Consider the following 53695-nt stretch of genomic DNA (forward strand, 5'->3'; position numbering starts at 1 on the left):
GCCCCGTGATGGGCAGGGCAAGGGCCACCGGGTTGGCCACCGCCCGGATCAGGATGAACAGCCCCGTGCCCATCACCAAGGGCGAAACCGCGATGGTGAGAAAGGCCAGTATCTCGACCAGCCCCGGCCGGGCCAGCCGCGCGGCCAAGAGCGCAATGGGCAGAGCGAGGGCTAAAGCCAGCATGGTGGAGGCGAGCGCCAAAACGAGCGATCGCAGCGCCGCCTCCCAGACCTGCGGCGGCAGGCCGGACAGCGCGGGCAGGCCCCGCAACAGCACGGCAAGCATTGGCAAAAGCAAGAACAGCCCCGCCGCCGTGATCGCCGCCCCATCCCAAAGCCGGGCGCGCGCCCCATCGCCCGGCCAAGCCATTGGCGGGCGGTCAAGGCCGGTGCCAAGCTCTTGGCGACGGATCGCGCCGAAGGCCAGCGCGCCCACGGCCACGCAGATCGCCACTTGGATCACCCCCAAAAGTGCGGCGCGCCCAAGGTCGAAATCGAAGCGAAAGGCTTGGTAGATCGCCAGCTCCACCGTCGTGGCGCGCGGCCCGCCGCCAAGGATAAGCGCGACCGCGAAACTCGTGGTGCAGATGAGGAAGATCAACAGCCCCGCCCCCGGTAGAACGGCGCGCAGAAGCGGGCGCTCGAAATGGCGACGCATGTCGCGGGTGGAAAACCCCAGCGCGGTCGCAAGGCGAATACGTTCGGCCGGGATCGCCTGCCAGCCTTGCAAGATCAGCCGCACCGCAAGCGGCAGGTTCAGGAACACATGCGCCAGCACCACGCCTTGAAGGCCGTAGATATCGATCCGCCCCAACCCGATGCCCGCCAGCGCATCGTTCAGCCACCCCGCGCGGCCAAAGACCGCCAATAGGCCCAGCACCGCCACGATGACGGGCAAAAGGAACGGCGCGCCCATCAGGGTCACCAGTAGCGCGCGCCCCGGAAACGACCGCCGGGCCAGCGCGCGTGCGACCGGCACCGCAAGGGCAAGGCTGAACAGCGCCGAAAGGGCGGCTTGCAACAGGGTGAACCGGATCGCTGCCAGATCGCCGGGGCCAATGGCGGGCGGCCAATCGGCGCGCGCCATCACGGCGGCAAGCGGCACAAGCACGCATAGCGCGACGAGCGCGACCAAAGCCGCGCCCGTCCAATGCATCACGCCTAGCGGGCGAGCGCGGCTTGCCATGTGGCCAAGGCCGCATCCCGCATTGCGGGGGCCTCATCCGGGGCCACGAGCAGGGCCGTTTCAGGCTGGATCAAAGTCTCGAACCCATCGGGAAGCGATCCCGGATCAAGGGCGGCGGGATACATCCAGTTGGTTGTGGGGATCACCGTCTGGAATTCGGGCGAGAGCATGAATTCCAGAAAAGCCTTGGCCAGTTCCGGCTGATCGCTACCCGCAAGCATCCCTGCCACCTCGATCTGCATGTAATGCCCCTCGTCGAAGGCGGCGGCGGTGTAGCCCGCATCCTCTTCCGCGATCAGGTGATAGGCGGGCGATGTGGTGTAGCTCAGCACCATGTCGGCCTCGCCTTCAAGGAACAGGCCATAGGCCTCGGACCAGCCGGGTGTGACGGTGACGACATTGTCGGCCAACCCCTCCCAGATCGCAGCCGCCTGATCGCCATGCGCGGCCTGCACCCACATCAACAGCCCCAGACCGGGGGTCGAGGAACGCGGGTCCTGGATCACGATCGACAGGTCGGATGCGGCAAGCGCTGCGAAGGAAGTCGGCACATCGGCAAGGTCCGTGCGATGCACAAAGGCGAAATAACCCCAATCGAAAGGCAGGAATTCCGCGTCATCCCATGCGACAGGCAGGGTCAGCCCCTCGGGCGTGACACCATGAGGTGCAAATAGCCCGGTCGCGCGTGCAGCCGCCGTCAGGTTGGTATCGAGGCCTAGCACGATATCGGCATCGGTAGCGTCCCCCTCCAGCCGCAACCGCGCCAAAAGTGCTGCGCCATCGCCCGCGCCCACGAATTGCAGGTCACAGGCGCATTGCGCCTCGAACGCAGCCTCGATCGCGGGGCCGGGGCCCCAATCCGAGACAAAGCTGTCATAGGTGTAGACCATCAGCACCGGGGATTGCGCGAACGCAGCCCCCGCGACAACAGACAGTCCCGCAGCCATGATGGTGTGTTTCATTTCTCACTCCTCCATTGCGACGGGCGAAGTGAGGTGGGGTATGTCATCATGACCCGCAAACCTTCCCTCCGCCGGTCCTAACCGGTTCAGGTTCAACGGGTCGCGCATCGCTTTGCGCATCTCAGGCCAAACAGGCCACCCCGAGGTGCGACAACACCTAGTGGCGGCGCCGGAAATGTGCAAGCGACTTGGCATTTTCGTCGCGGACCGTTACGCCACTTTGCAAGGATGCAAGGGATGATCGCGCGATGAGCCTCAACAGTTTCGGCCACCTTTTCCGTGTCACGACATGGGGCGAAAGCCATGGGCCGGCGCTTGGCGCGACGGTCGATGGCTGCCCGCCCGGCGTGACGATCGAGGCGGCGGCGATCCAGCATTGGCTGGACCAGCGCAAACCGGGGCAGAACAAATACACCACCCAGCGCCGCGAACCCGACGAGGTGGAAATCCTCTCGGGCGTCTATGAGGGACAATCGACCGGTACGCCCATTCAGCTGATGATCCGCAATGCCGACCAGCGATCCAAGGATTATAGCGAGATCGCCGAAAAGTTTCGCCCGGGGCATGCGGATATCACCTATTGGCAGAAATACGGCATCCGCGACCCGCGCGGCGGCGGGCGGTCAAGCGCGCGCGAAACCGCTGCGCGCGTGGCCGCCGGTGGCGTGGCGCGTGCCGTGTTGGCCGATATGATGCCGGGGGTGAGCATCACGGGCTACATGGTGCAGATGGGCCCGCATGGCATTGACCGCGAGCGGTTCGATTGGAGCCAGATCGCGCAGAACCCCTTCTGGACACCTGATGCGCAGGCTGCCGCCGATTGGGCCGATTACCTCGATGGCTTACGCAAATCAGGCGACAGCGTGGGCGCTGTGATCGAAGTGGTGGCGCGTGGCGTGCCCGCCGGCTTGGGTGCGCCGATCTATGGCAAGCTGGACACCGATCTGGCGGCGGCGATGATGTCGATCAATGCGGTCAAGGGCGTGGAAATCGGCGATGGCATGGCGTCGGCGGCGCTGACCGGCAGCGCAAATGCCGACGAGATCAGCATGGGGCCGGATGGACCTGTCTATGGCTCGAACCATGCAGGCGGCATCTTGGGCGGCATTTCCACCGGGCAAGATGTCGTGGTGCGCTTCGCGGTCAAGCCGACCTCCTCGATCCTAACGCCGCGCCAGACGATCACGAAATCGGGTGAGCCCGCCGAGATCGTCACCAAGGGCCGCCATGACCCTTGCGTGGGTATCCGCGCCGTTCCCGTGGGCGAGGCGATGATGGCTTGCGTGATACTCGATCACGTGTTGCTGCATCGCGGGCAGATCGGCGAGAATCGTGGCAAGATCGGCTGAGATCGGGTCGAAATCCCGACGGTGAACCCGGGATAAGGCGCATAATCCCGGTTCACGCCGGGGATTGTGCGCAAGTTGAAAACACTGCTCTGAAAGCACCCGATCCCTGCCCCTTTTTCGCCACATTTGGCCGCGATTACGTCGGAACTGGGGAAGAAGTTGGATGTTTGCTCATGGGGGTCTCTCAGCGCCCATATAAATCACCGCGTGTCATCAATCTTGACTGGATGCTGGTCACGGTTGGATTGATGGCTTTGGCGCTGTTGGCGGCAAGTTTGATCCGCACGGTACCATCCTATGCGGTAGCGGAATTCGGGACAAAGATCGGTGGCCTCAGGGCTTTGACCGAAACCGAGCGATTGATCATGTTCGAGGATCTCGGAACAAGCCCCGAACCCGATTGGTCGAGTGGTCAGCGCGATGACACACAGGTCGGGCTGGGTGCGATCTGGTTGGCCGCGCCCGCCGATGCGCCCATGACGCGTCGGATCGCCCTTCCAGCTCAGACACAGCGTAGCATCGTGACGATGGATTTGATCGCGATCGACGCTTGGACGCTTGAGCGGCTTGAACTCTCCGTCGATGGCACACCGGTTTTGCGTCAAAGCTTTTCGGCGCAACCCGACCTGATCGCGGCGCAGCGTACCGAGGTGTTGAGCCGTGACGGCATCGTCTTGCAAACCCGCTTGGACGGCCCGCAGGAATTGGGTTTTGAGACCGGGCCGGGACTTGAAGAAACGCGGCTGTCGGTAGAGCTGGCAGTCACAACCGCAGCCTCCGAGCTGCGGTTGTCGATCGTGCCACTGCCTGCAGCCGACCCGGCAACAGAGGCGCAACCGCCCATGTGGGCGATCGACAACCTCATGGTGATCGCGGCCGACCGCTAGGTCAACCCATGCGCGTCAGGCCAGCGCGCGGTCCAGCAGGGCGCGGATCTCGGGCTCGGCCGTGATTGCGACAACGCGACCCAACTCTTGATCGCCACGCAAAAGCACAAGTGTCGAGCGGCGCGGAATACGCAGGCTTTGCGACAGCGCGCCGGTGCCGTGGTTGTCCCAATCGATCTTCACGAATGTCATGGCGGCATCATAGGCGGGGTTGGCGGCACGCAAGGCGGTAATGACGCGCTCTTGCGCGCGGCAGGTCGAACACCACTCGGCCGAGAAATCGGCTAAAACCGTCTCTCCCGCGGCAAGGCGCTCGGTCACAAGACCGGGTGTATAATCGATCATCGCTTGGGCGGTGCGGCCCAAGGGCAATAGGCCAAGTGCTACGGCCCCGATGATGAATTGGCGACGCGTGGGCATGATTGATACTCCTTCAAGACATCACAAAGCGACGGACAAATCCTGCAGCCAGACCGGCATCCGGTCGAGTAGCCATGCCTCGGCCATGTGATGCCAACGCATCATGATGGCGAGGCCGACGAACAAAAACACACCGCCCAAGATCGGGCGCGAGGCAGCGGCAAGGCGCTGCAACGCACCCATATGGCGGCGGAGCGCACCCCGCGCGCCATAGCCCAAGGCGACGATCACGGTGCCGATGCCAAAGGCGAAACCGACCATGATGAAAAAGGCGCGAAAAAGGTCTTGGCCTTGGCTGGCCAAGGAAATTGCCCCACCCAGCGTCGGGCCGACACAAGGGCTCCAGACCGCGCCGAGCATCAAGCCACCAAGGAATTGGCCCTGCCACCCATCCAAGCTGCTGTTGCGCAGGCCGGTGTCGGCCCGTCCCGCAAAGCCCGCCGTGGCCAAGGCGAAGCGCGACGAGGCCTGCGGCACCAGCAAGATCAGGCCGAAGGCCATCATCACCACCGCCCCCGCTTGGGCAAGGCGCGCCTCGGTCAAACCGACCAGATGGCCCGCGGCGATCACGGCGAAACCCAAGGTGACAAAGGCGAGCCCCATCCCCGCCGCCAAGGCCAAGGGGCCCCAGCGGCTGGCCTGCAACGCCCCCGCCAAGACGATGGGCAGGATCGGCAGGACACAGGGGTTGATCAGGGTCAAAAGCCCCGCACCATATGCGAAGATAATTTCCATGGCATTGTCATGCGGGCAGATCCACCGCTTGTCATCCGACAAATCCGTGAACGTGCTGTTATCCTTGGGCGGGGCGGACGCGGACCAATTGCACGGTCAGAATACCCGCCGCCACGATGCCCACGCCCAGCGCATCGACCCAGCTTAGCCCTTCGGCCAAGAGAAGGGCAGCGATGGCCACGCCGAAAACCGGGTTCAAGAAGTGAAAGGTCGCCGCCCGCGTCGCACCGATACGGCGCACCAGCCAGAACCAGATCAGCGTCGCCACCAGCCCCGGCATCAAGGTCGTATAGACGAAAGCCAGGATGAGGCGCATGGACCAATCGACCGACCAGCTTTCGGTCAGCACCGCGAAAGGTGCCAGCGCCGCCGAACCGACGAGCATCTGAAGCCCCACCACCATCAGCAAATTGCCATTGCCGCCTGTCGCACCCCGCATCGCCAAGGTCGCCACCGTCAGCGCCACCGCCGCGATCAGGCACAGCACGATCCCCGTCAGGTCGGCCCCGCCCCCCAAACGCTGCGCCATGATCAGCCCCACGCCGCAAAACCCCGCGGTGAGCCCCGCGACACCCAAAAGCGGTAGCTTCTCGCGGAAAATACCCCAATTGGCCGCCGCGACCAGCAGGGGCATGGTCGAGGCGATGATCGCGGCAAGCGACGCCTCGATCCATTGCATCGCGACGAAGTTCAGCCCGAGATAAAGCGCGTTTTGACAAATGCCGAAGATGATCACCGCACGCCATTGCCCCGGACCAAGGCGCAGGCTTTGCCCCAAGGCCAGCGCGATCGCCATTCCGATAAGCCCCGAGATCAAAAAGCGGATGGACAGGGCCGTGATCGGCGGCATCGCCTCGACGATCATGCGGGCAGAGGTAAAGGCCGACGACCAGATCAAGGCAAAGACAAGGCCTGCCAGTAGCGCGCGGAAATCCATGATATCAGTCGGTCCCGGCCCAGAAAAGAAAAAGGGCCGCTGCCCATCTTGGGCGCGACCCTTTCACGAAAGCTACGTCAGGGCAATCAGCCGTTGACGCTGTCCTTGAGTGCCTTGGCAACGGTGACTTTCACCTGCTTGTCGGCATCTTTCTTGATCGTTTCGCCGGTGGCGGGGTTGCGCACCATACGAACGGGGCGCTCGCGGCAATAGATCTTGCCGATGCCGGGGATGGTGACGGCGCCGCCAGCGGCGACTTCCTTGGTCACGATTGCGGAAACCGCATCGATCGCTGCCGTTGCGGTTTTCTTGTCCGAGCCCATCTCTTCCGCGAGTGCGGCGACGAGCTGGGTTTTGGTCATGGGTTTCTGTGCCATTGGTCTTGTTCTCCTGAATACTGCCCGAGCCCTAGGGCCCGTTGGCGCAAAGGTAACCGAATATTGTGGCAGCACACAACGCTTTGCGTGCAGAAAAAGCCCAAAAACACGGCTTCCATGTCGTTTTTTCCCCCTAAAGGAAGGCTGTTTCTTCGAAAGAGCGTAATTTTCGGCTGTGAAGGCGTTCCAACGGCATATCGCGCAGTGTCTCCATCGCGCGAATACCGATCAGCAAATGCCGCGAAACTTGGGATTTGTAGAAGTCCGACGCCATGCCGGGCAGCTTCAATTCCCCATGCAGCGGCTTGTCGGACACGCACAGAAGCGTCCCGTAAGGCACCCGGAACCTGAACCCGTTGGCCGCGATCGTGGCGCTTTCCATATCGAGCGCGATGGCACGCGACTGCGACAGGCGTTGCACTGGGCCGGTATGATCGCGCAATTCCCAGTTCCGGTTGTCGAGGCTTGCGACCGTCCCCGTCCGCATGATGCGCTTGAGCTCGTAGCCCTCAAGCTCGGTCACATGGGCGACCGCGTTTTCCAGCGCCACCTGGATTTCCGCCAGCGCCGGCACCGGCACCCAGACCGGCAGATCGTCATCAAGCACCTTGTCCTCGCGCAGATAGGCATGGGCCAGCACGAAGTCGCCCAACCGCTGCGAATTACGCAGGCCCGCGCAATGGCCGACCATGACCCAGGCATGCGGTCGCAGAACGGCGATATGGTCGGTCGCGGTCTTGGCGTTCGACGGCCCCACCCCGATATTGACCAGCGTGATCCCGTTCCCATCCGCCCGCTTCAGGTGATAGGTCGGCATCTGCGGCATCTTGGGGGGGTGGGCGATGGGTGCCGCGGGGTCGGTGATCTCGACATTCCCGGTCGCCACGAAACTTGTGTAGCCGCTATTTGGGTCGGCCAGCATGGCGCGGGCATACCCTTCGAACTCATCGACGTAGAATTGGTAGTTGGTGAACAGAACATGGTTCTGGAAATGCGCGGGGTCGGTTGCGGTGTAATGGGAGATGCGCGCGAGCGAGTAATCGACCCGTTGGGCTGTGAAAGGCGCCAAGGGATGGGCGCCGTCCTCATAGGTAAAGCCCAAGCCGTTGACGATGTCGTCATGGGTGGTGGACAGGTCCGGCACATCGAAGACATCGCGCAGGGTGAAATCGCCAGCGCCCTCCTGCGGGACGGTGATCGCGCTATCGCCTGCGACGGCGAAATGCACCGGCATCGGCGTCAGCGAGGGGCCGACCTCGACCGAAACGCCGTGGTTTTTGATCAATAGCCCGATCTGCTGGCGTAGATAATTGCCGAAGAGATCGGGCCGCGTGATCGTGGTGGCATAGCTGCCCGGCTCGGCCACATGACCAAAACTTAACCGGCTGTCGGTCAAGGCGTAGCTTGTCGTGGTGATGCGCAATTCGGGGTAAAAGGCACGAAAGCGCGTATCATCGGGCGCGCCATCGCGCAGCGTTGCGCTGAACCGCTCGCACAAGAACTGCGCCGCCTGTGTGTAAAGCGCCTGAAGATGCACGACGGCGGCATCGGCAGTGTCGAACAGCTTGCGCTGCTTTTCTTGATCGGGGCTGAGGATACGGGCGGATTTGTTTTTCATCTCATGATCTTTAATGACGAGGGGCGCTTCACGGCAAGATGCGCCGTGACGGCACGATGGCCAGACAGCACCGCGCCATCACGGATTTTCCTGCACGACCAGATCGGTCAGCGCAAAACGCGTCACATCCACCAGCCCCAGATCGGAAATCCGCAAGGCGGGAATGACGACCAGCGCCAAAAGCGAATGTTGCATATAGGCGTTGTTGAGGGTGCAGCCGCACTGGGCCATCGCGGCGACCATCGCCTGTGCCTTGCCTGCCACCTCGGCCGCCGGGCTGTCGGACATCAGCCCCGCAATGGGCAGTTCGACCAGCGCGATTTCGGCCCCGTCCTTCCACACGGTCACACCGCCGCCGACCTCGGCCAGCCGATTGGCGGCCTGCGCCATCATCGCGCGATCCGTGCCCACGACGATCATGTGGTGGCTGTCATGCGCCACGGTCGAGGCTATGGCCATCGGCACATCATAGCCGAAGCCCGAGACAAAGCCGTTCACCACCTCGCCTGTCGCGCGGTGGCGTTCCACAAGCGCGATCTGGGCCACGCCCGCCTGCCCCTCGATGATGCCCGCCCGAACTGGCAAGTCGGCCTCCAGCGCCTCGGTGGGGGCTTGGTTCTCGACCACGCCGATGACGCGCACCCGTACCTCGGCCGCGCCTTTGGGAGCCGCGATCTCGAAATTCTCAGGCCCAAGGCGCTTGCCCAAGCGCACGCTGTCGCGCGTGTCGGCGGGCCAGTCGAGATGCGGACACTCGACCAGACAGCGCCCGCCCTCTGCCACCAGCCGCCCACGCGCATAGACGGCTTCGACGGGCAGCGATGCAAGGTCAGAGGTCACGATCATATCCGCTCGCCGCCCCGGTGCGATCTGGCCGATCTCGCGATCCAGCCCGAAATGGGTGGCTGTGTTGATGGTGGCCATTTGCAGCGCCACCAGCGGATCGCAACCGCAGGTAATGGCGTGCCGCACGGCGCGGTTCATGTGTCCCTCATGCACCAAGGTGCCGGAATGGCAGTCATCGGTGCAAAGGATCATGTTGCGCGGATCAAGCCCGCGTTCGGTGATCGCGGTGATCTGGGCCGAGATATCGAACCAAGCCGAGCCCAGCCGGATCATCGACCGCATCCCTTGGCGCATCCGCGCCACGGCGTCATCCTCACAAGTGCCTTCGTGATCATCGGCCGGGCCGCCCGCCGCATAGGCATGGAACGCCGGCCCCAGATCAGGCGAGGCATAGTGCCCGCCCACCGTCTTGCCCGCCTTTTGGGTCGCCGCGATCTCGGCCAGCATCTGCTGGCTGCCCGCCACCACGCCGGGGAAATTCATCATCTCGCCCAATCCGATGATGCCGGGCCAGCCCATCGCCTCGGCCACATCATCAGGGCCGATCTCGTAGCCCGTGGTCTCCAGCCCGGGGGCAGAGGGCGCGCAGCTGGGCATCTGGGTCCAGATGTTGACGGGCTGCATCAGCGCCTCGTCATGCATCAGCCGCACACCGCGCAGGCCAAGCACATTGGCGATCTCATGCGGGTCGGTGAACATGGAGGTCGTGCCATGCGGGATGACCGCGCGCGCAAACTCGGCGGGGGTCAGCATGCCGGATTCAATGTGCATATGCCCATCGCACAGGCCGGGGATCAGGAAGCGGCCCCCCAGATCGACCAGCTCGGTCTTGGGTCCGATGCAATGGCTGGCGTCGGGACCGACATAAGCGAAACGGCCATGGCGGATCGCCACCTGCCACCCCTCCATCACCTCGCGCGTCTGCACCAGAACGACGCGGCCACCGCGCAGCACCAGATCGGCGGGCGCGCGCCCCGCGGCGGTGGCGACAAGGTCGGTGGCCACATCGGGCCATGCGGGAAAGGGATTGGGCGTTTGCATGGCCCAATCTTGCCGATCCCCGCCAAGCTGGCAAGTGACGCTTGAGTGACGCAGCCCCCTAAAGCAGGTCTTCCTCGACATCGGTGATGTCAATTTCCATCGCCTCGGCACCGGCTTCCAGATGATCGGGGAAATGCGGGCTGCCGATCAGGTAATCGGCGGTGGGGGTCGTCGCCTCGGCCAGCGCGGTGGCGACCGCCTCCTCCCAATCCTCCACCTCGAAACTGCCGCGCCCGATCCAGTAAAGCGCGACAAGCTCGGCGCGCTCATCCTCGGGCATGGCGTCGATGAAGGCGCGAAGCTCGCCCTCGGCACGGTCAAGCTCGTGACCCATCAAGACGATCTGCGCCACCTGTTGCGGTGATAGTTCCATGCTTTGCCCTCCCTATATGGGGCTATTGGGCATGGGCGTTGGCCTTGCGTCCTTGATCGACATCAACCTAGCGCTGGAAGAAGATCGCCTCGTAAAGGCGCGTCGGAAGGAAGCGCGAAAGCCGAAACAGCAGGCTGAAGCCGAACGGAAAGGCCTTGTGGAAGACATCGGTGTTCATCTGTTCGAACACCTGCTGCGCGGCGGTCTCGGGTGACATGATGAAGGGTTTGGCATGTGGGTTGTCATCTTGCATCCGCGTCTGGATATAGCCCGGATTGGCCAGCTGGATGCGGATATTGGTGTGGCGCAGGTCGCCATGCATCGATTCCGCCAAGGCCATCAGCCCCGCCTTTGATGCGGAATAGCCGATCGACCCCGGCAGGCCGCGATAGGCCGAGAGCGACCCGATCATCACGATATGGCCCGCATCGCGCGCCACCATCGGCCCGATCACACGCCCAATCACCCGTGCCGCACCCGTCAGGTTGATATCCAACATCTGTTCGACCTTGTCGGCATCCCATTCCTGCGCCTTGAGGAGCGTGGCGATCCCCGCAAGGAACACCAACCCGTCGATCTCGCCCACCTCTTGTGCGGCCAGTTGCACGCTGTCGCGATCCGAAACATCCATCGGGACGACATGGCAGCGCCCCGGCAGTTCGGCCGCAAGCGCCACGAGACGCTCAGCCGAGCGGGCCGACAAGATCACCTCGGCCCCCGCTTGGCTGAGTTTCAGCGCCAGCGCGCGGCCCAACCCCTCGGAGGCGCCGACCAGCCAATAGCGTTTGCCTTTGAAATCCCGCATCAACTCACCCTTTCAGATCGCCTGTTTCGGCAGCGGCGTGGTGGCCAGCACCGCCATGGCCCCAAGCTTCAGCACGCAAGGCACCAACGCATAGAGATAGGTCAAAAGATCAAGCGCGCCTTGCGGGTTCTCGTCGCCCGACTGGAACCCCGCGGCGTCAAGCGCGGGCAACAGCACCACGGCGGCAAAGGCAAGCGTCAGCTTGGACACGAAGGCCCATAGGCCGAAACCCGCCGCAGCCTCGGGCGCGATCTGTTCCATCCGGCGTGCAAACAGCGCGGGCAATAGCGCGAAATCCGCGCCGAGTGCGGCGCCCGAGACAAGGCAGACCAGCGCAAAGGCAACTGTGTCACCCGGTCCCAGCGTCAGCACGACCGAGAATGCGGCAATCGCCAATCCCATCGCCGTAAGCAGCATGGCGCGCGCCCCGAACCGCGCGGCAGCCCGTGACCAGATGGGCGCACTGGCGGCGGCGGCAAGGAAGAACAACAGCAACAGCGGCCCCTCCATCCCCGGGGCCAGAAGCACGCTTTCGACATAGAAGAGAAACAGCGTCGATGACACGGCGACGGGGGCCGCATTCATCAGCGCCACCAACAACAGCCGCCGCGCCACGGGGTCGGCCAGCACGATGCGAAAGCCACTGTCAGCGGGCACAAGGCTGGCGCCCCATTGCGCCCGCATCAGCCACAGCGCGGTCAGACACAGCCCGGCAAAGCCAAGCGCGAAATTGCCGTAGGGATCGCCCGTGGCGTCCAGCACCGTGGGCGCGACAGCCGCTACACATACGCCCAGAAGCGCGCCAGTTTCGCGCCACGCAGCCAAGCGCAGATAGCCTTGCGGGCCAAGCCGGGGCGCGGCGGCAACACCTTGAGCATACATGCAAATGGTCAAGAACGAAAACGCCGAGAACAGCCCCGTCATCATCAGCGCGAACCACCAGATCGGCGCGATGGGCGGCGTCACCGCGAAAAGCCCGAACATGGAGGCGGCCAAAACTGCGACACCGCCCGCCACCGCAAGCGCGCGCGCACCACGCAAGCGTTGCGCCAGCCAACCCAAGACCGGGTCTTGCACCACATCGAACAGGCGCAGCGCGAACAAGACCCCCGCTAGCGCGGTCAACCCGACGCCGAACTCATCGACATAGACCTTGGGGGCATGGATATAGATGGGCAGTCCCGCGGCGGCCAACATAGCGGCAAAAACCGCGTAACCCATGCGCGAGGGGGCTTGGGCCATCTCAGGAAACATCTTGCTCCGGCGGGGCGGGGCGCACGCGGTAGCGCGCGCCCTTCCACCAGAGCTTGAGCGCCTGCCAATGGATCAGCGCCAGCACACGGCGCGCGCCAAGGGGCCGGCGCAAGGTCGAACGCAAGATCGCCCATGTCGACAGAGCGCGGCGCTTGCCCGTCAGCGTGGCCAATAGCCCCTCGCCATCCGTGCTGTAATCGATCCAGATGCCCAGCCGGTCGGGACGGATATCGAAACGAAAGCTGTAACCGCCTTCGATCGGTTGAAAGGGCGAAACATGAAAGATTTTCTGCGCGCTCAGCAAATCTTCGCGGGTGATCGGGCGCTGATCGGAATGGGCGCAAAGATAGCTGTGTCGGTCGCCAAACGTGTTCGAGACCTCGGCGATCACCGCGCGCAGCTCTCCCGCATCGTCATGAGCCAGCCAGAACGACACCGGGTTGAACACATGACCAAGCATCCGCGGCTGCGCCAAAAGCATCAGCCGCCCCGATGTCACACCCGCCAGATCATGGGCGGCCAGAACATCGCGCGCCCAAGGCGCACCGCGCCCGTGTTTGGGCGGGCCACCATGATCGCTGTCATGCAGCGATGTCAGCCCGGCACGGTTACGCCCGAAAAGCCATGGCGCGCGCGGTTTCGGGTCTTCGGCATCGAGCAGCACATAGTCGATGGAGTAGGTAAAAGCGTTTTCCACCGCACCGCGGCGCCCGTGAAAGGTCGAGGCCGCGATATGCGCGACTTGGCTCATGCGGCCATGCGCGCCGCATCGCGCGCGGCCATCGCCGCGACAACGTCGAGCGCGCTGGCGTAACCATCCTCGTGAAACCCGTTCTTCATCCATGCACCACAGAACCATGTATTATTCTGCCCATTCATCGTCCGCACCGTTCCTTGTGCGGCCAAGGCTGCCAGATCATAGACCGGGTGGCGGAACGTGGCCGTGTCATAGATCAAACTCTCGTCAATCGGCCCACGGCTGTTGAGGGTCACGAAAAGCGGGTCGCTTTCCGGGATCGGCTGCAGGCAATTCATCCAATAGGTCAGGTCGATCGGTCCGCCCTCGTGGCCGGGACGCTCGGTGTAGTTCCACGACGACCATGTCACGCGCCGCTTGGGCATGGCGCTGGCATCGGCGTGCAGCACGGCGGAATTTGACTGGTAGCGCACCGCACCCAGCGCCGCCGTCTCCGTAGGCGTCGGATCGGTGAGCATGGCGAGGCTGTCATCGGAATGGGTGGCGAAAACTACCTCGTCGAAGACATCCCAATGCCCTTCGCACAAGATCTCGACGCCCAAGCCGCTGCGCTTGACAGTCTTGATCGGGGTGGCCACGCGGATATCGACACCCTTTGCCAACAACGCCTGTTCCAGCCGGGTAACATATTCGATCGAACCGCCCTGCACCGTCCACCATTGGTGCTGGCCGGTCGCCTGCATCAGGTGGTGATTGCGAAAGAACCGCACCAAGGCCTGCGCGGGGAAATCCATGATCTCTTCCTTGGGGGTGGACCAGATCGCGCCGGAAATTGGCGTCAGGTAGTAGTCGCGAAACCAGCGGCCCATCTGCATCTGTTCCATCAGCTCGCCCAGCGTGATGGTGGCGTCGCTTGCGACCTTTTCCGCCTCGGCGTTGAAGCGCAGCAGGTCGCGCACCATGCGCAGGAAGGCCGGGTTGGCGAGGTTACGCTTTTGCGCAAAGAGCGCCGAAAGGCTGCGCAGCCCGTATTCGATCCGCCCGCCCCCGATCGAGGCCGCAAAGCTCATGTCGGATTTCGTCACCGGCACATCAAGTGCTGCGAAAAGCTTGGTCAGATTGGGATAATTGGCGTAGTTGAAGACGATAAAGCCGGTATCGACCGGCTGATCGCCACGCTTTCCCGCCACGATCGTGCGGGCATGCCCGCCAAGGCGTGGCTCGGCCTCGAACAAGGTAACGCTGTGCGAATCAGCGAGATGGTAGGCAGCCCCCATGCCCGAGATTCCGCCGCCGATCACGGCGATGCGTTTCGGCGCGGCGGCCGGTTGTTCGAATGGCATCGGCGATGTCCCCTTAAAAGTATCGTAAAGCGCGTTGTTATGGTTACGCGGAGCAACATCAAGCAGATCAAAGAAATTAGTTTTGATCCAGTCTAGGGATAATCCCGTAAACGCGCTATGCTGTCCTCGAACGACCACGCTGAACAGCCAGCTGACGCCCTGTGGGGGATGGTACCGGCCATCTCTTTTATGCGTCAGTCAGAAAGGCGTGACCCGACCGTGACGGCAATGGAAAAGACAGAAGCGCATTGGGTGGCAAGCATGGCCTCCATCGCGCGACACCAAGATCAGAAGGCCTTTGCCGAAGTGTTCCGACACTTCGCACCGAGGGTAAAAGCCTTCTTGATCAAATCGGGGGCAGACTACGCCCTTGCGGAGGAGTGCATGCAGGACGTGATGGCCACGCTCTGGCACAAAGCGCATCTTTACGACCCGTCGCGGGCATCCGTCGCGACGTGGATCTTTACCATTGCGCGCAACCGCAAGATCGACCTGCTGCGCCGCTATGCGCGCCCCGAACCCGAAGATCTGCCCTGGGGCCCCGAGGATGCGCCGGATCAAGCCGACGCCATCGCACTGCAACAAGAATCCACGAAACTTGCCGAAGCGGTCCGCAAGCTTCCGAAAAAACAGCGTGAATTGATCGAACGGGCCTATTTCGGCGATCTCACGCACAGCGAAATTGCTGCCGAGACAGGATTACCCCTTGGCACGATCAAGTCCCGCATTAGGTTGGCGCTGGAAAGGTTGCGCCACGCAATGAATTGAGGAGGCCGGATGCCCGCCATTCGCCATCATGTTCCGGATGATCTCTTGATGGGCTACGCCGCTGGCGTGCTGCCCCAAGCCTTCGATCTGGTTGTTGCAGCCCATGTTTCGTTGAATGACGACGCGCGTGTCCGCCTTGCGGGTTACGAGGAATTGGGCGGTGCCGTTCTCGCCGATCTGAGCGAGGCCGAATTGGCCCCCGACAGTCTGGAACAGACGCTTGCCAAGATCTCGCGCATGGGCCCGACCGAGCGCAGCGCGCCGATGGGCGGCGTGTTTCCTGCGCCGTTGCGCAGCATGGTGGGCGGCGACGCCGGCGCGGTGAAATGGAAAGCCATCGCGCGCGGCACCAAACAGGCGGTGATTTGCAGCGATGGCGATGCGACCGCGCGGCTTTTGTATATTCCCGCCGGTCACGCCATGCCCGAACATAGCCATCGCGGCACCGAGATGACGCTGGTGCTGCAAGGCGGGTATAGTTCGGAAGATGGGCATTTTCAGCGCGGCGATCTGGAAGTGGCCGGTCAACAGACGCATCACACGCCCATCGCCGACGATGATGGCGAGGATTGCATCTGCCTTGTGGCGACCGATGGGCGGCTGCGTTTCGACGGGCTTTTGCCGCGGATCGCGCAAGTCTTCTTGCGGATTTGAACCACCGCCACGCGCCGATGGGCAATCACGACAAATTCGGGCCCTCGCGCGGTGAATTGAAGCTGCGCTTGGCCATCAGCCTCTTGGGTCTGGCGCTGTTGATCGGGGCCTATGCCACCAATGGGATCGGCGGCATCGCCTCGCTGGAAATCGGGATCATCGGCACCGCGTTTTTCGGCGGCTCTGCGATCTGGAGCGCGGTGCGGCTCTTGCGTGGATAACGCGCCGATAGACGGCGCCAAGGGCCGTCTATGGCCCGCGTCACGCGCGCATCCCCGCCCCCATCAAGCCGCGCTGGCAGATGCCGCATCGGCAGAGCGCAAGAAGGCCGGTTTTTCCGCCGTGCTGAGCGCTGGGGCGTAGACATAACCACCCAGATCGAAATCAAAGATCGCCGCCGGATCGGTCAGCCGCCGCGTGATGATAAAGCGCGCCATCGCACCGCGCGCCTTTTTCGCATGGAAGCTGACGATCTTCGGACCGCCCGGCTTATCCTCGAGAAACTGCGGCGTGATCACCCGCAGCGACAGTGCATCGCGATCAACGGCCGAAAAATACTCGACCGAGGCGCAGTTGATAAGCGTGTCGGTTCTCATCTCGTGCGCTTGCGCGTTCAGCGCGAAAGCAAGTTTGTCACCCCAATAGGCATAAAGATTGGGCCCTTTTTCAGTCGCCAACCTGCTGCCCATTTCCAGCCGGTAAGGGCGGATCGCGTCTAGCGGGCGCAACACGCCGTATAGACCCGAAAGGATGGATAGCCGATCTTGCGCGAACCGCAGATCGTCGGCGTCTAGGCTTGCGGCCTCAAGCCCCTGATAGGTGTCACCGGCAAAGGCAAGCACGGCTGGGCGCAGATCGTCGGCGTCTTGCGCGAACTGCTGGAACCGCTCGGCGTTGAGTTCTGCCAGCGCGGGCGAGATATCCATCAAATCGGACAGGTCCGCCGCACTCAGGCCACGGGCGGTTTGCGCCAAGGCGCGGGCCTCGTCATGAAACCGCGGCGCGGTCATATCCACCTCGCGGGTGGCCCAGTCGAGGCGTTTGGCGGGGGAAATCACGATGAGCAAGGGCCATCCTCCGGTTCGATCTCTGGGTCATTGTTGGACCTAGCGCCATGGGCAAGGCGGGGCAACCCGCGCGGGGCCCATATCACCGCTTGAGATTGCACGCGCCGCGTTCCAGTATCGCTTGGACAGACAGGCCGGGCCAAAGTGAACGACGATACCAGATCAGAACGCGCGCCGACACGCGCCCAAAGCCGCAACCGCGTGCAGACCGCTGCGCTGGTGATCATCGCCGGGGCGCTCATCCTGTTCCTGTTGGTCGAGGCGCGGTTCTTGCTGACATCGCTCGCCGTTGCGATCATCGTCTTCAGCCTGACCAGCGATGCCATCGGCTATATCGCGCGGCTCAAGATCGGGCCGCTGGGTATTCCCAATTGGTTGGCGAGCCTTGCGGCCGTCACCCTGATCTCGACCGGGTTGTTCATGCTCAGCTCGCTCATCTTGTCACAGATCAACACCGTTCTCGCCACGACCCTGACCTATACCGACCGCGCACCCGCAGCGGCGGCAGATCTCTTCGCGTGGATGGGCCCCGAGGTCGAGACAGCGATCGCATCGGCCATCCGCAGCATTGATGTGCAGGGCTATCTGGGCGCCTTGGCGGGTCAGGCCGGGGGTTTGATGCAAGGCACCGTTCTGGTGATCTTGTTCGTGGGCTTCTTGTTCGCCGAGCGGCTGTGGTTCGATGTCAAGCTGACCAGCCTGATGGGCGGCAATGCCAAGCGCGCGGCCCATGCGCAGCGCATCATCGGCACCATCATGCGGCGGGTGAACTACTACCTTTTGGTCAAGACATTGGTCAGCGCGGTGACGGGGCTGATGGTCTATGGCGTCGCGATGCTGTTCGGTCTGGAATTGGCAGTGGCGATCGGCATTTTGACCTTTATCCTCAATTACATTCCCAATGTCGGTTCGATCGTGGCGACGGTTCTGGCCACGTTCGTGACCTATGTGCAATTGGGCGAGCCAGCGCCGACGCTTGCGTTTTTCCTCGCGGTCGGCGTGATCCAATTCCTCAATGGCAATATCATCGACCCGTGGCTGATGGGCCGCGCACTGAGGCTATCGACCTTTGGCATCATCGTGGCGCTGGCTTTCTGGGGGTCGGTCTGGGGGATCGCGGGGATGTTCTTGTCGGTGCCGATCATGGTGGCGGCGATGATCGTGTGCAGCCATGTGTCAGAGCTGCGCCCCATGGCGGTGTTGCTGTCGCGCGAGGGGTTGCCCGATCTCGATACGGATCTGCCCAACCGCTTCACCGCCTCCCGCATGGCGGCCACGGCCGGGGCGGACCGGGTAAGCAAGGGGCGCAAGCTGTCGGATTAACCGGCCTCGCGCAGCACCTCGAGAAAGGCGTCGCCAAAACGTTCGGCGCGACGATCCCCCAAGAGGCGCACAATCCCGGACAAATCGGCGGGCCGCATCTCGGCCAGCTTCGCCAGTTGCGCCGATGAGCAGGTGACGGGCTTGTCGATGCCCGCCTCACCGCGCGCAAGATCGGCCTGCACCGCCAAAAGCCGATCATAAAGCGAGCCAGAGTCGCGCCCCGCCAGCTTGCGCCGCGCCGGGTGCAGGTCATCGGGTTGCTCGCCCGTGATCACGGCCAAGAACTGTGCCCCGTATTTCTCGAGCTTGGATGCCCCCACCCCGGTGATCCGCGCCATCTGATCCAGCGTCGCGGGCCGGGTTTCGGCCATCTCGATCAGGGTGCGATCGGTGAAGATGACGTAAGCGGGCACGCGCGCGCCTTCGGCCAAAGCGCGGCGCTTGGCCTTGAGGGCCGAGAGAAGCGGTGCATCTTCTTCACCCACCAGCATCTTGACCTGCGGGCGACGGGGGGCGGATTTGATCGTGTCATGGCGCAGGGTGATCCCCGCCTCGCCGCGCAAAATCGGGCGCGCCGCTTCGGTCATGCGCAGCGCGCCGTGCCGGGCGGGGTCGGGGCGCACAAGGTCATGGGCGGCCATCTGGCGAAACACCGCCTGCCAGCCGCGCGTGTCGAACTCGGTTCCGATGCCGAAGGTGGGCAGGGTGTCATGGCCACGTTCGCGCATCTTGTCGGTCAGATTGCCTGTCAGAATATCGATAAGATGCCCCGCACCGAACCATTCCCCGGTGCGCAAGATCGCCGACAGCGCCTTGCGCACGGGCGTGGTGGCATCGAAGGTTTCTGGCGGGGTCTGGCACAGATCGCAATTGCCGCAAGGATCGGCCGCCTCGCCGAAATAGCCCAAGAGCACCTGACGGCGGCAGCCCAGCGCCTCGGCCAGACCCAAAAGCGCATTCAGCCGCGCATGATCGGCGGCCTTGCGCTCGGGCGGGGCCAGCCCCTCGTCGATCTGGGACCGGCGAAAGCGGATATCGTCGGGGCCATAAAGCGTCATCGTGTCGGCAGGCGCACCATCGCGGCCCGCGCGACCGATTTCCTGATAATAGCCCTCGATCGATTTGGGCAGATCGGCATGCGCCACCCAGCGGATATCGGGTTTGTCCACGCCCATGCCAAAGGCGATCGTGGCCACCACGATCAGCCCATCCTCGGTGGCGAAGCGGTTCTCGACGATGCGGCGATCTTCGGCCTCCATCCCGCCATGGTAGTGGCAGGCGCTGTGGCCCGCCTGAGCCAGTGCTTGTGCCAGCGTTTCGGTCTTGGCGCGGGTGCCGCAATAAACGATGCCCGACTGCCCCTTGCGCGCGGCCGCGTATGACAAGATTTGGCTGCGCGGATTTTGTTTCACCTCGAAGGCCAGCGCCAGATTGGGCCGGTCGAACCCGCGCAGAAATGTTTCGGGCTTAGCGCCGTCGAAAAGCCGGGTCACGATTTCTTCCTGCGTCTCGGCATCCGCCGTGGCGGTGAAGGCTGCCAGCGGCACATCGAGTGCGCGGCGCAATTCCCCGATCCGCAGGTAATCGGGGCGGAAATCATGGCCCCATTGGCTAACGCAATGCGCCTCGTCCACGGCGATCAGCGACACGCCCGCGCGACGCAGCATCCGTTCCGTGCCCGACGACGCCAGCCGCTCGGGCGCGATGTAGAGCAGCTTGAGGCTCCCATCCTCGAGGGCGGCCCAAACCGCATCGGTTTCTTCTGCCGTGTTGCCGCTGGTCAAAGCCCCCGCGACAACGCCCGCCTCATGCAAGCCGCGCACCTGATCACGCATCAAGGCAATGAGCGGCGAGATCACCACCGTCACGCCATCCCGCATCAGCGCGGGCAGTTGGAAGCACAAGGATTTGCCGCCGCCGGTCGGCATGATCGCCAGCACATTGCGCCCGCGGGCCACGGCCTCCACGATCTCGGCCTGACCGGGGCGAAAGGCGGAAAAGCCGAAGACCGAGGATAAAAGCGCGTGCGCGTCCTGCATGGGGTCGCCTGTCGGAAACTCGAAAGATTTGCTCGATTTTTATGGACTCTCACATGTTGAGACGGGCTTAACAAGGGCTTGGGGCCAGATCAGGGGGGCAGAAATGGATCATCCACAGCCTATTGTGGTCCGTTGGGTCTTGCAGCGGGGGACATAGCCGTTACATGCGCAGCCTATTCGCGCCGAAACGGACATGCGGCGCCGGTAAGTTGGGGGAAAGATCGAGATGCGTATGTTTCAAGCGATGACCGCAGCCCTGTTCAGCATGACGCTGGCCGCCGCCGCCCCTGCACAGCAGAGCGAGCCAGAGGTGACGCTGCGCTTTCAGCATTTCGTCTCGCCCGCCAGTGCCAACCCCACGCATTTCATGCAGCCTTGGGCCGATGCAATCGAGGCGCAATCGAATGGCCGTATCAAGGTCGAGATCTACCCCTTCATGCAGCTGGGCGGGGCCGCGACCGATCAATATGACCTGATCCGCGATGGCGTGGTCGATGGCGGCTGGGTCATCCCCGGCTACCAGCCCGGCCGCTTCCCCGAGGCCGAGGCGCTGGAACTGCCCTTCATGACCACGAAATCGGCGGAAGAGGCCAGCCGCGCGGCTTGGGCCTTTACCCAAGAGCATCTGATGGATGATTTCGCCGATGTGCATCTGATCGCCGTCCATATGCATGGGCGCGGCCTGATCCACCTGCGCGGCGCGCCGATCGCGGCGCTTTCGGATTTCAACGGCCTGCGCCTGCGCGGCCCATCGCGACCCGCCACGCTTTTGCTGGAACGGCTGGGCGCGACGCCTGTCGGCATGCCTGTGCCCGCCTTTCCCGAGGCGCTGTCGCGCGGTGTCGTCGATGGCGGCGTGATCACGTGGGAACAGGCGCCCTCGCTCGGCTTTGCCGAATTGATCGAAAGCCATACCGATGTGGCGGGCGATCAGTCGCTTTATAACCTCTATTTCCTCTGGGCGATGAACCGCGCTGTTTACGAGGGTCTCCCCGATGACCTGCGCGCGGTGATCGACGCCAATTCGGGTCTCATGGCCTCGGCTTGGGCGGGGCGGGCGCATGACACGGGCGATGCCGAGGGGCGCATCGCGATGGAGGATGCAGGCAACACCATCGCGGAACTTTCCCCTGACCTGACCGCAGAAATCGCCGTGCTGGGCGAGGCGGTGATCACCGACTGGATCGCGGAAATGGACGCGCGCGGCTTTGATGGGGCGGGGCTTGTCGCCTCGGCCCGTGCCACTGTCGCGTTGGAAACTGGCAGCGCTCCCGGCCCCTATTCCGAGTGAGGGGCCGCACGCAATAGCGTGATCACCGTGCCGCCATAGCTTCGCTGATCCAATTGCGCAAAGCCCGGCGGGGCAAGGGGCGGTGTGTTATCTTCCCAGACGATCAGCGCATCCGGCGCGACCCAGCCGCCCGCCAAGGCAGACGCAAACGCGCCTTCGCCCAAGCCCTTGCCATAAGGGGGATCGAGAAAGACCAGATCAAAGGGCGCACCCGTCACCGGGCCAAGATCGGTCGCATCGCGGCGAAAGACCCGTGTGACACCCTGCGCGGCGCAAAGCGCCACATTCTCACGCAAGAGCGCGCGCGCCGTCACCCCGTCATCGACAAAGGTGACATGACCCGCCCCCCGGCTGAGTGCCTCCAGCCCCAAGGCACCGGTCCCCGCGAACAGATCCAGCACACGCGCCCCGGTGATCGGGTCGCCATGCTTGCCGCTAGAGATGATATTGAACAGGTTCTCGCGCACCCGGTCGGTCGTGGGACGCAGATGGGCAGCCGCATCGCCCGCGCCCACCTCGGCCAGTTTCTTGCCACGCAGGCGGCCCGCGATGATCCGCATCGCCCTAGCCCTGCAACAGCGCTTTGAGGTCTTGGGATGGATCGGCCACCACCGCAGGATCGGGCGAAATGCCCGCAGCGATCATCCGCTTGCCGATCATGTAGCCGCGCGGATCGTTCATCGCGTCGACCGCCAAGAGCCTGTCATCCGCATAATACCAATGCGACCGCGCGGCACCGCCATCGCGTACCACGACGCGATCATAGCCCGTGTTCAGCCCTGCGATCTGCAGCTTGACGTCATATTGATCCGACCAGAACCACGGCTGGGGCTGATAAGGCACCTCCGCGCCAAGAATGTTTTCGGCCACCGTCTCGGCCTGATCGATCGCGTTTTGCACCGATTCCAGCCGGATGCGCCCGCCTTGATAGGGAAAGCTCGCGCAATCGCCCGCAGCCCAGATCGCGGGATCGCTCGTGCGGCCCTGGGCATCGGTCTTGATGCCATTCTCGATGTCCAACCCCGCTGCTTCGGCCAAAGCAGTCGCCGGCGCGATGCCGATGCCCGCGATCACCATGTCACAAGACAGCTCCGCTCCATCCGACAGCACAGCGCCAGTGACATGGCCCGCGCCGACAAGCCGGGTTAGCCCCACACCTTCACGGATATCGACACCATGTGCGCGGTGCAGCGCGCGGAAGTATTCCGAGGTCTCGGGTGCTGCGACGCGTTGCAGGATACGCGGGGCCATCTCGATCAGCGTCACATCCATGCCGCGCTTGCGCGCCACCGCCGCGGCCTCTAGCCCGATATAGCCGCCCCCCACGATCAGCGCGCGGCGGCCCGGCTGCATACCCGGTGCCATGGCATCGACATCGGCCAATCCCCGCACCACATGCACGCCGCCCAGATCGCCCCCGATGGCCGCAGGCAAACGGCGCGGCACAGACCCCGTGGCCAGCACCAGCGCGTCATAGGGGATCATCCGACCACCCAAGACGACATGCTGCGCAGCGCGGTCGATCCCCTTGACCGGGGTGCCCAGCATCAATGCGATGCCCGCGTCATGGTAATACCCCTCGGGGCGCAAAAGCAGACGATCAAGGCTCATCTCGCCCAGCAAATACGCCTTGGACAAGGGCGGACGCTGATAGGGCGGTATAGCTTCTTCGCCGATCAGGGTAATCGCGCCGTCAAAACCCTCGGTGCGCAGCTTGGCGATACAGGCCGCCCCGGCCTGACCCGCGCCGATCACCACGATCTTGTTCATTAAGCGCACCTTTCGCGTTGGCCGAATGTCGCGCAGACCCTATATGGCGACGCAAGGGAATCACAAGCGAAGGGGACCGCACCAATGACCATTTCCACAGGCGACACGCTGCCCGATGCCACGCTCTTGATCTTTGGCGCCAATGGCCCCGAAGCGGTCAAGATGGCCGACAAGACAAAGGGCCGCAAGGTCGTGATCTTCGGCCTGCCGGGCGCCTATACCCGCACATGCACCGCCGCCCATGTGCCGAGCTTCATCCGCACCAAGGGCCAGTTCGACGCCAAGGGCGTGGATGAGATCATCTGCGTTTCGGTCAACGATCCTTTCGTCATGGCCGCTTGGGCCAAGGACACTGGCGCGGCCGATGCTGGCCTTACCTTCTTGGGTGATGCGGGTGCCGAATTCACCAAAGCCATCGGTATGAACTGGACGGCAGAGCCGGCGGGTTTCTACGACCGTTCGCGCCGCTACGCACTTTACGCCGAGGATGGCGTGGTCAAAGTCCTCAACATCGAGGAAGGGCCGGGCGTATGCGAATTGTCGGCCGGCGAGACGCTGCTCGGCCAGATCTGAGGGCGTACAAAAACCGCAGTTTGTGGGCGCGGAAAACCCTCGTTTTCCGCGCCTTACCTTGCGAAAAGATCCATCTTTTCGGCCAACGTCACATCCAGATCGCTCAGGCCGCCCACATCATGGGTCGCCAACGTCACCTCGACGGTCTTGTAAACATTGAACCATTCGGGATGGTGGTTCATCTTTTCAGCGACCAAGGCGACCCGCGTCATCCATGCGAAGGCTTGGGTGAAATCGGCAAAGACGAAACGCTTGGTCACCGCCTCGCGCCCCTCGACGAGCGACCATCCGGCTTGGCTGAGCTGGGCCAAGGCCGCGTCGCGCGCGGCACCGTCAAGTTTCACTGCTGCCATCAATCCTGCTCCTCTATGTGGGCGCGCTTGAACGGGCCATAGCCCGTCAGCACCTCGATTTCCTCATCCACCGCCGCGCGCTCGGCCCTCAGAAAATGCGCGATGGCATCGGCAAAACCCGCGTCGCGCACCCAATGCAGCGAATGGGTCTGCACCGGCAGATATCCGCGCGCAAGCTTGTGTTCCCCCTGCGCGCCCGCCTCGACCCTCGCCAAGCCATGGGCGATGGCGAAATCGATGGCCTGATAATAGCACAGCTCGAAATGGAGGCAGGGGTGATGTTCGCTACAACCCCAATAGCGCCCGTAAAGCACATCGCGCCCGATGAAATTCAGCGCACCTGCGACGGGCCGCCCATCGCGCAGTGCCAGCACCATCAGCATATCGTCGCGCAGCGCCGCGTGGGCGCGGTCGAAGAACGCCCGCGTCAGGTAGGGCTGGCCCCATTTGCGCGCGCCGGTGTCTTGGTAGAATTCCCAAAACGCATCCCAATGCGCAGGCAGGATCGCATCGCCCGTCAATGCCACGATCTGCCCGCCAAAGCCCTGCGCCTCGGCGCGTTCCTTGCGGATGGTCTTGCGCTTGCGCGAGCTGAGGGCGGCTAAGAACCCGTCGAAATCGCCGTAGCCTTGGTTTTCCCAATGAAACTGCTGGCTGGCGCGCGGCATCAGGCCCATCTGTGCGCCCGCCTCGGCCTCGGCTTCGGTGCAAAAGGTGATGTGCAGAGAACTGAGCCCGTTCTCTTCGGTCAGTCGCACGGCCCCTTGCACCAGCGCGGCGCGGCCGACCTCTTCCCAACCGGGGCGGGTCAGGAAACGGCGGCCCGTGGCAGGGGTAAAGGGCACAGCCATTTGCAGCTTGGGGTAATAACGCCCGCCCGCGCGCTCATAGGCATGGGCCCAGTTATGGTCGAAGATATATTCGCCTTGGCTATGGCCCTTGGCATAGAGCGGGGCCACGGCGATCACCTCACCCGCGCTGCGGGCGACCAGATGGCGGGGCGCCCAGCCCGTGCCGGTGCCCACCGAGCGCGACGCCTCCAGAGCGGCCAAAAAGCGATGCGTGGTGAACGGATCGTGCGGCCGGCCGCCATCGGCCACTTCGGGGCAGGCGCAGGCATCCCAAAGGGCGGCGTCAATCTCGGTGATCGCGCCCAGAACCTCGATCTCGATGGGATCGCTGCCGTCCAAAGCCCGCTCCTGCCTTGTGTGGTCTATAGTTGCAGATGGGGCGCGCGGCTGCGGCGTCAATCCGCGATCAGGCGGCATAGCCCTCGAAGGTGATCTGATCGGCAACACGCCGCGCAACCTGTTCCACCTCGGCGGATTTCACCGTCCAGCACAGGATCGGCACGCCGCGCGCCTTGAGTGCGGCGACCACGGGGCTGGCAAGATCGTGCCAGTCATGGCTGATGAACGCGGCACCAACCGCATCGAAGCTGCCGATCTCGCGCAGCATGGCGCAGGTGTCTGGCGCAAGCGCGGGCCATTCCGCCGGATCGAAGGCACAGCTTGTGATCCCACGCGACAAATCGGGGGCAAGTTTCGCCATTGCGGCGATCATGGCAGGGTTGAATGACATGACCGCAACATCGCCCGCATAGCCCGCCAGCGTCGCAGCGACCGTGCGCTCAAGCGCGGGGGTGGCGCTGCCTTGCCCTTGCGACTGATCCTTCAACTCGATCAACAGCGGCACGCGGCCAGCAACTTGTTCCAGCACCGCAGCCAGCGTCGGGATACGGTCGCCGCCCTGCGACCCTGTCAGTGCGATCCGGCCCAGCGCGGCGGCGTCACGGTCGCGGACCGGGCCACTTTCCCCCGTCAGCCGGTCAAGGCTGTCGTCGTGGAACACCATCGCCACGCCATCGGCGCTCAGTTGCAGGTCAAGCTCGATCCCGTAGCCCGCCGCGATCGCGGCCGCAAAGGCGGCGGGGCTGTTCTCGATCACACCCGCCGCGCGGTCATGCAACCCGCGATGGGCGATGGGCCGGGCAAGAAGGCTGGCGGGAAGCGCAGGCATGCGATGCGCTCAGGCAGGCATGATCTGGAAAATCCCCTCGACCTCGACCGCGCAGCCAAAGGGCAGGCCACCCGCGCTGATGGCCGAGCGGCTGTGCCGCCCCTTGTCGCCCAGCACCTCGACCAACAGATCGGAGGCGCCGTTGACCACCTTGGGCTGATCGCCGAATTCCGGCGGGGCATTGACGAAGCCTGTCAGCTTCACGACCCGCACCAAGCGGTCGAGATCGCCGCCACAGGCCGCCTTGAGCTGTGCCAGCAGGTTGATGGCGCACAGCCGCGCGGCAGCCGCACCTGCTGCGATATCGAGATCGACGCCAACGCGCCCCTTGATCAACGTATCAAGTCCTGCCGCCGTCATCGGGATCTGCCCCGAGACGAAAACCATGTCGCCCGCGACAACATAAGGCACATAATTGGCCGCAGGCGCAGGCGGCGGCCCGGCCAGTTCGATGCCAAGTTCCGCCAAACGCGCTTCGATTGTTCCTGCCATTTTCGGTATCTCCAACCCGGATTTTTCGGGCGAAAGCTAGCCGCAGGCGGTGCAAAGGAAAAGGGGCCTTGCGCCCCGCCCCTCAGCTTTCGCGCAAGGCACGCGTGAAATAGATACGGATTGGTTCCAGCAGATAGGTCAGCGGGCTGCGCGCGGTCGTGCTGATATAGGCCTCAACCGGCATGCCAGGCAAAAGCACGCGCGGGGCAAGCCGGGCCATCTCGCCGTCATCGAGCATAATCTCGGCCCGGTAATGAGCGGCACCGGTGCGTTCCTCAACAAAGGCATCGGCGGAAAGCTGCGTCACCTGCCCTGTCAGATCGGGGATGTTGCGCAGATCAAGCGCCGGGAAAAGCAGGGTCGCGGATTGACCAACGAAAACCTGATCGACATGGATCGCGGGCACCTCGGCGGTGATCACGAGGGGGCGATCCTCGGGTACGATAAAGGCGATGGGATCGCCTGCGCCCAGCACCGATTGCGGGCCGAAGACCTGTAGCCCCATGATCCGCCCCGCCACCGGCGCGCGCAGGTCGAGCGCGGCCACCCGACGATCGAAATCGGCCAGCCTTTGGCGTGTCTCTTCTTCGGCGACGCGGATCTCGCGCAGTTCGGCGATGGCTTCTTCGCGCCGGGTTGTCCCGAGTTGAAGGATGGCAAGCTCGGTCTCGATCACCCGCTCGCCCGCCTCGGCCTTGCGCGCCTCCACCTCGCCCAGCGATCCGCGCAATTGCGCGGCATCGCGTTGCAGCCGCAAGACCGGGTCCGATTGGATCAGACCGCGCGCCAAAAGCCCCTCCTGCCGGGTGAGATCGGCGGCCACGAGGGCCAGTTGCTCGGCCAGCGCCGCCTCTTGCGCGGCCAGCGCCGCGATCTGGGCGGCAATCTGGTCGATCCGGCCCCGCAACTGTGCGATTTCGCGGGTCAGCGTGTCACGGCGGGCGGAAAATAGCGTGTCTTGCCCGCGCAGAAGATCGGCGAACTCCTCCTGCGCAGTGGCGGCTTGCACCAGTGCTGCGGGGAAGGTCACGCTGTCGGTTCCATCGCGTTCTGCCTCGAGCCGGGCGCGGCGGGCCCGCACTTCGAACAGGCGCGCGGCCGCCACGGCCCTATCGCGGGCAAGCGCGCCGGGTTCCAGCCGCAAGATCACTTCGCCCGCGGCGACGCGTGCGCCCTCATCGACATTGATCTCGGCCACCACGCCGCCTTCGGGGTGTTGGATCGCTTGGCGGTTACGCGCAACTTCGATCCGGCCCGAGGCCACGACAGCCCCCGACAATTCGCTGGTGACAGCCCAGCCACCGAAGCCACCGAACAGCAAGATCATGCCCAATGCGCCGATGAGCAGCGGGGCGCGCACCGACCATGCGGCTTCATGGGCAAGCGGCGCAGTCATGTCACACCCCCGGCGGTCGCCGTCTTGATATTGGCATAATTCGCCAGCGTCTTTTGCAGCACCTCTTGGGTCGGGCCGAACATGACCGGCGCACCACCAGAAAGCACCAAGAGCTTGTCGCATTCCCGAATGGCCGAGGGGCGGTGGGCCATGATCAACACCGCGCGGCCATCGGCCTTGATCGCCTGCACGGCGCGGTTGAGGGCGAGTGAGCCGTCATTGTCGAGTGCGGCGTTGGGCTCATCCATCACCACGAGAGCGGGCGCGCCGTAAAGCGCGCGCGCCAGCCCGATACGCTGAATTTGCCCACCCGACAGCCGCGCGCCAAGCCCCGAGACTCGCGTCTCGTAGCCATCGGGCAAGGCCAAGATCATCTCATGCGCGCCCGCCATACGCGCGGCGGCGACCACTTTTTCCGTATCGGGGGCCGCCGAAAGGCGGGCGATATTCTCGGCGATGGTGCCCGAAAACAGCGTCACCGCCTGTGGCAGATAGCCGATATAATTTCCCAGCGCGTCGGGGTCGTATTGATCGAGCGTGGCCCCATCGAGGCGGATCTGCCCCACCGCAGGGGGCCAAACGGCGGTGATGGCACGCGCCAGCGTCGATTTTCCCGCCCCCGAGGCACCGATCACGCCCACTGCCTCGCCCGGGGCGATGGCAAAGCTGACACCGCGCAAGGTGGGGGCCTGCGCGCCGGGGGGGATGACGGAAAGCTGGCTTACCTCCACCCGCGCCTTGGGCTGCGGCAGCGGCATCCGGGGTGGCAGGCTGACCTCGTCGCGCAAAAGCGCGGTCAGGCGACGCCATGACTGTCCCGCCTCCGCGATGGCGTTCCATTGACCGATCACCATGTCGATGGGCGCCAAGGCACGCCCAAGCAGGATGGAGCCCGCGATCATCGCGCCCGCTGTCATTTCGGCCTGCAGCACCAGATAAGCCCCCAGCCCCAAGATCGCAGATTGCAGAAACAGCCGCAGGCTGCGTGTTGTGGCGGAAAAGCCGCCGACCAGATCGCTGGCGCGCATCCCCTCGGCCAGTGCAAGGCGGCGCTGGCGGTGCCAGCGGGCAAAGGCATTGCCCTGCATGCCAAGGGCGCGGATCAATTCAGCCTCGCCCTGCATCTCGGCGGCGATACGGTCGGCCCCTTGCGCGGCCATGGCCGCGTCAGCGATCGGCCCATGGCTGCGCGCACGATTGAACAGGGCAAGCACGACCAGCGCAGCCATCCCCGCCAAGGCAAGCCATCCAAGCCACGGGTGGAACAAAAAGATCGCCGCGATGAACAGCGGGGTCCAAGGCAGGTCGAAAAGCGCCATGAAAACCGGCGATGCGGTCAGCCGTTGGACTGCGGCCAAATCCTGCAGCGCCGACTGGCCATCGCCGGTGCGCCGCGCCCGATTCAGCGCCGCATCGAAGATGCGCGTATCAAGCGCATCTTGCAATCTGGCCCCATATCGCGCGGCCACGCGCCCGCGCGCGAAATCGAGGACCGCCATCATCGCGAAAAGGAACAAGATCAACACGCTGAGCGCCAGCAGCGTCTCCTCAGAGCGCGAGCCAAGCACACGATCATAGACCTGCAACATATAGAGCGGGCCGGTCAGCATCAGCGCGTTCACCGCCATGCTGAACAGGCCGACGGACCACAACAGCCAGGCGTTGCGACGCCGAAACACCGTCAGCTCATCGGGACCAGCTTGGGAATTTCGCGTCATCTCGGCCATATGATCCATACAAAACCCCCGATGCCGGGGGCAACTCTTGACTCTGCCTTGTGCGAACACCTTTAAGCAAATCGACGCTCGCATGGCTAGATGCCGTTCGGTCCCTTTAAATTCGGTTTCGCTCGGCTAGGTTTCCGGGAGAACGATACCTGACCTTTGGATTTTGCCTTTGCCCAACTTGTCTGCATATAAACGCCCCGTTGCGATCCTTGCTATATTTGGCCTGATGATGCTTGCTGCTTGCGGCCCTGCGACGCTGCCGCAAGGTGATCGCATCGCCGATATGGACGAAGAGCAGAACCGGGCCGTGCATCGTTTCAACGTAGCGCTGGACCGGGCCGTCGTCGGGCCGACCGCGCGGGGCTATGGCAGTATCGTTCCCGAACCGATCCGTGACGGTGTGGGCAATTTCGCCTCGAACCTGTCGCAGCCCTCGCATATTTTGAACAACTTGTTGCAGGTTCGGATCGGGCAGGCCTCGCAGAACTTGTTGCGTTTCATGGTCAATTCGACGATCGGGATTGGTGGCTTGTTCGATCCCGCCACAGCCATCGGCGTGCCTGCCGCACAGACCGATTTCGGCGAAACGCTGCATATCTGGGGCGCGCCCGAGGGTGATTTCGTGATGTTGCCGGGCTTCGGCCCGTCGACGACCCGCGACACGGTCGGGCTGATCGTCGACATGGCCACGAACCCGGTGCGACAGGCCGTACCCGCCGATGATCGCCACTATGTGACTGCTGTGCAGCTGCTCGACCTGTTGGGCGACCGTTACGAGGTGGATGACCTGGTGGACGGGCTGTTCAATGAAAGCGCCGACAGCTACGCGCAACTGCGCTCGCTCTACTTGCAAAACCGCCGCTTTACCTTGGGCGGATCGGCACCGGCACTGGACGCCGTGGCCGACGACATCTATGCAGACCCTTATGTCGATCCCTATTGAAACCTGAGGTTTTCGTCATGTTTCTCATGCCTCACCACACACGACGCGCGCTTTTGCTTGGTGGACTTGCCGCGGCGGGAGCGGGCATTTTGCCTCGCGCGGCCATGGCCTTGAGCACAGCACAGGCCAGCGCGCTGGTCGAACAAGTGGCAAGCGAGATCACGCGCATTATCAATTCCGGACAATCCGAAACCGCGATGATCCGCGATTTCGAGCGTATGATGGTGCGCTACGGCGATATGCCGACCATCGCGCAATCGGTTCTGGGCCCACCCGCGCGCAGTGCAAGCAGCAGCCAGATTTCGGCCTTTGCCGAAGCATTTCAGGGCTACATGGCGCGCAAGTATGGCCGCCGTTTCCGTGAATTCCTGGGCGGCACGGTCACGGTGACCGGCGCGCAAGATACCGGCCGCTATGTCGAGGTGCTGGCAAGCGTGACGATACCGGGCGATGCCCCTTTCGAGGTGCGCTTCCGCGTATGGGATCGCTCGGGGCGGCCGCTCTTCATCGATCTGCTGATCGAAGGTGTCTCGCTGGTGATCTCGGAACGCTCCGAGATCGGGTCGATCCTCGACCGCAACGGTGGCTCAGTCGATGCGACCACCGCCGCGTTGCGTAACCTCGGCTAAGCGCAGATCACGCTCAGAAATCGAGGTTTTCGACGCTGAGCGCGTTGGCCTGAATGAATTCGCGCCGCGGTTCGACAACATCACCCATCAGCTTGGTGAAGATATCATCCGCCTCGGCCAGATCATCGACCTTGACCTGCAATAGCGTGCGCGCCTCGGGGTCGAGGGTGGTTTCCCAAAGCTGCCCGGGGTTCATCTCGCCCAACCCCTTGTAGCGCTGCAGTTGCAGGCCCTTTTGTCCCTCGTCCAGGATCGCGTTCAGCAATTCGGTCGGCCCGTGGATCAGCTGTTCACGCTCCTTGCGCGATAGCTTGGCCGGGTCGCGATACACCTCGCGGCTATCGCGGCTGACTTCGGAGAGCTTGCGCGCCTCGCCCGAGCGCAGAACCGCGCCATCGAGCGTGCGGATTTCCTCGACCCCGCGCAGCACGCGCGACAGGCGGATACCGTGATCTTGGGTAATGCGGCCTGACCAGCCGCGTTCATATTCGGCCGCGACCAGATCGAGACGGTTCGACACATCATCGGCGACGCGCTGCAGATCGTCATCGGCACGGCCCGGATCGAAGGCACCGGCGATCGCGGCCTGTTCTAGAATGTGGCGTGGGTAATGCGTCGGGAAAGCATCGAGAATGCGCTTGAAGCTGCGCGCGCCTTCGACCACGCGGGTCAGATCGGCGCCTGCGATCTCTTCACCCTTGGGCAGGCGCAAAACAGCCCCTTCGGTGCCTTGCTGGATCAGGTAATCCTCAAGCGCGGATTGATCCTTGATATAGACCTCGGATTTGCCGCGGCTGACCTTGTAAAGCGGCGGCTGGGCGATGAACAAATGCCCCCCCTCGATCAGCTGCGGCATCTGCCGGAAGAAGAAGGTCAGCAAAAGCGTGCGGATATGCGCGCCATCGACATCGGCGTCGGTCATGATGACGATCTTGTGGTAGCGCAGTTTATTGAGATTGAACTCGTCGCGCCCGATCCCCGTGCCAAGTGCGGTGATCAGCGTGCCGATCTCCTGACTGCCGAGCATGCGGTCGAACCGCGCGCGTTCCACGTTGAGGATCTTGCCACGCAAGGGCAGCACGGCCTGATTATGGCGCGAACGGCCCTGTTTGGCCGAACCACCCGCGCTGTCACCTTCGACAAGGAACAGCTCGGATTTCGCGGGATCTTTTTCCTGGCAATCAGCCAACTTTCCCGGAAGGCTGGCGACATCCATCGCGGTCTTGCGGCGCGTCAATTCGCGCGCCTTGCGCGCCGCCTCGCGCGCCAAAGCCGCTTCGATGATCTTGCCGACGATCTGGCGCGCCTCTTGGGGATGCTCCTCGAACCACTCGCCCAGCTTTTCGTTCATGAGGTTCTCGACCGCAGGCCGCACCTCGGATGAAACAAGCTTGTCCTTGGTCTGGCTGCTGAACTTGGGGTCGGGCACCTTGACCGACAAGACGCAGGTCAAACCCTCGCGCGCGTCGTCGCCGGTAAAATTCACCTTCTCGCGCTTGGCGATGCCCGAAGACTGCGCATAAAGGTTGATCGAGCGTGTCAGCGCGCCGCGAAATCCCGCCATATGCGTACCGCCATCGCGCTGCGGGATGTTGTTGGTAAAGGGCAGAACCATCTCGTTGTAGCTGTCGTTCCACCACATCGCGACTTCGACACCGATCCCGTCCTTCTCACCCGCGACGTAGATCGGCTCGGACATCACGGATGTCTTGGATCGATCGAGGTAGCGGACGAATTCGCGCACGCCGCCCTCATAGACCATTTCGACGCGCACGGGTTCGGCATGGCGTAGGTCTTCAAGCACGATCTTTACGCCGGAATTGAGGAAGGCCAGTTCGCGCAGCCGGTTTTCCAGCGTTTTGAAGCTGTATTCGAGGTTCGAGAACGTCGTGGTCGAAGCCAGAAACCGCACCTCGGTGCCGGTCTGCCCACCACTGTCGCCCACGACCTCCAGATGCTTGACTGTATCCCCGCGCTCGAAGCGGGCGTAATGCTCCTTGCCGTCGCGCCAGATGCGCAGGTCAAGCCAGTCGGACAGCGCATTGACGACCGAGACACCCACGCCGTGCAAGCCACCCGACACCTTGTAGGAATTCTGGTCGAATTTGCCGCCCGCATGCAGCTGGGTCATGATCACTTCAGCGGCGGAAACACCCTCTTCCTCGTGGATGCCCACGGGGATTCCGCGGCCATTGTCGCGCACCGAAACACTGTCATCGGGATGCAAGATAACGGTCACCGCATCCGCATAGCCGCCCAAGGCCTCGTCGATGCCATTGTCGACGACTTCATAGACCATGTGATGGAGGCCCGAGCCATCGTCGGTATCACCGATATACATGCCGGGGCGCTTGCGGACAGCGTCCAAACCCTTGAGAACCTTGATGGAATCTGCGCCGTATTCGTTCGGCGCCGGGGCGTTGTCTGCCATTGGGATCTCTGCCTGTTCTGTTCGGTGTTTTATAGCCAAAGGGCAGGGGAATGTCACGCCGCAGACACAAGATTTAGATGTTTCGCACGGGCCTGCCGCGAAACCCTTTGCCAGTGTCAGACAAACGGGATCGCCACGCCCACCAAGATCAGCAACACGCCCGAACCGATGTTGAGCCTGCGGATCGCACGGGGGCTTTGCAGCAAGCGCCGCGCGCGATCGAGAAACAGCGCAAGACCCAGATTGCCGATCAAAGGCACCACCGCCGATATCACAAGGATGACGGCGATGTCGGGTGCGGTGATCTGCGTCAGGTCGAAAAAGCCGGGCAAAAAGCCCATGTAGAACAAGATCGCCTTGGGGTTCCCGATCACGGCGGCAACGCCCACGGAAAACCCCGCCCAAAGGCCGGGCCGCGTCATCCGGCTATCGGTGCCGGGTGTCTTGGCGGGCGCACGGAACAACAAAAGCCCCATGACGATAAAGACCAAGGCCGCGACCCAGCGCATCACGGCCAACGCATCGCCATAAAGCGACAGCACCCATGCCAGCCCCAAGATCGCGCATAGGGGCCAGATCAGGTCGCCCAGCGCGACGCCAACGGCCAAGGGCCACGCCCCCGACATGCCCCCCGACAGCGCGCGCGCGGTCAGCGCCACCCAGACCGGGCCCGGCACGACCCAGAGCCCCGCCATCGCGGCAGCATAAAGGGCGAGTTGTTCAAATGTGACGGTCATCTTTATGCGTCATCGCGAAAAAGGGCCTCGCTGGCCCCGCTGTTATCCGTGACGCTGACATACTGCGCCCGCCCGCCCAATTCCGTGAACAGCTCCGGCCCCGTACCGGTCATCCAAGCCTGTGCCCCAAGCTCGCAGATTTCATCGAACAGCGCCGCCCGGCGCGCGGCATCGAGATGTGCGGCCACCTCGTCGAGAAGCACCAAGGGCGCGCTGCCTGTCTCGGCCTTGAGCGCGCGGGCATTGGCCAGCACCAGCGAAATCAACAGCGCCTTTTGCTCGCCGGTCGAGCATTGCGCGGCGGGCATGTCCTTTTCGCTGTAGACCGCCACGAGATCGGCACGATGCGGGCCGACCAAACTGCGCCCTGCGGCCATGTCGCGGGGGCGGCTTTCGGCCAAGGCGACGGCGAAATCGGCCTGGGTGGTCATATCCTCCATCTCAAGCGCAAGGGCGGCGGCGGGAAAGGCCGTCGCGGCACCCTCCTGGGCCGCCACGATCCGCGCGATGGCGTCGCGACGATGGGCGGTCAACCGCGCGCCCGCATCGGCCATTTGCCCCTCGAGCGCGCCATACCAGCGCGTGTCTTGCATACCGTCACGCAAAAGCCGGTTGCGCTCGCGCATTGCCTTTTCATAACTCAAAACCGCCTCGGCATGTTCGGGGAAAAAGCTCAGCGCGATACGGTCGAGAAAACGCCGCCGCCCGTCGGCCCCTTCGATCCAGAGCCGGTCTTGCGCGGGCACCAGCCAGACGATGCGCAACAAACGCGCAAGCGCGGTCTGCGCTGCCGTCTTGCCGTCGATCTGGGTCAAGCGCGGCTGGCCGGGTTCGGCGCTCAGGTCCACCTCGTGACCGGGTCCGCCACCGGTGATCTGGGCTGTCACTTTCCAACCGATCCCCTCGGGGCGGCGGATGATCTCATCGGCGGATGCACGGCGCAGCCCGCGACCCGGCGACAAAAGCGAGACCGCCTCGATCAGATTGGTCTTGCCAGCACCATTGGAGCCAAAAATCGCGACGGGGCGCCCGTCAAACACCAGCTTTGCGCGGCGGTGGCTGCGGAAATGGCTAAGCTGCAAATTTGCGACAAAGGGTGTCATAGGGGCGTTTTCCTGCAGGAAAACGGGCGGGAAAACTGTGGTTTTCCCAAGCGCGAAACCACGGTTTCGCGTGACGGAAAACGCGCGTTTTCCGCCCCCGTCACACCCGCATCGGCATCACGACATAGATCGCGCTGGTGTCATTGCCTTCGCGCATCAAAGTCGGCTCACCAGGCGAAGAGAACATGAACACCGCATTCTCGCGATCCACCTGGCTTGCGATCTCGAGTAGGTATTTCGCATTGAACCCGATTTCGAGCCGCTCATCGCCGTAAGCCACGGCCAATTCCTCTTCGGCATTGCCGGCGTCGGGGGCGTTGACCGAAAGCACCAGCCGATCTTCATCCAATGCCATCTTCACCGCGCGCGAACGCTCGGACGACACGGTTGCGACACGGTCGACCGCCTTGGCGAAATCGGCGGCGTCCACCTCCATCCGGCGGGTATTGTTCAGCGGGATGACGCGCGCATAATCGGGGAAAGTACCATCGATGACCTTTGAGGTCAGCGTGATCTCGGGCGTGGCGAAGCGGATCTTGGTCTCGCTCACCGACACCGCAATCTGCGCATCATCATCATCAAGCAGCTTTCGCATCTCGCCCACGGTCTTGCGCGGCACGATCACGCCGGGCATGGATTGCGCACCGCCGGGCAGATCGGCGTCGATGCGCGCCAGACGATGCCCATCGGTCGCGACCGCGCGCAAAACCTGTCCACCCTCGCTTTCGGCGACATGAAAATAGACACCGTTGAGGTAATAGCGTGTTTCTTCCGTCGAGATGGCGAATTTTGACTTGTCGAACAAACGGCGCAGAACCGGCGCGGCACAAGAGAAATTGGCCCCGTATTCTGTCGTCGACATGACCGGGAAATCTTCCTTGGGCAAGGTCGCCAGCTGAAAGGTCGACCGCCCGGCCTGCACCGTCAGCCGCCCGTTCGTCGGATCATCGGCCAAAGTGACCAAGGCCCCATCGGGCAGCTTGCGCACGATCTCGTGCAAGGTGACGGCCGAAACGGTCGTCGCGCCCGCGCGCTCGACCATCGCATTGGCGCGATCGACGACTTCGATATCAAGATCGGTGGCGCGGAAGCTGACCGTATCGCCCTCGGCCTCGATCAGCACATTGGCAAGGATCGGGATCGTGTTGCGGCGTTCGACCACCGACTGTGCCTGAGAGACAGCCCGCAACAAGGTAGCGCGCTCGATCGAGAATTTCATGGCCCTGGCTCCGACAAATGCGGGGGCTGCGAGCCTAGCCGCCTCCCCCGTGTGCACAAGCGTTTTTTTAAGCAGTGTCGCGCGCGGGCGCGGGCGTCAAGCCCCATAGGGGCCTGACATCGCTTTGCCGTGCAATCAGGCCTCGAGCATCCGGCGCAGAATCTCGGCATCTTCGGCGATTTGGCTATCCACGGCCATCAGCTCTTCGATCTTGCGCACACCGTAAAGCACGGTGGTGTGATCACGGCCGCCCAGCTTGCGGGCGATCTCGGGATAGCTGCGGCTGGTCAGGGTCTTGGACAGGAACATCGCCATCTGACGCGGTCGGGCAACAGCGCGCGCGCGGCTGGCCCCGGTGATATCAGCCTGACGAATATTGTAGTATTCACAGGTCGTCTTGATGATCTGATCAAGCGTCACCTTACGGTCGGTCGAGCGCAGGATGTCGGAAAGACAGTCTTGCACCATTTCGATGGTGACTTCGCGGCGCACCAGATCGGCGAATGCAAACAGGCGCGTCAAAGCACCCTCGACCACGCGGATATTGGTCGAGATACGCTGCGCCATGAACTCCAGCACACCCTCGGCAAGCTTGATCTGCGGGTTGCGCGCCAAGGCCTGCTCGGCCTTGTGTTGCAGGACGCCAAGGCGCAATTCGTAATCGGTGGGGTGCAGATCGACGACCAAGCCACACTGCAGGCGCGAGGCGATGCGGGTATCAAGCTCTTCCATGTCTACCGGCGCGCGATCGCCCGAGATGATGATCTGCTTGCCCTCTTCCACCAAGGCATTGAAGGTATGAAAGAATTCCTCTTGCGTCGAGGTCTTGCCGGCGATGAACTGCACATCATCGACCATCAGCACATCGACCGAACGGAAGATCTGCTTGAAGGTCATGGTGTCTTGCTCGCGCAGCGCGCGCACAAAGCGGTACATGAATTGCTCGGCCGACAGGTAAAGGATGCGCGCCTCGGGAAAACGGGTGCGCAACTCCCACGCGATCGCATGCATCAGATGGGTCTTACCCAAGCCCACGCCGCCATAAAGGAACAGCGGGTTGAAGGTGACATCGCGCCCCTCTGCCACGCGGCGCGCGGCGGCATGTGCCAACTCGTTGGGTTTGCCGACGATAAAATTCTCGAAGGTGTAGCCGGGGTTCAGCGTCGCGCCCGGCAAATCGTCGGTGCCCGTCTTGAGGCCAGCGGATGCCGCGCGCAACGATGGCCGCGATACGGAAACCGGAGCCGCATTCGCGTTGTCGGAATGGGCGGCGTCCACGGCGCAGACCGAAAATTCGACGCGATCGACGCCCACACCGGCCGAATTCAGATAGCGCAAGATCACATCACGGAAATTTTGCGACACCCAGCTGCCGAAGAAATTCGTCGGAACGTGAAAACGCGCGGTGCGGTCTTCGAGACGATCAAAAACGATGGGGTCAATCCAGGCCGAAAAGTTATTTTCACCGACAGCCTTGCGCAGCTCAACACGAACCCGGCCCCACGTCTCATTCGTCATTATCGTCCCATCCTCGTTTCTTGTTTTCATTCGCCTTGCGGCACCCGTTGCAGTCATTGCACCCCCCTCGAATGCAACGTCGTTCCGTGGATGACATCAGTTTTTTTCCAGATCTCCATCCATCGCCCGACAGGCGCCCGTACATACATGCGCCCTACCCGACCACTGCGTAGGACGTCGAATTTAAAAATATGACACGAAGGTCAGCAGCTCGGGTTCGGCGCGAGGCGAAAACGTTTAGATGCCAGTACGGACCCTCGTCCGCATGCCAACCATAGTGATTTCTTGTCTCTTCGAACTTGGCGCCGATGATGATGCCGGTTGGACGCAACTCCACCCCGGCGATGACAAGTAACCGATTTCCCCTCGATCCGCCCCCCAAGGCAACTGAATCGCATGGCCAAGCTAGCGGATTGCGCAAGGCCGCTGCAACGACTCTTCGAACTTGACACTCAAGTCTTCGGCCCTCGAATCTCCCGCAAGACGATAGCGGGTTCTGACTCCACGAAATTTTTCTCAGAAAAAAAGCGCCCCGCAATGCGGAGCGCTTTTTGAGCCACAACCCTTACGGGTTATTGTGCCGCATCTTCAGGCTTTGAGGGCCTTCACGCGGGCAGACAGGCGCGAAATTTTGCGCGACACGGTATTCTTGTGCAAAACACCTTTCGTCACACCACGCATCAGTTCGGGCTGTGCATCCCGAAGCGCGGTTTCGGCCACGGCGTAATCGCCACCAGCGATCGCTTCCTCGACCTTGCGCAGGAAAGTGCGGATACGCGAACGGCGCGCTTTGTTCACGATGGTGCGGCGCTCGGCTTGGCGGGCGCGCTTCTTGGACTGGGGCGAATTTGCCATGCTGTCTCTCTTTCGTCTCGTCGGATCTCAAAAATGCAATAGCGCGGGAGATCCCGAGCCCGGTTCAGCAACCGGGCGACTCTGGCCAAGGCGGGCCTCACACGCATGTGGGGGTGTCCATAGATGCTTTTGGCGCCATTGCAAAGCCCGGAGTTGCACAAGCCACGCCCAATCCTCGGAGCGCTTGCGGTCGGCTAGTCCTTGCAGCACGCTGCACGGTGAAAGGCGCAACATCGCCACAGCATTCAGGAGAAACCGACAATGACCACGCTTGCCGCGCGCCCTTGGGTGCCCACCATCTGCGAGGCACGGGTTCAGGGAATCGCGGCTACGACCGCGCAAAGCGCGGATGCGGCGCTGTCGGCACGGCTCGCGGCCTTGGTTGAAACGAATCGCCAGATCCACGAGCGCGACTGTTTCAACCTCAATCCCGCAACCAATGTGATGAACCCGCGTGCCGAGGCAATGCTGGCCTCGGGCATCGGTAGCCGCCCTTCGCTGGGCTATCCCGGCGACAAATACGAGATGGGGCTCGAAGCCATAGAAGAAATCGAAGTGATCGCCGCAGAGCTTGCCGCCCAAGTCTTTGATGCACGCTATGCCGAGATTCGTGTTCCCTCGGGCGCTTTGGCCAATCTTTTTGCCTTCATGGCGACCTGCCGGCCCGGCGACACGATTATCGCGCCACCCGCGACCGTCGGCGGGCATGTTACCCACCATATCGCCGGGTGTGCTGGGCTGTTTGGATTGCGCACCATCGCCGCCCCGATCTCGGCCGAGGATTTCACGGTCGATGTCACCGCACTCGCGGCCTTGGCTGAGCGTGAGCGGCCGAAACTCATCACGCTAGGCACATCGCTGAACCTGTTCGAACATCCGGTCGCCGCCGTGCGGGAGATCGCCGACCATGTCGGGGCCAAGCTGATGTTCGACGCCGCCCATCAATGCGGGATCATCGCAGGCCGCGCATGGGCCGATCCGCTGGCGGAGGGCGCGCATCTGATGACGATGTCGACCTACAAAAGCCTTGGTGGTCCGGCGGGCGGGCTGATCGTGACCAATGACGCGGAATTGGCAGAGCGCCTCGACCATATCGCCTTTCCCGGCATGACCGCCAATTTCGATGCGGCCAAATCGGCAGCTTTGGCCGTGACCTTGCTGGATTGGAAAGCCCATGGGCAGGCCTATGCAGCCAAGATGATCGCGGTGTCCAAGGCGCTGGCGGCGGCACTCAAGGCGCGTGGCGTGCCGGTCTTCGAAACCGCGCGCGGCGCGACCGAGAGCCATCAATTCGCTGTGCGCGCCGCCGGTTATGGCGGCGGCCATGCGGCCTCCAAGCGGCTGCATGCGGCGGGTTTTCTGGCCTGCGGCATCGGCCTTCCGCTGGCCGAGCTGCCCGGCGAGATGAACGGGCTACGCTTCGGCACCCCCGAGCTGGTGCGTTGGGGCGTCGATCTGGGCGACATAGATCACCTAGCGGATCTGATCGCCGAAGGGCTGTCCGCCAATGACCCGGCCCTCGTCGCGCCGCGCACGGCAGCGTTCCGGGCCAGTTTCGACCGGCTTCACTATATGCTGTAGGCCGCGCGGCTTACTTGTCGCGGAACTGCGGCTCACGCTTTTCGAGGAAGGCGGCCATGCCCTCTTTCTGGTCCTCGGTCGCGAAAAGCCCGTGGAACAGGCGGCGCTCGAACAACAGCCCCTCACGCAGCGTCGTCTCGTAGCTGCGATTGACCGCTTCCTTGACGGCCATCGCGGCAAGCATGGATTTCTCGGCGATCTTGGCGGCCGCCGCCATCGCCTCTTCCATCAGCTTCTTGGCGGGCACGACGCGGCTGACGAGGCCGCAGCGTTCGGCCTCTTCGGCGGTCATGAAACGGCCCGTAAGATGCATATCCATCGATTTCGACTTGCCCACGAAGCGCGTCAGGCGCTGCGAGCCGCCCATCCCGGCCATGACGCCAAGATTGATCTCGGGCTGGCCGAATTTCGCGGTGTCGGCCGCGATGATGAAATCGCACATCATCGCCAGTTCGCAACCGCCGCCCAGCGCGTAGCCCGAAACGGCGGCGATGACCGGCTTGCGCACGCGCAGCATATCCTCGGCGTCCTTGCCGAACAGATCATCTGAAAAGACCTCGACAAAGCTTTTCTCGCTCATCTCGCGGATATCGGCACCGGCGGCAAAGGCCTTTTCGCTGCCGGTCAGCACGATGCAGCGCACCTTGTCATTGGCTTCCGCCGCCTTCAGCGCGGCCCCCAGCTCAGCGAGCAGCGTGGAATTCAGGGCGTTCAGCGCATCGGGGCGGTTCAGCTTGATCAACGCGATGTGGTCTTCGATCTCGACGATCAGGGTCTCATAGGCCATGGGTCGGGCTCTCTGGCTATGGGTGCCGCTGGGGCTTGGGGCGGGAGGGTTAGCACCATCGCCCGTGGTTTCAAGCTATCTTTGACAGGCCGGGCAATAGAAGCTTGACCGCCCCGACTGCACCACGCGGCGGATTATCCCTTGGCAATCGAGGGTTTGGCAGGCCTCGCCCTCGCGTCCATAGGCGCGAAAACGGTGCTGAAAATATCCCAATTCGCCATCGGCCTGCCGGTAATCACGCAAGCTGGAGCCACCTGCTTCGATCGCCTCGGACAGTACATCGCGGATGATGGGAACCATGGCGGCGACTCGGGGCGGCGCGATCCGGCCCGCATGGCGCAGCGGCGAAATGCCCGCGCGATGGAGCACCTCGCAGACATAGATATTGCCCAGACCCGCGACGATGCCTTGATCCAAAAGCGCGGCCTTGACCGGGCTGCGCTTGCCCTTGAAAGCCGCGATCAGATGATCGGCGTGAAAGGCGTTTCCCAAGGGTTCGGGGCCGATGCCCGCGATAAGCCTATGCCGCTCGACCGCATCGGTCGGGCATAGATCCATCGCCCCGAAGCGGCGCGCATCGTTGAAGGTGACGCGCGCGCCCGCATCGGTGTCGATCACCACATGGTCATGCTTTTCTGGCGCGGGGTGCAGATGATGGAATTGCGCCAGCATGTCGCGCGCGCCTTCAGGCGCCGAGACGATCATCCGCCCTGACATGCCCAGATGCACGATCAAGGTCTCGCCCGTATCCAGATCGGCAAGGATATATTTCGACCGTCGCCGGAGCGCCGTGATCCGCGCGCCCGTCAGACGCGCGGCCATATTCTCGGGAAAGGGCCAGCGCAGATCGGGGCGATTGACCATCGCCTGCGCGATGCGCGCGCCCTCCAGCACGGGGGCGAGCCCGCGACGGACTGTCTCGACTTCTGGAAGTTCGGGCAAAGCGGGCTTTCCTATATCACGGGCGGCGTTGTAACGCGCTGATGTGCCTCTATAAGAAGAGGCGGACGAGAAAAAGGACAAGCCCGATGGCCGAAGACAGCACAGGTCGCACGACCCATTTCGGTTTTCGGGATGTGGCCGAAGACGACAAGGCCGGCATGGTGCATGGCGTCTTTACCAATGTCGCGTCCAAGTACGACATCATGAACGATGTGATGAGCGTCGGCATCCACCGCGTCTGGAAGGACGCCTTGATGGATTGGCTTGTGCCGCGCGACGGTCAGCGCCTGCTCGATGTGGCAGGCGGCACGGGGGATGTGGCGTTCCGCTTTCTGGGCCGCGCGCCCGGCGCGACCGCCACGGTTCTCGACATGACCGAATCGATGCTGGTCGAGGGGCAGAAACGCGCCGAGGCCGCGCAGATGGCCGAGAAGCTCGACTGGATCGTGGGCGACGCCATGGCGTTGCCTTTCGAGGATAACAGTTTTGATCGCTACACGATCAGCTTCGGCATCCGCAACGTGACCCGCATTCCGCAAGCGCTGTCCGAGGCGTTTCGCGTGCTGCGCCCCGGCGGGCGGCTGGTGGTACTGGAATTCAGCCAATTACCCAATGAGGGGCTGCAAAAGCTCTACGACCTATATTCCTTCAACGTGATTCCGCGCATGGGCCAGCTGATCGCCGGCGATCGCGACAGCTACCAATACCTCGTCGAATCGATCCGCCGCTTTCCCGATCAGGACACATTCGCCCAGATGATCCGCGATGCAGGCTTTGAACAGGTCAGCTATCGCAACCTGTCGATGGGGATCGCAGCACTTCATTCGGGGTGGAAAATCTGAGGTGAAGGGTCCGCACAACATCTGGCGGCTGATCCGCACCGGCGCGACCTTCGAGCGAACCGGCGCGATGGGCGCTGTTCTTGAAGCGGTCGACGCGCCTCGTTCGATCCGTATCGCAGCCCGCATCTTGGGTTGGCCGTTCAAGTTTCTGGGTCTGCGCGGTGATCCCAAAGTGCCGCCCGTGCCGCGCGCGCTAACCGCCCTTGGGCCCGCCTATATCAAGTTCGGCCAGATCCTTTCGACCCGCCCCGATGTGGTCGGCCCCGAGATGGCGCTGCAACTTCAGGTCTTGCAAGACAAGCTACCGCCCTTTCCATTGGCCGAGGCCCGTCGCGTGGTCGCGGCTGAAATGGAAAAACCGATCGAGGCGCTTTTCTCCGAGTTTTCCGAACCCGTCGCCGCCGCCTCGATCGCGCAGGTGCATCGCGCGAGGCTCGCCCATGACGGGCGCGAGGTCGCGGTCAAGATCCTGCGCCCCGGCATCGAGCGCGCCTTTCGCAAGGATATCGACGCCTTTTACCTGATCGCTTGGGTGGTCGAGACGCTGTCGCCCGCCTCGCGCCGCTTGCGCCCGCGCGACGTGATCGAACATTTCGAAGGCGTGGTGTTGCAGGAATTGGACCTGCGCATCGAGGCCTCGGCCTGTGGCGAGTTCCACGCAAATACCAAGAACGACGCGGGCTTTGTCGTGCCGCAGGTGGAATGGTTCATGTCCTCGCGCCGCATGATGACGCTGGGGTGGGTCACGGGCACCACGCTGTCGGATCTGGAAACCATCGACGCCAACGGCATCAACCGCCGCGAGATGGGCGCGCGGGTTTTACAGATGTTCCTGCGCCACGCGCTGCGCGACGGGTTTTTCCACGCCGATATGCATCACGGCAACCTCAAGATCGCGCCCAATGGCGACCTGGTGGCGCTGGATTTCGGGATCATGGGGCGCCTCGATGCCTATACCCGCCGTGTCTATGCCGAGATCTTGATGGGGTTCATCCGCAAGGATTATCGCCGCGTCGCCGAGGTGCATTTCGAAGCGGGCTATGTGCCTGCCGACCGCGATATCGACGAGTTCGCCCAAGCGCTGCGCTCTGTGGGCGAGCCAATCTTCGGCATGGATGCCAGCCGCATCTCGATGGCGCGGCTTTTGGCCTATCTCTTTGAAGTGACCGAACGTTTCGGGATGGAGACACGGACCGAGCTGATCTTGCTGCAACGCACGATGGTGGTCGTCGAGGGCGTCGCCCGCTCGCTCGACCCCGAAATCAATATCTGGACCGTCGCCCGCCCCGTGGTCGAAGATTACATCCGCGAGAACATCGGCCCCAAGGCCGCATTGCGCGATCTGGTCGCGACGGCGCGCGTGCTGGCCCGCTTTGGGCCGCGCCTGCCCGCGCTTGCGGAGAAGGCGCTGTTGGCGCAAGCGAACCCGCCGCGCATCGAACGCCGCAGCCCTTGGCCCGAACGGTTGGGCATCGCATCCGCGGGCCTGATCCTTGGGGCGGGTGTGGTGATACTTTTGGCCTATCTGATCTGATCATCAGGGCGCGGGGCGACCAAGCCCCAGAAGATCGCTTGCTGGAATGCCCACGCCCCCCTCCATCGACAACCACACCTCCTGATCGACCATCGCGACCTCTTGGATGGTGCCGTAGACCATTGCGCCACGTTCCTCGATCATCTCCTCACCTGACCAATTCTGAACCGAAAAGCTGTAAAGCCCTGGCGGCAGAACGCTGCCATCGACTCCGGCACCATCCCAAATCAAGCTGTCATCGCTCAGCGGAATCGGCAGTTGTTGAACGACCGCGCCCGCCTCGTCGCGAACGATCAATTCCATCCGGTCGGCCAGCACATGGCGCGCGCCCGCCAGCGTCACGCTTTGCCCTTCGAAATTGACGGGCATTTCGGCCCGCGCCTGCATGCCGATCCACGCGCCGATCTGCCCCATGCCCAGCGTTTGCAGGCCCGCTTGCAGACCGGTCAGCAATTCATTGCTGCGCACCTGCTGTTCCACGGCCGAGAATTGCGCCAATTGGCTGGCGAACTCGGTCGATTCCATCGGATTGAGCGGGTCTTGGTTCTGCATCTGCGTTGTCAGAAGCCGCAGGAATGTCTCGAAATCCGAGCTGATCGTACCCGCGCCACTGGCTGCGCCGCCACCTTGGGTGCGCGATCCGAAGCTTTGGGTGCTTTGAAGGATATCCATCTCGCTCTCCTCTCTAAAGCCGTAAATCAAGGCCCGATGCCGCCACCTGTAGGGGGGCGCCGATGACGGGGCTGAGGGAACGGTTGATCGGGTGATCATGCCCCTCTGGCGCGCGGGTATGTTCATCATCGCGGGGCTGTCGCCCACCTTGACCGCCACCTGAAATATCGACCGATGGCGCATCAAGGCCTTGGCGCGCGAACTCATCGGCCAAGAGCGAAAGATGGCGGCGCATCAGATCCGCGGTCTCGGGGCGTTCGGCGGTGATCGAAAGGGTCATCACGCCATTCACCTCGACAAGGCTAAGGCGGACACGGCCAAGCTCGGGCGGGTCGAGCGCGATATCGATCGGTCCACCAAGCTCGGCCTGAAGCTGTGCGGAGGCGGTGACGATTTGCTGGCTCGCGCTTTGGGCAAGCATGGGCAAATCCGGCGCGCCGGGACCAATCCGCACCGCCAATGCCGGGGCCGTACCATTTGCGAGGCTCAAGCTCGCATCGCTTGGATCACCCATGGCGCGCATGTCACGACCGGGCATGGAACCGAAAAAGGGGGCGACGCTTTCAGCCGGCATTCCTTGCGGGAGGGCCATGGGGATTTGCGCCGCTTGTGTCTGTGGCTGTGGCGCGGCGGGCTGCATCGGCGCGGGTATTGCGACGTTTGCGGGCATGGCCGCACCACCCCAAGCCTGTGCCGCGGGGTTTGTGACCACGCCGCTCTCGACTTGTTTGGGAAGGGCTGTCTGCTGGTCGCGCGGGGGAAGTGGCATTGCCGGGATCATTGGCTGTGGCTGGGTTGGCGCAAGGTCGGTCACGGCCCGTGACGATGGCGCGGGTCGCGGGCCCATCAGGGCAATCGACATGTCAGGAACGGATGCATGCGCCATTGGCGTTGCGATCGGCTGCGGCATAGGCGCGTGCAGTTGCGGCATTGGCAACGGGGGCGCGGACGCATGATCGGGCGCGATCCTGGTTGGGACAGGCACGGCCACATCGCTCGGCCCCTTGGTGACAACAGTTTGCGGGGCGACCATCACCGCGCTCTTGGCCACGGTAGGCGGCAAGGTCGGCGGTAAGCCCGGCGCGGGCGTGCGATCCGCAACTGCGCCCTTGGGCAACAGCAGATGATCGGACAGCAGGGGTGGATCACCCGGTAATTGTATAAGATCGCCTCCCATGGGGTATCTGGCTGGCACGGACGACCAAGGGCCATTGCCCTGACCCACCATGATCGCCGCTGGTGCGCTGGCGGGTGCCATCGGCGGCTTGGGTTGGGCATTGGGCGGGCTGCCGAAATCTACCACGGCAAGCCTTGCCGCTTTGGGCGCATCGCGCAGGGGTGGAACAAGTTCGGGTGGCGCTTCCATCATCGTCGCCATTGGCGCGGGCGCTATCGGCGCTTCACCATCCGAAAGCCGCATCAGCGTCGCTGCGGCGACGGGCTGGGTGGTCAATGTGGGCTTTGGCATGACGGGGCCGGTCACCGCCAGTTCAAAGACCGACCTCTCGGGACCATCGCGATCGGGGAGCGTGTTTTCTGACAACGCGGCCGCGTTGGGCATGCGCATGGTCGGATCGGATGGGGGAGACCACGCGACATCCACCAAAGGCGCGGAATCATCTGGCATTGGTGTATCTTGGGCGCGCGCAATCGCGGCAATGCTTGCCGGCACCACCAGCGACACCGCAGCCGATGCATCGGGCAAAGACTCGCCGGGTTTTGGCATGGATCGGTGTTGCGTCGACACCATTCCCGGCAAAGATTGGGGCATGGCCACGACCATTTCTGCATGCGCGCCGCCCTGATCGATCATCGGAATGGCGGGCAAGACGTCGAGGCGCGTGAATACGGCCATGAACGCCCCGTCTTTCCCGGGGTCGGGCAAGGTGTGTCTCTGGCGCGCGATCAAGTCGGGCATGGCCAAAGGGCCCTTGAACAGGTCATCCATTCTGGCTGTCCTCATTGCGGTCGGCGCCTTTTATGGGCCCATAGCTCCTTACGAATTCTTTACGCCCCGCTGTCAGATTGCCGCGAAATCGTTTTAATCCGAGGTAATCCCGTGACCGCCCCGATCGCGTCCGCCAGCGGCAGCTTGTCACTGCAACAAGGCAAAGACATCGACCAAACCGCCGCCTTGCGGGAGGTCGCCCAAGAGCTGGAGGCCAGTTTCCTCGCGGAAATGCTCAAACAGGCGGGCTTTGGCGAATCGCGCGACAGTTTCGGTGGTGGCGTGGGCGAGGAACAATTCGCCTCGCTCTTGCGGGCAGAACATGCACGCGCCTTGGTCGAACGTGGTGGCATTGGTCTGGCCCAGTCGCTTTACACGGCCCTCGTCGCGCGCGGCGACCACCTTGGCGGAGGGAACCAATGACACGCGATGCCGGCCCGATCGCAGCGTTGAGCTTGCTACTGGAACAACAGCGATCCGCCCTTTTGGTCGGTGATGTCGACGAGCTGGCCAAACTTCCCGAAAGGCTGGAGCTGGCCATGCACCAATTGGCCCGTGGCACGACCGATCCAGCGGCTTTGGCCGATCTGGCGCGGATCGCCGCGCGCAATGCCCGGCTTATGATGTCGGCGCGCGAAGGCTTGGCGCGGGCCAAGCGCGATGCCGCCCCCGCAACGCCGCTGACAACCTATGACGCGCAGGGACGCAAAGCAGCCAGCACGCCTCACGGCCAGCTGATCTCGCGGCGATGAGGCCGTTAAAATCCGCTGCAAAACGCGTGGCGAATTAGGCCATTGTTCACATCTGACGGGCGAATTTCGCTCTGCACCCGATCGGGTGGCGCACCGCCGAAGGACGGGGTGCAGGTGTCAGGATGACGCTTCGCCGGGGCTGTTCGCGGCCTCGATTTTCTTGGCGCCGAAATGCGCCGCGACCGAAAATAGGAAGGGGACACTATGTCCAGCATTCTGACCAACAACAGCGCCATGGTGGCGCTGCAAACGCTCAAATCCGTCAATTCGAACCTGCAAAAGACGCAAGCCGAGATTTCGACCGGGAAATCCGTCGCCAACGCGCGGGACAATTCCGCCGTATGGGCGATTTCCAAGGTGATGGAGTCGGATGTGAAAGGGTTCAAGGGCATCGCCGAAAGCCTCAGCTTGGGTGAATCCACCGTCGCCGTGGCCCGCACCGCCGCCGAGACGGTCACCGACCTTTTGACCGACATCAAGGGCAAGATCGTCGCCTCGCAGGAGGAAAACGTCGATCGCAGCAAGATCCAGACCGATATCGATGCGCTGCGCAGCCAGATCACATCGGTGATCGGCGCGGCCCAATTCAACGGGCTGAATCTTGTGCAAGGTACCGATGCGGTCAATGTGCTGTCTTCGCGCGACCCGGCGCGCGATGGCACGGTCACGGCGCGCAATATCACCGTGGACCGGCAAGACCTCACGACCGAGGCGGGCGACTTCGGCACGGCGGAATCGGCCGCCAACTCGGCGGGTTTCGCGACAGTCGGCACCGGCACGACCAATAGCGCGACGATGATCGCCACCACCGGCTCGACCCTGCAGATCGGGATCGGGGCGGCGAACGCCGAAACCTACAATATCACCATCGATGGCAATGAGTTCAGCTTCACCAGTGACGCCGATGGCACCACGGCCGAGGTTCAGGCAGGCTTTGCAGCCGCGATCAACGCACGCGGTATCGAGGGGCTGACGGTCGATATCGGCACGACCGACAAGATCATCTTGCGCAACACGAACGCCTTCAGCGATTTCTCGGTGACGGCAACGGCGGGCACAGCCACCAACCTTGTGGCTGAATCGATCAACGGCGCGACCGTTGCCGGGGCCGATGCGAACAATCCGCAATCGCTGGTGCAGCGGGCGACCACGATCAACTTCTCGGCCAGTGCCGCCGTGGAAGAGGGCCGCGGTTTCCAGGTCAATCTCGGCAGCGACAATTTCGTCTACGTCGCGGGCAATGGCGAAACCATGGAAGATGTCGCGCGCGGCCTGAAGACCGCCATCGACTCGGCCGGGGTAACGGGGCTGACCGCCGAGGTGCAGTATGATTCCGCCAATGATGCGTGGCGGCTGGCCATCGATGATGCCGAAACCGGTGGCGGTACGCTGACGCTGCTGGCCAACACCGGCGATGGCACGGCCTCGGGCGGGTTGTTCGGGCTCGACAATATCGACGTCACCAGCGATGCCGGCGCCGATGCGGCATTGTCCAACATCGAAACGCTGATCCAGAACTCCATCGACGCAGCCGCATCCTTCGGCTCGGCCGAAGGACGGATCGAGACGCAGTCCAACTTCGTCTCGAAACTGATGGATAGCCTCAAGGCCGGGATCGGCACGCTTGTCGATGCGGATATGGAGGCGGCTTCGGCCCGGTTGCAGGCGTTGCAGGTGCAACAGCAGCTTGCGACGCAGTCCTTGTCGATCGCCAATCAGGCGCCGCAGAACATCCTCGCGCTGTTCCGCTGATCTGACGATTCCGCGGGGAAGGCGACTTCCCCGCGGATACCGGACCAGACCCGCCACCAGACCCAGCATTCACAAGGACAGATCCCGTGACAGCCACCCAACTTGCCCATTCCGCCTATGCGGCCGCCAGCGCCCCGGTGCGCACCAGCCGCGGCAGCGAACACGCCATCTTCGAACGGGTGACGGCCCGCTTGAAGCGCGCCACCGATCCGAACGCGGATATCGCGCATCGCGCCGCGGCGCTTCATGAGAACCGCCAACTCTGGATCACGCTGGCAACCGATATTGCCGGACCAGAGAATGCCCTGCCCCAATCCTTGCGCGCCCAGCTTTTCTATCTCGCCGAATTCTCGCTGCTGCAAAGTGCGACCGCATTGCGCGATCCGACCGCGATCGAGGCGCTGATCGATATCAACAAGGCCGTGATGCGGGGCCTTGATGGCGTGGCGGATCCGGCATGAGTGGCCTGGTTCTCAAGCTTGGGCCGCGTGAACGGGTCTTGATCAATGGCGCCGTGGTGGAAAATGGCGACCGCCGCACGCGCTTGGCGATTCTGACGCCCAATGCCAATATCTTGCGCCTGCGCGACGCGATCCACCCCGAGCAGGTCAACACCCCTGTCCGGCGTGTCTGTTATATCGCGCAGCTGGTCTTATCGGGCGATATCGACTTCGCCGAGGCCAAGGGGCAACTTCTGCGCGGGATGGAACAGTTGAGTCAGGTCTTCACCGACCCCGACAGCCGCGCACAACTCGACCGCGCCACGGACTATCTCTCCGAGGGGCAGGTCTATCACATGCTCAAGGCGCTGCGCACCCTGTTGGCGCGCGAAGAACGCCTGATGGCCACGCGCGAGCATTAGGGCATGACGCCGCTCATCCCCTTGGGCGGCTATGCGGGCTGGCGGTTTCTGTCCGCCAGCCTCGACACACAGCTTGCGCGCTTTTCGCAAAGCCCGGTCGCAGCGCGCGACATGGATTATTTCCGTGCCGAGATCGGCAAGATCACCAGCGCCGAAGATCTGGTCGCCGATTTCCGCCTTCTGCGCGTGGCGCTTGGCGCTTTTGGGCTGCAAGACGACCTGCCCAACCGCGCCTTCATCCGTAAGGTCTTGGCCGATGGGGTCAGCGCCGATGGCGCGCTGGCCAACCGGCTGGCCGATAAACGCTATCGCGCCTTTTCCGAGGCTTTCGGATTCGGCGGCCCCCTGCCGCCGCGCACTGGCACGGCGGCCTTTGCCGACCGCATTCTCGCCCGCTTCGAACGACAGGAATTCGAGCGCGCGGTGGGTGAACAAAACCCCGATCTGCGGCTGGCGCTGAGTGCCGTCCGCGAATTGCCCGAGATCGCCGCCCGCGGTTTGCGCGACAGCACCGCTTGGCTGAGCGTGATGGGAAACCCGCCGCTACGCGCCGTGTTCGAAACAGCCTTTGGCCTGCCTAAATCCATCGGCACGCTCGATCTCGACCAACAGGTCAAGGCCTTTCGCGATGGGGCCGAGCGGCGCTTCGGCACCGCCGATTTCGCCCAATTCAACCAGCCTGACCGGATCGAGGATCTGATCCGCAGCTTCACCTTGCGATCAGAGGCGGCAAGCACACCCTCTCCACTGACACGCGGTTTCGTGGCATTGACGCTTTTGCAGTCCGCCCTGTGACGATCGCTCAATCCGACGATGCGCCCGTCATGGCGAACGACCGCGCGGATGCAGCGGGTTGGCCATCCTCCAGCAGCGCGTGAAGCTGGGCAAAGCTATCTTCCGGCGCGCACGCGGCGCGGGAAACAAAGCTGTCTAAACCCGGCCAAGCGGCGATGGCACGATCGGTCAAGGCATCATGGCCCGCCACGTAAAGCCCCGATTGCACCATCAACTCCGCCCGGTCATAGGCCCCCATCAATTGACGCGCGCGCGCGATGACCCGGTTCTCATCAGCCGTGGCCGCAGCCGGCAGGGCACGCGAAACCGAGCGCAGCACATCGATCGCCGGATAGCGCCCGCGTTCGGCGATCTCGCGGCTGAGAAGGACATGCCCGTCCAGCACTCCCCGCATCACATCGGCCAGCGGCCCTTCCATATCCGAGCCCGCCACCAGAACCGCAAGAACGGCCGTGATATCACCCTGCCCCGCAGCCCCGGGACCGGCCCGCTCGGCCAGCGCCATCACGCGCTGCGCCATGGAAGCGGGAAACCCATTGGGACCGAACGCCTCTCCGGCGGCGGCCGCGACCTCGCGCTGGGCCTCGGCGAAGCGTGTGATGGAATCGGCCAAAACCAGCACATGCCGCCCCTGATCCCGGAAATATTCCGCCACCGCCATCATCGTGAGCGCCGCGCGCGCGCGTGTCAGCGCGGGCCTGTCGGAACTTGCGGCGACCACGACCGACCGCGCCAACCCCTCGGGGCCCAAGGTATCGGCCACGAAATCACGCACCTCGCGCCCACGCTCGCCGATCAGACCGATCACGACGACATCAGCGACCATATTCTGCGCCAGCTGCGCGATCAGGCGCGACTTGCCCACGCCCGAACCCGCAAAAAGCCCAACGCGCTGTCCGCGCACGATCGGAAGGATGGTGTCGAACACCGCCAGCCCCGTCGCCAAGCGCGCGCCCAGCCCGCGCCGATCCGCCGGATGTGGCGGCGACGCCTCAAGAGGATAGGAAACAAGGCCGGGGAAAAGTGGCCTGCCATCCATGGGCTGCCCATCGGGATCGATCACCCGGCCCAGCCAGCTTGCATGCGGGGCGATCGTCGCAGGGCCGAGATGCGTTGCAGGCAGGCCAAGCCGTAACCCATCGCCCGACCCCTCTGGCATGACGGTACATCCCTCGGGGTCGATGCGCAGAACCTCGGCCATCAAGCTGTCGCCAAGCCGCATCCTGTCGCCAAGCGCCGCCACATGCCCCAAGCCCGTGACCACCACATGATCGCGTCCAAGGGCCGCGACCCGACCCACATGACGGGCCGGGCTGATCATGCGCAACCGCGCGCGCAAAGGGGCGAAGACATCGGTCGTCACGGGCGGTTCCTCCGGCCATCGCGGCCCCGGGGTGGGTCGCGTCACTTACGGTTTCTAAAGGAATCACCGTTAAGCATCCGTGTAGCCGAAATGGGAGAAACCCAGATGTTCGACAGGCTCGAGATTTT

General features: G+C 63.4%; 53 protein-coding genes and 1 riboswitch. Of the genes, 19 read left to right on the forward strand and 34 right to left on the reverse strand.

Translation table 11 applies throughout. The features are described 5' to 3' along the window. A partial coding sequence (locus ACTG4J_RS02765; protein ID WP_439136972.1) for an ABC transporter permease subunit occupies nt 1-1186 on the reverse strand: 1186 nt, incomplete at its 3' end. Beyond that, on the reverse strand, nt 1162-2148 hold the full coding sequence (gene thiB / locus ACTG4J_RS02770; protein ID WP_439136973.1) for a thiamine ABC transporter substrate binding subunit: 987 nt from the start codon (nt 2146-2148) through the stop codon (nt 1162-1164). The genes ACTG4J_RS02765 and thiB, both read right to left, overlap by 25 nt. 46 nt (nt 2149-2194) lie before the next feature. Next, a riboswitch (TPP riboswitch) is annotated at nt 2195-2301 on the reverse strand. A gap of 95 nt (nt 2302-2396) precedes the next feature. Between thiB and aroC the strand changes: the two genes are divergently transcribed. Both aroC and ACTG4J_RS02780 read left to right on the forward strand, forming a co-directional pair. Beyond that, nucleotides 2397-3497 (forward strand): chorismate synthase, encoded by a 1101-nt coding sequence (gene aroC / locus ACTG4J_RS02775; RefSeq protein ID WP_439136974.1) that lies wholly within the window; start codon nt 2397-2399, stop codon nt 3495-3497. A 227-nt stretch (nt 3498-3724) separates the two neighbouring features. After that, nucleotides 3725-4384, forward strand: coding sequence for a hypothetical protein (locus tag ACTG4J_RS02780; RefSeq protein WP_439136975.1), 660 nt, complete (start codon nt 3725-3727; stop codon nt 4382-4384). Nucleotides 4385-4399: 15 nt separating this feature from the next. Here ACTG4J_RS02780 and ACTG4J_RS02785 read toward each other — a convergent pair whose 3' ends face one another. The 11 genes from ACTG4J_RS02785 to ACTG4J_RS02835 all read right to left on the reverse strand — a co-directional run bounded on the left by ACTG4J_RS02785 (nt 4400) and on the right by ACTG4J_RS02835 (nt 14830). Continuing rightward, the gene (locus ACTG4J_RS02785) at nt 4400-4804 is read right to left on the reverse strand and encodes a thioredoxin family protein (RefSeq protein ID WP_439136976.1); all 405 of its coding nucleotides are present in this window, start codon (nt 4802-4804) and stop codon (nt 4400-4402) included. Between the two features lie 21 nt (nt 4805-4825). Further along, complete coding sequence (locus ACTG4J_RS02790; RefSeq protein ID WP_439136977.1) at nt 4826-5539, reverse strand: cytochrome c biogenesis CcdA family protein; 714 nt, start codon at nt 5537-5539, stop codon at nt 4826-4828. Nucleotides 5540-5597: 58 nt separating this feature from the next. Further along, entirely contained in the window at nt 5598-6476 is an 879-nt protein-coding gene (locus tag ACTG4J_RS02795) for a DMT family transporter (RefSeq protein WP_439136978.1), read from the reverse strand. Between the two features lie 86 nt (nt 6477-6562). Then, on the reverse strand, nt 6563-6853 hold the full coding sequence (locus ACTG4J_RS02800; protein WP_439136979.1) for an HU family DNA-binding protein: 291 nt from the start codon (nt 6851-6853) through the stop codon (nt 6563-6565). Between the two features lie 133 nt (nt 6854-6986). Next, nucleotides 6987-8471: an AMP nucleosidase gene (locus ACTG4J_RS02805; protein WP_439136980.1), complete on the reverse strand. Its 1485-nt coding sequence runs from the start codon at nt 8469-8471 to the stop codon at nt 6987-6989. A 78-nt stretch (nt 8472-8549) separates the two neighbouring features. After that, entirely contained in the window at nt 8550-10358 is a 1809-nt protein-coding gene (locus tag ACTG4J_RS02810; RefSeq protein WP_439136981.1) for an adenine deaminase, read from the reverse strand. A 58-nt stretch (nt 10359-10416) separates the two neighbouring features. Further along, a complete protein-coding gene (locus ACTG4J_RS02815; protein ID WP_439136982.1) occupies nt 10417-10731 on the reverse strand; it encodes a DUF3775 domain-containing protein in 315 nt (104 codons plus the stop codon). A 67-nt stretch (nt 10732-10798) separates the two neighbouring features. Continuing rightward, nucleotides 10799-11536 carry an SDR family NAD(P)-dependent oxidoreductase gene (locus ACTG4J_RS02820; RefSeq protein ID WP_439136983.1) on the reverse strand — a complete coding sequence of 246 codons (738 nt, stop codon included), beginning with the start codon at nt 11534-11536 and terminating at the stop codon, nt 10799-10801. Nucleotides 11537-11548: 12 nt separating this feature from the next. Then, a complete protein-coding gene (locus tag ACTG4J_RS02825; protein WP_439136984.1) occupies nt 11549-12778 on the reverse strand; it encodes an MFS transporter in 1230 nt (409 codons plus the stop codon). A gap of 1 nt (nt 12779) precedes the next feature. Continuing rightward, nucleotides 12780-13541 carry a DUF1365 domain-containing protein gene (locus ACTG4J_RS02830; RefSeq protein ID WP_439136985.1) on the reverse strand — a complete coding sequence of 254 codons (762 nt, stop codon included), beginning with the start codon at nt 13539-13541 and terminating at the stop codon, nt 12780-12782. Beyond that, entirely contained in the window at nt 13538-14830 is a 1293-nt protein-coding gene (locus ACTG4J_RS02835; RefSeq protein ID WP_439136986.1) for an NAD(P)/FAD-dependent oxidoreductase, read from the reverse strand. The genes ACTG4J_RS02830 and ACTG4J_RS02835 overlap by 4 nt, the downstream gene beginning before the upstream one ends. A gap of 228 nt (nt 14831-15058) precedes the next feature. On the opposite strand from ACTG4J_RS02835, the gene ACTG4J_RS02840 reads away from it, so the two are divergent. Genes ACTG4J_RS02840 through ACTG4J_RS02850 form a run of 3 tightly spaced genes read left to right on the forward strand, consistent with a single transcriptional unit; the run spans nt 15059 to nt 16473 of the window. Further along, nucleotides 15059-15598, forward strand: coding sequence for a sigma-70 family RNA polymerase sigma factor (locus tag ACTG4J_RS02840; protein WP_439137021.1), 540 nt, complete (start codon nt 15059-15061; stop codon nt 15596-15598). Nucleotides 15599-15607: 9 nt separating this feature from the next. Then, entirely contained in the window at nt 15608-16252 is a 645-nt protein-coding gene (locus ACTG4J_RS02845; protein ID WP_439136987.1) for a ChrR family anti-sigma-E factor, read from the forward strand. After that, nucleotides 16249-16473 carry a hypothetical protein gene (locus ACTG4J_RS02850; RefSeq protein ID WP_439136988.1) on the forward strand — a complete coding sequence of 75 codons (225 nt, stop codon included), beginning with the start codon at nt 16249-16251 and terminating at the stop codon, nt 16471-16473. Before ACTG4J_RS02845 ends, ACTG4J_RS02850 begins: the two co-directional genes overlap by 4 nt. 63 nt (nt 16474-16536) lie before the next feature. Here the strand turns inward: ACTG4J_RS02850 and yaaA are convergent, their stop codons facing one another. Beyond that, nucleotides 16537-17319 carry a peroxide stress protein YaaA gene (yaaA, locus tag ACTG4J_RS02855; RefSeq protein WP_439136989.1) on the reverse strand — a complete coding sequence of 261 codons (783 nt, stop codon included), beginning with the start codon at nt 17317-17319 and terminating at the stop codon, nt 16537-16539. Nucleotides 17320-17463: 144 nt separating this feature from the next. Between yaaA and ACTG4J_RS02860 the strand changes: the two genes are divergently transcribed. Next, entirely contained in the window at nt 17464-18642 is a 1179-nt protein-coding gene (locus ACTG4J_RS02860; RefSeq protein ID WP_439136990.1) for an AI-2E family transporter, read from the forward strand. On the opposite strand, the gene recQ is transcribed toward ACTG4J_RS02860, so the two are convergent. Continuing rightward, a complete protein-coding gene (gene recQ, locus ACTG4J_RS02865; RefSeq protein ID WP_439136991.1) occupies nt 18639-20681 on the reverse strand; it encodes a DNA helicase RecQ in 2043 nt (680 codons plus the stop codon). The two genes, ACTG4J_RS02860 and recQ, sit on opposite strands and share 4 nt — an antisense overlap. A 226-nt stretch (nt 20682-20907) precedes the next feature. Between recQ and ACTG4J_RS02870 the strand changes: the two genes are divergently transcribed. Beyond that, nucleotides 20908-21972, forward strand: coding sequence for a TRAP transporter substrate-binding protein (locus tag ACTG4J_RS02870; RefSeq protein WP_439136992.1), 1065 nt, complete (start codon nt 20908-20910; stop codon nt 21970-21972). Here the strand turns inward: ACTG4J_RS02870 and rsmD are convergent. Beyond that, nucleotides 21960-22532, reverse strand: a complete 573-nt coding sequence (gene rsmD, locus ACTG4J_RS02875; protein WP_439136993.1) for a 16S rRNA (guanine(966)-N(2))-methyltransferase RsmD — start codon at nt 22530-22532, stop codon at nt 21960-21962. The genes ACTG4J_RS02870 and rsmD overlap by 13 nt on opposite strands. Nucleotides 22533-22536: 4 nt before the next feature. Continuing rightward, nucleotides 22537-23742 (reverse strand): NAD(P)/FAD-dependent oxidoreductase, encoded by a 1206-nt coding sequence (locus tag ACTG4J_RS02880; RefSeq protein WP_439136994.1) that lies wholly within the window; start codon nt 23740-23742, stop codon nt 22537-22539. 84 nt (nt 23743-23826) lie between these two features. On the opposite strand from ACTG4J_RS02880, the gene ACTG4J_RS02885 reads away from it, so the two are divergent. After that, nucleotides 23827-24315 carry a peroxiredoxin gene (locus ACTG4J_RS02885; protein WP_439136995.1) on the forward strand — a complete coding sequence of 163 codons (489 nt, stop codon included), beginning with the start codon at nt 23827-23829 and terminating at the stop codon, nt 24313-24315. A gap of 53 nt (nt 24316-24368) precedes the next feature. Here ACTG4J_RS02885 and ACTG4J_RS02890 read toward each other — a convergent pair whose 3' ends face one another. From ACTG4J_RS02890 to ACTG4J_RS02915, 6 genes are all read right to left on the reverse strand, one after another. Beyond that, complete coding sequence (locus tag ACTG4J_RS02890; RefSeq protein WP_439136996.1) at nt 24369-24668, reverse strand: 4a-hydroxytetrahydrobiopterin dehydratase; 300 nt, start codon at nt 24666-24668, stop codon at nt 24369-24371. Continuing rightward, on the reverse strand, nt 24668-25858 hold the full coding sequence (locus ACTG4J_RS02895; RefSeq protein ID WP_439136997.1) for a GNAT family N-acetyltransferase: 1191 nt from the start codon (nt 25856-25858) through the stop codon (nt 24668-24670). Before ACTG4J_RS02895 ends, ACTG4J_RS02890 begins: the two co-directional genes overlap by 1 nt. 67 nt (nt 25859-25925) lie before the next feature. Beyond that, nucleotides 25926-26687, reverse strand: a complete 762-nt coding sequence (locus ACTG4J_RS02900; protein ID WP_439136998.1) for a glycerophosphodiester phosphodiesterase family protein — start codon at nt 26685-26687, stop codon at nt 25926-25928. Nucleotides 26688-26696: 9 nt separating this feature from the next. Next, entirely contained in the window at nt 26697-27179 is a 483-nt protein-coding gene (locus tag ACTG4J_RS02905) for a RidA family protein (protein ID WP_439136999.1), read from the reverse strand. Between the two features lie 82 nt (nt 27180-27261). Then, nucleotides 27262-28575: an HlyD family type I secretion periplasmic adaptor subunit gene (locus ACTG4J_RS02910; RefSeq protein WP_439137000.1), complete on the reverse strand. Its 1314-nt coding sequence runs from the start codon at nt 28573-28575 to the stop codon at nt 27262-27264. Further along, nucleotides 28572-30293 carry a type I secretion system permease/ATPase gene (locus tag ACTG4J_RS02915; RefSeq protein ID WP_439137001.1) on the reverse strand — a complete coding sequence of 574 codons (1722 nt, stop codon included), beginning with the start codon at nt 30291-30293 and terminating at the stop codon, nt 28572-28574. Before ACTG4J_RS02915 ends, ACTG4J_RS02910 begins: the two co-directional genes overlap by 4 nt. Before the next feature lie 235 nt (nt 30294-30528). Between ACTG4J_RS02915 and ACTG4J_RS02920 the strand changes: the two genes are divergently transcribed. Beyond that, nucleotides 30529-31245: an MlaA family lipoprotein gene (locus ACTG4J_RS02920; protein WP_439137002.1), complete on the forward strand. Its 717-nt coding sequence runs from the start codon at nt 30529-30531 to the stop codon at nt 31243-31245. A 104-nt stretch (nt 31246-31349) separates the two neighbouring features. Further along, nucleotides 31350-31874: an MlaC/ttg2D family ABC transporter substrate-binding protein gene (locus ACTG4J_RS02925; RefSeq protein WP_439137003.1), complete on the forward strand. Its 525-nt coding sequence runs from the start codon at nt 31350-31352 to the stop codon at nt 31872-31874. A 13-nt stretch (nt 31875-31887) separates the two neighbouring features. Here ACTG4J_RS02925 and gyrB read toward each other — a convergent pair whose 3' ends face one another. The 6 genes from gyrB to rpsT form a co-directional block, all read right to left on the reverse strand. After that, nucleotides 31888-34305, reverse strand: coding sequence for a DNA topoisomerase (ATP-hydrolyzing) subunit B (gyrB, locus tag ACTG4J_RS02930; RefSeq protein ID WP_439137004.1), 2418 nt, complete (start codon nt 34303-34305; stop codon nt 31888-31890). A 116-nt stretch (nt 34306-34421) separates the two neighbouring features. After that, nucleotides 34422-35042 (reverse strand): LysE family translocator, encoded by a 621-nt coding sequence (locus tag ACTG4J_RS02935; protein ID WP_439137005.1) that lies wholly within the window; start codon nt 35040-35042, stop codon nt 34422-34424. 2 nt (nt 35043-35044) lie between these two features. Then, the gene (gene recF / locus ACTG4J_RS02940) at nt 35045-36145 is read right to left on the reverse strand and encodes a DNA replication/repair protein RecF (RefSeq protein ID WP_439137006.1); all 1101 of its coding nucleotides are present in this window, start codon (nt 36143-36145) and stop codon (nt 35045-35047) included. 100 nt (nt 36146-36245) lie between these two features. Further along, the gene (gene dnaN / locus ACTG4J_RS02945; protein ID WP_439137007.1) at nt 36246-37364 is read right to left on the reverse strand and encodes a DNA polymerase III subunit beta; all 1119 of its coding nucleotides are present in this window, start codon (nt 37362-37364) and stop codon (nt 36246-36248) included. A gap of 135 nt (nt 37365-37499) precedes the next feature. Next, a complete protein-coding gene (dnaA, locus tag ACTG4J_RS02950) occupies nt 37500-38882 on the reverse strand; it encodes a chromosomal replication initiator protein DnaA (RefSeq protein WP_439137008.1) in 1383 nt (460 codons plus the stop codon). Between the two features lie 588 nt (nt 38883-39470). Then, complete coding sequence (gene rpsT / locus ACTG4J_RS02955; protein ID WP_422237907.1) at nt 39471-39737, reverse strand: 30S ribosomal protein S20; 267 nt, start codon at nt 39735-39737, stop codon at nt 39471-39473. 261 nt (nt 39738-39998) lie between these two features. Here rpsT and glyA point away from each other — a divergent pair, with 261 nt between their 5' ends. Then, nucleotides 39999-41318 (forward strand): serine hydroxymethyltransferase, encoded by a 1320-nt coding sequence (gene glyA, locus ACTG4J_RS02960; RefSeq protein ID WP_439137009.1) that lies wholly within the window; start codon nt 39999-40001, stop codon nt 41316-41318. Between the two features lie 10 nt (nt 41319-41328). Here the strand turns inward: glyA and ACTG4J_RS02965 are convergent, their stop codons facing one another. Together ACTG4J_RS02965 and mutM are read right to left on the reverse strand one after the other, a co-directional pair. Further along, nucleotides 41329-42105, reverse strand: a complete 777-nt coding sequence (locus ACTG4J_RS02965) for an enoyl-CoA hydratase (RefSeq protein WP_439137010.1) — start codon at nt 42103-42105, stop codon at nt 41329-41331. 75 nt (nt 42106-42180) lie between these two features. Then, nucleotides 42181-43047 carry a bifunctional DNA-formamidopyrimidine glycosylase/DNA-(apurinic or apyrimidinic site) lyase gene (gene mutM / locus ACTG4J_RS02970; RefSeq protein WP_439137011.1) on the reverse strand — a complete coding sequence of 289 codons (867 nt, stop codon included), beginning with the start codon at nt 43045-43047 and terminating at the stop codon, nt 42181-42183. An 86-nt stretch (nt 43048-43133) separates the two neighbouring features. On the opposite strand from mutM, the gene ubiE reads away from it, so the two are divergent. Further along, nucleotides 43134-43889, forward strand: coding sequence for a bifunctional demethylmenaquinone methyltransferase/2-methoxy-6-polyprenyl-1,4-benzoquinol methylase UbiE (gene ubiE / locus ACTG4J_RS02975; RefSeq protein WP_439137012.1), 756 nt, complete (start codon nt 43134-43136; stop codon nt 43887-43889). A 1-nt stretch (nt 43890) separates the two neighbouring features. Then, on the forward strand, nt 43891-45423 hold the full coding sequence (gene ubiB / locus ACTG4J_RS02980) for a 2-polyprenylphenol 6-hydroxylase (protein WP_439137013.1): 1533 nt from the start codon (nt 43891-43893) through the stop codon (nt 45421-45423). 3 nt (nt 45424-45426) lie between these two features. On the opposite strand, the gene ACTG4J_RS02985 is transcribed toward ubiB, so the two are convergent. After that, on the reverse strand, nt 45427-46095 hold the full coding sequence (locus ACTG4J_RS02985) for a flagellar hook capping FlgD N-terminal domain-containing protein (RefSeq protein WP_439137014.1): 669 nt from the start codon (nt 46093-46095) through the stop codon (nt 45427-45429). Nucleotides 46096-46108: 13 nt separating this feature from the next. Further along, nucleotides 46109-48013: a flagellar hook-length control protein FliK gene (locus ACTG4J_RS02990; protein WP_439137015.1), complete on the reverse strand. Its 1905-nt coding sequence runs from the start codon at nt 48011-48013 to the stop codon at nt 46109-46111. A 174-nt stretch (nt 48014-48187) separates the two neighbouring features. Between ACTG4J_RS02990 and ACTG4J_RS02995 the strand changes: the two genes are divergently transcribed. The 6 genes from ACTG4J_RS02995 to ACTG4J_RS03020 all read left to right on the forward strand — a co-directional run bounded on the left by ACTG4J_RS02995 (nt 48188) and on the right by ACTG4J_RS03020 (nt 52204). Beyond that, on the forward strand, nt 48188-48466 hold the full coding sequence (locus ACTG4J_RS02995) for a rod-binding protein (RefSeq protein WP_439137022.1): 279 nt from the start codon (nt 48188-48190) through the stop codon (nt 48464-48466). Then, nucleotides 48463-48795, forward strand: coding sequence for a hypothetical protein (locus tag ACTG4J_RS03000; protein ID WP_439137016.1), 333 nt, complete (start codon nt 48463-48465; stop codon nt 48793-48795). The genes ACTG4J_RS02995 and ACTG4J_RS03000 overlap by 4 nt, the downstream gene beginning before the upstream one ends. A 204-nt stretch (nt 48796-48999) precedes the next feature. Then, nucleotides 49000-50547 (forward strand): flagellin N-terminal helical domain-containing protein, encoded by a 1548-nt coding sequence (locus tag ACTG4J_RS03005; protein ID WP_439137017.1) that lies wholly within the window; start codon nt 49000-49002, stop codon nt 50545-50547. Nucleotides 50548-50633: 86 nt separating this feature from the next. Next, complete coding sequence (gene flaF / locus ACTG4J_RS03010; RefSeq protein ID WP_439137018.1) at nt 50634-51008, forward strand: flagellar biosynthesis regulator FlaF; 375 nt, start codon at nt 50634-50636, stop codon at nt 51006-51008. Continuing rightward, entirely contained in the window at nt 51005-51409 is a 405-nt protein-coding gene (gene flbT / locus ACTG4J_RS03015) for a flagellar biosynthesis repressor FlbT (protein ID WP_439137019.1), read from the forward strand. Before flaF ends, flbT begins: the two co-directional genes overlap by 4 nt. Before the next feature lie 3 nt (nt 51410-51412). Beyond that, nucleotides 51413-52204 carry a DUF1217 domain-containing protein gene (locus tag ACTG4J_RS03020; protein WP_439137020.1) on the forward strand — a complete coding sequence of 264 codons (792 nt, stop codon included), beginning with the start codon at nt 51413-51415 and terminating at the stop codon, nt 52202-52204. Between the two features lie 7 nt (nt 52205-52211). Here ACTG4J_RS03020 and ACTG4J_RS03025 read toward each other — a convergent pair whose 3' ends face one another. After that, a complete protein-coding gene (locus ACTG4J_RS03025) occupies nt 52212-53525 on the reverse strand; it encodes a FliI/YscN family ATPase (RefSeq protein WP_439137023.1) in 1314 nt (437 codons plus the stop codon). Nucleotides 53526-53695 lie beyond the last annotated feature (170 nt).

The sequence above is a fragment of the Roseicyclus sp. genome, assembly GCF_965662675.1.
Lineage (GTDB): Bacteria > Pseudomonadota > Alphaproteobacteria > Rhodobacterales > Rhodobacteraceae > Roseicyclus.

Coding starts and splice junctions, on each gene's coding strand:
- ACTG4J_RS02985 (WP_439137014.1), bottom strand. CDS start 46,095: ATGGATATCCTTCAAAGCACCCAAAGCTTCGGATCGCGCACCCAAGGT.
- ACTG4J_RS02935 (WP_439137005.1), bottom strand. CDS start 35,042: ATGACCGTCACATTTGAACAACTCGCCCTTTATGCTGCCGCGATGGCG.
- rpsT (WP_422237907.1), bottom strand. CDS start 39,737: ATGGCAAATTCGCCCCAGTCCAAGAAGCGCGCCCGCCAAGCCGAGCGC.
- ACTG4J_RS02845 (WP_439136987.1), top strand. CDS start 15,608: ATGCCCGCCATTCGCCATCATGTTCCGGATGATCTCTTGATGGGCTAC.
- ACTG4J_RS03020 (WP_439137020.1), top strand. CDS start 51,413: ATGACGCCGCTCATCCCCTTGGGCGGCTATGCGGGCTGGCGGTTTCTG.
- ACTG4J_RS02835 (WP_439136986.1), bottom strand. CDS start 14,830: ATGCCATTCGAACAACCGGCCGCCGCGCCGAAACGCATCGCCGTGATC.
- gyrB (WP_439137004.1), bottom strand. CDS start 34,305: ATGGCAGACAACGCCCCGGCGCCGAACGAATACGGCGCAGATTCCATC.
- ACTG4J_RS02800 (WP_439136979.1), bottom strand. CDS start 6,853: ATGGCACAGAAACCCATGACCAAAACCCAGCTCGTCGCCGCACTCGCG.
- ACTG4J_RS02785 (WP_439136976.1), bottom strand. CDS start 4,804: ATGCCCACGCGTCGCCAATTCATCATCGGGGCCGTAGCACTTGGCCTA.
- ACTG4J_RS02990 (WP_439137015.1), bottom strand. CDS start 48,013: ATGCCCGACTTGATCGCGCGCCAGAGACACACCTTGCCCGACCCCGGG.
- ACTG4J_RS02965 (WP_439137010.1), bottom strand. CDS start 42,105: ATGGCCTATGAGACCCTGATCGTCGAGATCGAAGACCACATCGCGTTG.
- thiB (WP_439136973.1), bottom strand. CDS start 2,148: ATGAAACACACCATCATGGCTGCGGGACTGTCTGTTGTCGCGGGGGCT.
- ACTG4J_RS03000 (WP_439137016.1), top strand. CDS start 48,463: ATGACACGCGATGCCGGCCCGATCGCAGCGTTGAGCTTGCTACTGGAA.
- aroC (WP_439136974.1), top strand. CDS start 2,397: ATGAGCCTCAACAGTTTCGGCCACCTTTTCCGTGTCACGACATGGGGC.
- ubiE (WP_439137012.1), top strand. CDS start 43,134: ATGGCCGAAGACAGCACAGGTCGCACGACCCATTTCGGTTTTCGGGAT.
- ACTG4J_RS02780 (WP_439136975.1), top strand. CDS start 3,725: ATGCTGGTCACGGTTGGATTGATGGCTTTGGCGCTGTTGGCGGCAAGT.
- ACTG4J_RS02925 (WP_439137003.1), top strand. CDS start 31,350: ATGGCCTTGAGCACAGCACAGGCCAGCGCGCTGGTCGAACAAGTGGCA.
- recQ (WP_439136991.1), bottom strand. CDS start 20,681: ATGCAGGACGCGCACGCGCTTTTATCCTCGGTCTTCGGCTTTTCCGCC.
- dnaN (WP_439137007.1), bottom strand. CDS start 37,364: ATGAAATTCTCGATCGAGCGCGCTACCTTGTTGCGGGCTGTCTCTCAG.
- ACTG4J_RS02880 (WP_439136994.1), bottom strand. CDS start 23,742: ATGAACAAGATCGTGGTGATCGGCGCGGGTCAGGCCGGGGCGGCCTGT.
- ACTG4J_RS02820 (WP_439136983.1), bottom strand. CDS start 11,536: ATGCGGGATTTCAAAGGCAAACGCTATTGGCTGGTCGGCGCCTCCGAG.
- ACTG4J_RS02840 (WP_439137021.1), top strand. CDS start 15,059: ATGGAAAAGACAGAAGCGCATTGGGTGGCAAGCATGGCCTCCATCGCG.
- ACTG4J_RS02915 (WP_439137001.1), bottom strand. CDS start 30,293: ATGACGCGAAATTCCCAAGCTGGTCCCGATGAGCTGACGGTGTTTCGG.
- ACTG4J_RS02900 (WP_439136998.1), bottom strand. CDS start 26,687: ATGCCTGCGCTTCCCGCCAGCCTTCTTGCCCGGCCCATCGCCCATCGC.
- ACTG4J_RS02810 (WP_439136981.1), bottom strand. CDS start 10,358: ATGCAAACGCCCAATCCCTTTCCCGCATGGCCCGATGTGGCCACCGAC.
- ACTG4J_RS02870 (WP_439136992.1), top strand. CDS start 20,908: ATGCGTATGTTTCAAGCGATGACCGCAGCCCTGTTCAGCATGACGCTG.
- ACTG4J_RS02890 (WP_439136996.1), bottom strand. CDS start 24,668: ATGGCAGCAGTGAAACTTGACGGTGCCGCGCGCGACGCGGCCTTGGCC.
- ACTG4J_RS02830 (WP_439136985.1), bottom strand. CDS start 13,541: ATGAGCCAAGTCGCGCATATCGCGGCCTCGACCTTTCACGGGCGCCGC.
- ACTG4J_RS02795 (WP_439136978.1), bottom strand. CDS start 6,476: ATGGATTTCCGCGCGCTACTGGCAGGCCTTGTCTTTGCCTTGATCTGG.
- rsmD (WP_439136993.1), bottom strand. CDS start 22,532: ATGCGGATCATCGCGGGCCGCCTGCGTGGCAAGAAACTGGCCGAGGTG.
- ACTG4J_RS03025 (WP_439137023.1), bottom strand. CDS start 53,525: ATGATCAGCCCGGCCCGTCATGTGGGTCGGGTCGCGGCCCTTGGACGC.
- dnaA (WP_439137008.1), bottom strand. CDS start 38,882: ATGACGAATGAGACGTGGGGCCGGGTTCGTGTTGAGCTGCGCAAGGCT.
- ACTG4J_RS03005 (WP_439137017.1), top strand. CDS start 49,000: ATGTCCAGCATTCTGACCAACAACAGCGCCATGGTGGCGCTGCAAACG.
- ACTG4J_RS02920 (WP_439137002.1), top strand. CDS start 30,529: ATGATGCTTGCTGCTTGCGGCCCTGCGACGCTGCCGCAAGGTGATCGC.
- ACTG4J_RS02790 (WP_439136977.1), bottom strand. CDS start 5,539: ATGGAAATTATCTTCGCATATGGTGCGGGGCTTTTGACCCTGATCAAC.
- recF (WP_439137006.1), bottom strand. CDS start 36,145: ATGACACCCTTTGTCGCAAATTTGCAGCTTAGCCATTTCCGCAGCCAC.
- ACTG4J_RS02885 (WP_439136995.1), top strand. CDS start 23,827: ATGACCATTTCCACAGGCGACACGCTGCCCGATGCCACGCTCTTGATC.
- glyA (WP_439137009.1), top strand. CDS start 39,999: ATGACCACGCTTGCCGCGCGCCCTTGGGTGCCCACCATCTGCGAGGCA.
- ACTG4J_RS02825 (WP_439136984.1), bottom strand. CDS start 12,778: ATGGCCCAAGCCCCCTCGCGCATGGGTTACGCGGTTTTTGCCGCTATG.
- flbT (WP_439137019.1), top strand. CDS start 51,005: ATGAGTGGCCTGGTTCTCAAGCTTGGGCCGCGTGAACGGGTCTTGATC.
- ACTG4J_RS02805 (WP_439136980.1), bottom strand. CDS start 8,471: ATGAAAAACAAATCCGCCCGTATCCTCAGCCCCGATCAAGAAAAGCAG.
- ACTG4J_RS02905 (WP_439136999.1), bottom strand. CDS start 27,179: ATGGCAGGAACAATCGAAGCGCGTTTGGCGGAACTTGGCATCGAACTG.
- ACTG4J_RS02815 (WP_439136982.1), bottom strand. CDS start 10,731: ATGGAACTATCACCGCAACAGGTGGCGCAGATCGTCTTGATGGGTCAC.
- ACTG4J_RS02910 (WP_439137000.1), bottom strand. CDS start 28,575: ATGACTGCGCCGCTTGCCCATGAAGCCGCATGGTCGGTGCGCGCCCCG.